The following is a 57,671-nucleotide window of genomic DNA, read 5'->3' as shown; positions in this document are numbered from 1 at the left end:
GCTGGAAGTACCGTCGAGGATATCGCTCATTCCGAAGAAACCTTTGCTAAAATCGCCGAACGGGGCACCTCGGAAAGCAACACCGTTCAAGGTCGATTGTTGAGCGTAGCCCGTGTTTCCGTAGTTAGCAGCGTAGTTGTGTGACGTAATGCTTCCGATTGGTGAGTTGACTTGGTCACTCGGGCAGGTGAGTGCAGCAATCCGGTTGTGTGTCACGTTTGTGGTATTTGGAGAATGGGAATATCGCACGTTCGGGTAATCCCAAATCCAAAGATCATACATGTTTCCTTGCTCGATGAACGGTAGCAAGGAGACTTGCCAAGTCCCGTAGCAACATCCCCAACGACCGGCTGGGAACTTCAGGTATGTGTCGTGATAGTTGTGCAGTCCCAACCCAATCTGTTTTAAGTTGTTCTTGCACTGCGTTCGTCGGGCGGCTTCACGGGCCTGTTGAACCGCTGGTAGAAGCAGGGCAATTAGGATCGCAATAATCGCGATCACGACGAGCAATTCGATCAAGGTAAAGCCACGGCTAGATTTCAATCGTCTTGTTGTCATGTCAAACGCATTCCATTCTACTGGGGACAAAAAAAATCGGTGACGAACGTCACTGAAAGATCTGCTACGGAATTTTGAAGTCGAACTTGTTGTCGCCACCGTCTTCGACTTGAATGTACTGTTCGCTGTTCGCGTTCCACTCGGCGGGAATTCGTTCCACCGCTAATTGGCTGGATTCCCCGGGTGCTTCAACGGTTTCGCCGGTCTCGCTTGCACTGGAAATTCGAACACGATACTTGCCGGGCGGTAACCCACGTTCGGCAGGAATTGTGAACTCACCTTCAGTAATTGTGGCTCCCCCGAAAATGGTGGCACCTTCACCGGCAGGTTCAAATGAGATCGAAGCCTTATCGAGCGGCTTGCCTTCAAACTCCGCAGTCCCGGAAATTGCTTGACGGTTAATATCGTCGCCGGAACCTCCGCAACCTGATGACCACGTTAGACACACGACGCTAGCGAGGACTAACCAACGACGCCGATTCATCATCTGGTGCATATTGCTCTCTTGAAAAAGTTGCTGCATTTGTTTGGGCCCTCGTCAAACGAGTTGCCTAAAAAACAGGCGACCTGCCACTGAAATCATCACAAAAATGTCAAATTTTTGGGAAAATGCAACTTAAAGATTAGAAGCCATGAATATGGCAAAATTGATGCCAAAGCGAATCCGTCCAGAAAAAGTGAATTCACTTATCTATCTTTTAATCAATTGAGCGGTAGTATTCAAGCATCTAAGCCCATGATTTTTGGAAACTTGTCTAAGTTGTCGATCAAGACCCGTTCGTGATCACGAGATTGGCAACGGCAGGCTGAGAAATGGTCGTTATGCAGCACCGGCAAGTTGGGTGTCGTCGAGAAACAGCCGACTTCGCACACGTTCTTTCCGGTAGCGTTCGCCCTTGGCGTCGTAGAAGTAAATGATGTTGTGGTCCGACGCCCAAATCGCCCCCAGACGTACGCTTCGGGGACCTTGAAGAGAGAATTGCAAACCGCACACGCGTCCGCGTCGCATGAGTTGCATTTCACTCATGCGAAATTGGTCGGCGAGTAGGTTTTCCTTCTGGCAGAGAATGTGATGAATGTATGCCCGTAAGTTGTCGAGAGTTCGCACTTCGTCGAGCGTTTCACACATAGAGTCATCCCGTTCAGGAAACTGAATTCCAGATCCGCCGCCGAAAGGCACTGTCGTCGCGTGACGATTCGGCAGCAATTCCAATGCGACGCCGAGGGATATCGTCGCGTTGGCAATCCGGGTTTTGGAAACCTACTGACCGGCGGTGTATTCAGCAGTCGTTGAATCACTCCCACAACCCGCAAAGGTGGCCCTGAAAAGGCCGTAGCTTCGGCGTCTTTGCGCCCTATTGAGGCGAACAACCCGCATCTTCGGTGAAACCGGTCCACTGAACAGCCCCCAAAGGGAAATGCCAAGGGCTCAAATTCAAGCCAACCGCAAACGCCAAGATTGCTATAACCGGTCTAGGTGGATACCGAACGCCGACCACGTTCTGCGGGTTATTGCAGTCACTCAACTTCCGCGGAGAATTCCGGTATATTCAACCGACTGACACACGATTGACGTTCCCTGAATCAGGTCAACACATGCCGATATTTTCCGCTGAAACACTTCGCCAGTTTTCTGAGTCCCTTTTAGAGGCCGGCGGGGCTGAATCTCAAGAAGCTGCCATCGTCGCTGACAGTTTGGTCCAAGCAAATTTGCGAGGCCATGATTCCCACGGTGTTATGCGGCTTCCGTCGTATATCGAACGCGTTCAGAGCGGAGGCATCAAAGCGGGTGCACAGCTGGATGTCGTTCATGAAGCCGCCAGTGCAATTGTTTGCGATGGAAACTGGGGCTTCGGACAGGTTCTTTCTCAAGAACTGACAAAACGCTTGATCGAAAAGGCTCGCGAGACTGGGATTGCATGTGGAACATTACGGCAATCGGCTCATATCGGTCGGCTTGGTGAATATGCCGAGATGGCCGCCGAAGAAGGAATGATTGCAATCGTATGTGCGAACACCCATGGAGCCGCTCAACGCGTCGCACCTGTCGGAGGGAAACGTCCGCGGCTTGGCACGAATCCATTGTGCATCGGCGTTCCGGGCGGCGAGGGCGGACCGTTTGTGCTCGATTTCGGCACCAGTGCCACTGCGGAAGGCAAAGTCCGAGTGAAGCGTATCGGCGGAGCGGAATGCCCACCTGGATGGCTTCTCGATCCCGAGGGCCAACCGACCTGCGACCCCAACAAACTTTATGGTGATCCGCCGGGCACCATCTTGCCAATGGGTGGGGATCAAGCCTACAAAGGTTTTGGGTTGGCCTTCATGATCGAGATGCTCTGCGGCGGGCTATCGGGTGGACAATGTGCATATCCCAAACCGCCGGCACCGGTCGGCAACTGTGCGTTCTTTATTGTGATCGCTCCGCAGACGTTCGGTGAAGCGGGCCATTTGGCTCAGGAAGTTCGGCAACTCGAAGAGTACGTTCGCAGCGTTCCCAAGATCGACGAGTCCGCTACGATCACGCTTCCCGGCGATCCGGAGCGTCGTGTGTTGGCCGAGCGGACAGAGACCGGTATCGCGTTGGATGACGGAAACTGGCAAGCCCTTGTCGATCTGGCGAACTCGCTAGGAGTCGAGGCTCCTGCCGCGACGTAGATCGTTCGACAGTCTTTGATGTCCACAAAGGATGCGAACAGGCATTGGTTTTCCGAACTCCACGAGAGAGAGAAACCACTACGATGCCAAGTAAACTGCGTTAGTCTGGACTGTATTCGCTGCAGATTCCCAAGGAGTCCCACATGACACCAGAGCAACCGCATCCGGAATTAGAGCAGGACATTCGCTTGTATGTTCTGGAGCCGGAAAACTGGCAGGCCCGTGTCAAGCAAGACTGGGAGAAGGAATACTGCTACCAAAAGAACCCCGGTGAAGATTACTTTCACCGGTTGGTTGCAGGGGAGGTGTTCTTTCAGCGGGAAGATGAGCGCTACTGCTTGAACTGTGCATTGCGACGGGGAATTGTCACCTACGACCGCTTGAACTGGCAGCATGGCACGAAAAAGTCCCGCACGAACTTTCCCATTTGATACTCGTGCGGGACTTCGATTTCGCCTACTTCATTTCAATGGTTGCTGCCAACATTTGCTCGGGTGTGAGTTCTCGACCTGGTGAATCCTCGGTCGACCCTGCAAGAGACTCGGCATCGTCGTCGTCAATCTGGCCGTTGCGTGTCCACCAATCGGCGGCCTGGTCTTGTGTCCAAGTCTCGCCCAGTCCACAACTCATCAGGGCAACCCGCAGTTCCCGCACCGATTGAAAACGCTTGGCGGGATCGCGATCGATACATCTTTGCACAATCGATTCGAGCACCTCGGGAATATCGGGATGACTATCCCGCATGCGAGGACGTTCATCGTGCATGTGTGAAAGAATGATTCGCATCGGGCTAGTACCGTTGAACACCGGTCGCCCGGTCAGAAGATGAAACAACGTGGCACCGAGCGAGTAAATATCGCTGCGTTGATCGGTCACGCCATCACTGGTCATCTCTGGAGCACCGAACAACGGAGAACCCACGACGACTCCTTCCAACGTCAGCCGTTCGGATCCTGCAGGCATCTCTGTTTTCTTCACGAGACCGAAGTCGAGCAGCTTGGCCAAATCGTACAAACCGCCACGTTCGGCCGCGAAGATATTTCCAGGTTTGATATCGCGGTGCACAATCCCTTTGCTATGTGCCTCCTCCAACGCCGAGGCCACCTGCCCAACCAAATGCACGGCACGGTTGGCGGGCAACGGTCCATAATGATCGACGATCTCCTGCAAATCCATTCCAGGAAGATATTCCATCACATAGTAGAACGTGCCGTCCTGTGTATGTCCGTAATCGTAAATTTCAACGGTATTCGGGTGCGACAGTTTGGCCGTTGCTTTGACTTCGCTTTCAAACCGCTTGAGTGCCTGGAGGTTTCCGGCTTTCTCCGAGCGGATGAGTTTCAACGCACATCGACGTTTGAGCAGATGATGCTCGGCCAGATAGACCTCGCCCATGCCACCTGAGCCAAGCTTCCGCAAAATTCGATAACTTCCCAACTGCCTGGCATCATAGGCATCTCGCCGAAGTTTCCCGGTGCGGAGTGATCCGTAAAACGAGATCGCTGCACCGATCGAAAGACACAAGATGATCGCCGACAGTCCGCCTTCCTGGAACAGAACCTCACCAACCTTAGGATTTGCAAGCCCGATGCCCAAGGCAGATACAATCCCCAGCAACGCCATCCCGCCGATAACAATCGCGGAACGACGAGTACTGTTAGGAATATAAACGCCGTACAACTGCATCAAAACCATCCAGGGGATCGCCGTCTCAGCGGGAAACGCCGCAGCTGCGGTCTGCAAGCCCACCGTCGGATCACATTGGCACAGATAGTTGTACGTTTTCCAGAGAAAATAGGCGGCGGGCAACATGAACACCGTGACCTCGGCCACGAACAGTTTCTTGTCGCACTCGGAATGTCGTGTTCCGAGAATCCAACTCGTGAAGAAGAGAGTCGCCGCGACTCCAGCCTGGGGAGCCAGCATCAGCCACGATTGTGATTGACTCAAGTCGACGAGGAACATCGCTCGAATCAAGAATCCGAGCATTCCACACGCCAGAATCAACGCCACCAAACGCAACCGTCTGGCCAAAAGACCATGACACTCCCGCCGATAGTTCGCACTGGGATTCGATGCCATTCCGCCTTGCGGACAAAACGCACCGAAAGCGGAACGTGGCAGCATGTCAGACGACACTACGCCAAGATTCGGGGCGGGCACAATTTTGGATGGGGTGGTTTCAGCCATAGTCCAACCGCTCGACAGGAATGATTCCCGAGATTATACCGGGACTGAGTGGCTTCGTGTATGTGCTGTTTCGTACTCAAACCCGGTTTTGGACGAATTCACGGTTTGATTTCTGAACAACTCGCTGATCTCGGGCCGATTTGATCCCCCCGTATCAAGCCGTTACGAATCCAAGCTGACGTTATCCGATCAAATCATGATGGATTCGAGGTTCGTTGCTTGGCCCGATAAGCCGTTGGTTGAGCCCCTGGAATGGCACACTGAAGCGGTGCGGGTCGAGTCCCAACAAGTGCAGAATCGTCGCTTGTAGATCCGGGACGGACATTTTGTTCTCGGTGACAAAGTATCCGAGTTCATCCGTCGCACCGTAGCTGAGGCCGGGTTTCACACCTCCGCCGGCCATCCAGATTGTGAAGCAATGCGGGTGATGATCCCGGCCGAGGAACTTTGAACCGCCACGTTCTTCGTTCATGGCCGTCCGACCGAATTCGCCGCTCCAGATGACTAACGTCTCGTCGAGCAATCCGCGTTGTTTCAAGTCGCCTAATAGCGCCGCAATCGGTTTATCGACCTGCTGACACTTCATCGGCAACTGATTGACGATGTCATCCCCCTTGCCGGTGCCGTGTGTGTCCCAACCCCAGTTGAACAGTTGCACGTACCGCACACCCCGTTCGACCAACCGCCGAGCCAGCAAACACGTATTCGCAAAACTTTCATCGCCGCCAATGCCATACGCCTCTTGAATGTGCTTTGGTTCCTGGGAGACATCCATCGCCTCGGGCACTGCCATTTGCATGCGGTAGGCGAGTTCATATTGACTGATTCGCGTTTGCGTTTCCGGATCGCCGGACCGTTGGTGCTCCAATTCGTTCAGCCGACTTAAAGCGTCCAAACTTCTGCGACGGATATTGCGACTCATGCCCGCCGGGTCGGAGACATACAGAATCGGGTCGCCTTTCGTCCGACACTGCACGCCTTGATATACCGAAGGCAAGAATCCGCTGCCCCATAAACTTTTCCCGCCACTCGGATCGGTCCCGCCGGTCACCATGACAACGAACGCCGGTAGATTTTCACTCTCTGACCCCAACCCGTAAGTGGCCCAAGAACCCAGCGACGCTCCGCCGAATCGTGGCGATCCTGTGTAAAGCAGCAACTGTGCAGGGGCGTGGTTGAATTGATCGGTGTGCATCGAGCGAATCACGCACAGGTCGTCCGCATGTTCGGACAAATTGGGCAGCAATTCGCTCATCCATTGGCCGCTCTCGCCATGTTGCTGGAACTTGTAGGGCATGCCGAGCAACTTCGGCCGTCGCGCGTTTAAGTCAATGAACGGCAAACGCTCCTTCTTGAGGACTTCCAGCAAATCGTCGGGGCAGGGCTGCAGCGTGTGTTCGACGAGTTTTGGTTTGAAGTCGAACAAGTCGTGCTGCGGCGGCGAACCGGCCATGTGCAGATAGATTACGTGCTTCGCTTTCGGGGCGAACATCGGTCGAGGCGTTTGCGTTGCCGATTCCGCCGCAATCGACGAGTTTCCCATCAACCCCGCCAACGCGAGCGCTCCCAAACCGGCTTGCGAATCCCGCAGGAAATGCCGCCGCGTGATGCCTTGCAAATATTCGGAAACAGGATTCATAGCCAGTCCCATTCAGTAGGGTGCGTCGTGACGCACCATAGTTTCGCGTACACAGTGCGGTACGTTTCGTACGATTTCGTATTTGTCGGCGTTAATTCGCTTTTGTCAGCATTAACGGGTGCCACTGCAGGAAATTGCATGTATTAAAGACAATATTACGTAACATTCAACGCGGTTAACACTTGGGTGGCATGCCCACCGTTTGGGGTGGGCATGGGCCAGCGATGTTTGAATGTCTAATCATGCCCACGACGCTAAATCGCTGCAATTTCCTGCACTGCTGGCTCGTCCAGCAGTGTTTTTAGCGACTCCCCGATGGCTGGTCACTAGCACTGCCAGGCAAGCTAGCAGTGGCACACAACTTCTTTCTTGTTAACAGTTTGTGTTTCCAGCAACCTCACAAGTTAACAATCCACAGTAAACACCCTACAACTCAGAAGGCGTTGCGACACCATCAGTCTTTCATCATGACCGAGTCGAGATTCAGCAGTACGTTGCCGACAACGGTCCAGGCGGCCGCTTCCGGCGGTGACAAACCTTCAGGAAGTGGACCAAGTGGATCAGTCGCCAATTTCTGAGCATCTTCTGGTTGGGTTTCGTATGCCGCCATTGTGTCGGTGTAGAGCGTTTCGAGCGTCTGCAATTCCTGATTTGTCGGCGGACGCACCAGGCACAATTCTAGACCAAATTTCAGGCGATCCCGGACCGAGTCACCATTTCGCCAAATCCGGCGACCAAGCGCTTGGGACATCTCCACATATGCTGGATCGTTCATCGTCACGAAGGCTTGCAACGGCGTATTCGTACGAATGCGACGGATGTTGCAAATCTCGCGACTTGGCGCATCGAACGTGGCCATCGCGGGGTAGGGCACCGTGCGACGCCAGAACGTGTAAATCCCTCGCCGATAGCGGTCCAGACCGGTGCTTGTATCCCACTTGCGATCACGCCCGTTAAACGCTGCTCGCCACAGCCCTTCGGGTTGCGGGGGAAACACCGACGGTCCGCCGATTTTTCGAGCCAACAACCCACTCAGCACTAACGCCTGATCGCGAACTGTTTCCGCTTTCAACCGGAATCGTGGACCACGTGCATACCATTGGTTGCTCGGGTCACGTTCGCGTTTGTCGTCGGTGATGCGAGAAGACTGACGATAAGTCGCGGACATCACAATTGTCCGCATGAAGGCTTTCATGTCCCAGCCTGTACGGACGAGTTCCGTCGCCAACCAATCGAGTAATTCCGGATGGCTGGGCAGTTCGCCTTGCGTTCCGAAGTCTTCTTCCGTCACCACCAAACCGCGTCCGAAGAATTGAGCCCAGAACCGATTTGCGGTCACACGGGCGGTCAATGGGTTGTCCGGGTGCACTAACCAACGGGCAAGTTCCAACCGATTCCACTCGCCATCCGGCTGAGGACCAAATGCAAATTCTGCCGGCACGCTTGGTTCGACTGCGGGCCCAGGTGAAAGAAAGTTTCCCTTGAGCATCAGGAACGTCTTGCGGTGTTTGTCTGTCGGCAATTCGCGAAGCACTGGCACGGTCGGCAACGCAGGCATTTGTTTTTCGAGAGCCGCGATTTCCTTCCGCAACGGACTTAGTAACGGCGTGAGCTCACGAAAGTATTTCGCGAGTTTCTCGACCTGTGTGGGCGACCGCTTATCTGCGGGTGTTTTGACAATTGCCTCGATATCAGCCGGAAGCTGAACCCCGCCGGTTGGTTGCACCGCGAGGTCCGGTTGAGGTGGCTTTAACGCTTTCGATCGGAACACGGGCTTCCGATTTTCATCGAGCAACACAACGTGAAAGTCACTCAGCCGAGAACCAACGTTGCCGTCCGTGCGGTTCCACACCACGACCCGGTCAACGGGAACAAGTCCATTCAAATCGACTTCCCACCAGGGATCGTGCTCAATCTTCGTGTGTGTGGTCGATTTCGCATCGAAGTAGTGGCCGTTGGTGTTGCCATCGATCGCAAGTTTCGCAGGGCCATCGTAGTCCACCGAAGACTGCGTCGCTGATCCACTCGTCGCGATGTTCTCCCCATCCGAGAACACTTGGACTTCCGCAAGCGAAAGCATCCGCGATTTCCCCGGCAACTCAATCCGCACGAACCGGGCATGGGTTTTGTCCGGGGATTCGCCGAGTGACTTGAGCGTCTCGGCTTCCCATTTCGACTGCGCTGCCGCGATCTCGGGTGTCGTGATCTTCAGTTGAGCTGTCAACCGATCGATCCGGGCTTGGTATTCCGCCCGAACATGCGAGATAGCGGTGGTCGGGTCAGACATCGTGGGAGCTTCGTTGCTGCGGTCGGCGTCCTCGGTTTGATTGAAGATCGCGTAGGTTTCGTAATACTCCTCTTGGGCAATCGGGTCGTACTTATGGTTGTGACATTTCGCGCACCCCATCGTCAGACCCATCCAAACCTGCAAGGTGGTATCGACACGGTCCTTCACCGCAGCGACGCGAAATTCCTCGTCATCGGTACCGCCTTCGGTGTTGGTCATCGTGTTGCGATGGAACGCGGTCGCCACAATCTGTGCGGGTGTCGCATTCGGTTGCAAGTCACCGGCTAACTGGTCGATCGTAAACTCGTCGAACGGTTGATTGGCATTAAATGCATTGATGGTCCAATCTCGATATGGCCAAATCGTGCGGAGCGGATCAGACCCATACCCCGCGCTGTCGGCATACCGAGCCAAGTCCAACCACAATGCCGCCCAACGTTGCCCGAACGCAGGATCACTCAGAAACCGATCGACAAGCCGTTTGTAGGCTCCCGGTTTGTTGTCGCTGAGGAACTGCTCGACTTCCGCCCGGCTTGGAGGCAATCCCCGCAGGTCCAAACTCACCCGCCGAAGGATCGCATACCGATCGGCTTCCGGTTCGGGCGTGAACCCATGCTCTTCCATCACCGCGAGCGTAAAAAAATCAATCGCATTTCGGGGCCATTCGTTGTGCTTCACGCTGGGAAGTCTCGGACGGACCGGTTTGACGAACGACCAATGCTTCGCGTATTTCGCTCCGCTTGCGATCCATTCCGTCAGAATTTTCACATCGTTCGCGGTCAATTCATGCCCCGAATCCGCTGGCGGCATTCGCAGCGATTCGTCCTCGGTGGTGATCCGTGTGACCAATTCGCTGGCCTTCGGATCGCCTGGCACAACGGCAACCGCTCCCGTGAGCAACTCCGTCGTGGCTCCCTCACGGGTATCGAGACGCAAATCCGCCTCGCGGGATTCTTCATCAGGACCGTGACACGAAAAACAATTTCGAGCCAACACAGGGCGGACTTTCGTCGCGAAATCCGGTCCGTCCGCCGCCTGTACGATGCCTTGGCTCGAAACCCACGCAAGCGAAAAAGCGAATATGGATAAACGTGGAGACATGAATCCTCCCGGATCGACCTCGAAAATCTGGCGAATCAGCGAACCTCATTATATCAGAAGTATCCGATGGTTGCCGAGCGTGCGGGCATTCGGTCTGGAACTGACCGGATTGCGTGTCCGACTCGCTTGACGAGATTCGCAACGAGCGAAACAATCACCACCGAACGACCATTTTGTGACGAGACCTCAAGGAACGCGTGACATGCAACTCTCCGCCCTAGTTCAAAAATTGCAACCATCCGCCACAATCGCCGCCGCGGCTTTGGCGAAAGAGTTGAAAAGTACGGGCGTGAAAGTTTACGAGTTCACGCTGGGCGAACCGGATTTCACCACGCCGGAGCACATCTGTCAGGCTGCCAAAGACGCGATGGATGCCGGGCACACACACTACACTGCCGCAACCGGCATCGTCGAATTGAAGAAGGCCATCGCAGATTCCTACGAACGGGAATACGGCGTTAGTTATGCACCGCAGCAGGTCACGGTGAGCAACGGAGCAAAACACTCCATCCACAATGTACTCACCGCGTTGTGCGGGCCGGGTGACGAAGTCATCATCCCGACACCGTACTGGGTGAGCTACAGCGCATTGGTCGAACTCACGGGCGCCACCCCCGTCCTCGTGCCTACGACGGAAGAAAGCGGTTTCTGTCTTTCCGCCGAACAGTTCGCCGCCGCGATCACCCCCAAGACGAAACTGTTGATGCTCAACAACCCGTGCAATCCCACGGGAGCGGCTTATCCGGTTGAAACTCTCGAACAGCTCGCGCGAATCTGCGTCGAGAAAGACATTCCGGTGTTGTCCGATGAAATCTACGAGAAACTTATCTACCCCGGTTCGGAGTTCCGCTGTTTTGCCAGTTTCGGCGAAGACGTGAAAGCCCGGACGATCATCGTTAGCGGAGTCAGCAAAGCGTACGCAATGACCGGTTGGCGGATCGGTTGGACACTCGCCCCGCAAGACGTCACCGCCGCGATGGCGAAGTTGCAAAGCCAAGAAACTTCCAACCCGTGCAGCATCAGCCAGTACGCGGCCATCGCTGCGTTGAATGGGCCGCAAGAGTCCGTGGAAACCATGCGGCAAGAGTTCGAAAAACGTCGGGAGTATGTGCTCGGCCGATTGCGAGCGATTCCCGGTTTAACATTCGCCGAACCTGGCGGAGCGTTTTACGCGTTCTTCAATGTCTCGTCATACTTCGGCAAAACGACGGCGGGCGGAAATACCTTCAATGATGCTTCCGAATTCTGCACCGCGTTGCTCAACGAGGGCCATGTCGCACTCGTCACGGGAGACGCCTTTGGTGCCCCAGGTTATGTCCGGCTGTCCTTTGCAACCGGCATGGACGTCCTCGAAGCCGGTTTGGATCGCCTGGAAAACTTCTTGAAGACCGCCACGTAGGATTCTTATAGACCGTGAGTTCGCGAACTCACGGTCGCTCCGAACGTTTCAATTCTGCAAGCAAGAACTCAACTTCCAACGCGAGTTTTGGCTCAATTTCCGCCAACCTTGCGGGAATGTCCATCGAAGCGTGAATCACCGCGATGACGATGATTCGCCCTTCGATGCCCGTTTCGCAGACTAATAGGTGCTTCGCGACGCGATAAAATTTGAGACTGTCGTGAAAGGCCGGCTCCTCACGCAGCACGTCCGGCTCTGCCAAGATTCGGCTGATGCTTGCTTCCAGTTTATCGAGATACTGGTTCGCGGTGCGTTGGCCGAATTGCTTAATCGAGTAACGCTCGATGCTTGCAATTCGTGGATCGCCCGTTCCGTCAAATGCAGGCTCGGCTTGGTCCTCGACTTTTTGGCCACTATTTGACCTTCTTCAACAGACGACGAAGATCCCCTTTGAACTCGTGAGTGCGACCTTGGATGGCGTCTTGGTAACCCTCGAGAATCGCATCACGAGCGGCGGCAGCTTCCTGACGATTCTTTTGCTGCCGCAGGAGGTCTCGTACGAACTCACTTGGTGTTGCGTACAACGTTCCGTCGCCGGAATTCGCATCGACAAACGCGCGAAGTTCATCCGTCAAAGAGAGATTGATTGAACTTCCCATGCTTAGCATCCTGTATTCACGTAACGACCAAACCAAGACTAAATTGCGTGACGAATAATGTCAATATTTGTCACGCAACCGCCCTCAGAGCGTATTCCCGAGCAAGTCCGTTTTTTCCCGATCACTCACTTGCGAGTTTCAGTGCGGTGTTGACGATGCGGTCTTCGAGACCGGCTTTCCATTTGGAGGGTTGTTGGTAGTAGATCATCGAGCGTTCGCCTTCATAACCGCCTTCGATCAACACGCGTTCGGACGGGATGTACGCCATCACGTCATTCGCGTAGCCGGTCGCCCAGACAGTTTTACCAGGGAGAGTGGCTTTCAAGCGGATCGCGTAATCCACCACGACTTCCCCACCGAGCGCGACCCAGGTCAGTTCGTCAGCGAATTTCCAGACCTGAATCGGGTAGGCGTAGTCATCGCGAATCTTCCCGAGTTTCTTCGCTTCGTTCAGCAAATACTTTGCTCGTTGTTGTTCATAGTGATCCCCGTTCTCCGCAGTGGATTTCAGTTCCTCTTCGGTGGGAATGGAATCGAAGGGCAGATCGATCGTGGTCCAACTTGTCGTCACGGGTGATTTGAGTTCCGTTAGCGACGGCAACACGGCTTCCACGCCGAGGGCCAACATGCGTCCGTACATCTGAGCGAGTTCAATCTGCCGACGGGGCAACGGATTCGAATCGGCTCCGCAACCAGTGAAGAACAGGGCCACGGCCCCCGGATGCCGTTCTTCCAAGTCGATCGCCGCGAACCCGGCGTAGTCGCCGTTCCACTGCTGAATACCGAGCGTTGTGTTATGACAAGCGTATCCGAAAATGATCCCTAACGGTTCTTTCGAGCCAGGAGCGTAGGCTGCTAATACAGGAACGGTGTGATCGACCGGACCTTCACCGAGCGGCGGACGACGATTCGTCGCGAATCCGCATTGCCCGGTGCCGTATTTCAGAACCGCTGGTTCCAGGTTTTCGATGGCAGTCTCAATAAGCTTCGTGACCTTGCCGTCTAGAATCTTTTGGTACTTCCGCACTTGTGCCCAGTCGGATTCATCCATCCGTAGCATGTGACTCAGCCGGTCATCCAACGCAGGTCCGCAATGCGTATGCGAGCAAGCAAACATGATGTTTGCTCGTGGTATATCGTGGGATTTTTCGATCGCCGCACTGATTCCGTTCGTCATTTCCGGAGACACGCTGACCACATCCAATGCCACCATCACAATCGTGGTGTCATTCGAATCACGAAAAGCAGCAGCTCGGGCGTGCAAATCGTGGAGCTTGCCGTCAGCCGGTTCGGTTCGGCCACCGTAACCGTTCAGCCATTGCGGTTCATCCGGTGTGATGACCACTTTCGCAAAACCGGCTTGCCAGGTCGGTTTGGCATCGTCGGCGAAGATCGGTTGTGTCATCAACAACAATAACAGCGCAGCAGTCGGACAAAATCGGTAAGACATCGTTGTAGTCCTCATGGAGTTCGGTCGATGCGTGAGCGCGGGGAACGCAAATCGTCGTTTTATTTGGCGGTGGGGGTGAAGTCGGTATTGCCGTCGATCGAAAGACAGAACAACGCGATTAGTCGCGAGGCGTTCTTGATATCATCGAGCGAAACGACTTCCACCGGGCTATGCATGTAGCGGTTTGGAATGCCGATGATTCCCGTTGCAGCTCCCGCTCGGTTGATCTGGAGTGCGTTGCCATCGTTGCTCGCGGCTCGGGAGATCGCGGTGGTTTGGAAGGGAATGTCGTTTTCCCGCGCGAGTTTGGCGAGACGGTCGTAAACATGCGGATTGACGTTCGGCCCGCGAAACACGACTGGTCCCGCCCCAAGTTTGACGAGGCCGAATTTGTTTTGATCGATGTCGGGGCAATCGGTTGCGTGGGTCACGTCCACCGCGATGCCGATTTGCGGATCGATTCGAAACGCTGCTGTCCGGGCACCGCGTAGACCGATTTCCTCGGCGACCGTCGAAACGGCAAACACGCCCGCTTTGGCCTTCTCCGCAGCGACTTGCCGAAGTGCATCCATCACCACCCACACACCGACGCGGTCATCCATCGCCGCAGCCGAGGCGAAACCATTCCGCATTTCTCGAAAACCCAGCTCCAGCGTGACCGGGTCACCAATCCGCACCAGTTCCAGGGCTTCGTTCTGATCACGGACGCCGATGTCCATCCAAAGTTGCTGAATCTCGGGGACCTTTTTGCGTTCGGCGTCGGTCAACAAGTGAATCGCTTTGCGGGCAACGACGCCGTTGATCGGACCATTGTCACTCCACACAACAAGTTTCTGACCCAACAGCATTTGCATGTCCCAGCCACCGACGGGGCTGAGTCGCAAGAAACCCATGTCGTCGATGTGCTGCACCAAAAACCCGATTTGGTCGCAGTGACCGGCCAACATGATTCGCATGGAAGCATCTGCGTTGACCGCCGCCGTCACGTTGCCATGCCAGTCGGTCGAAATGTCATTCGTGAACGCACCTGCGTACTCGCGAACAACATTTTGAATGCGGGCTTCATCTCCTGAGGTTCCCGGCGTGTTTAACAACGCCTTGAGAAAACCTAACTCGCTCTCGTTCATCATTTCCCCTTCGTCACTGAGTTTTCGTGCGTGAAGTATAGCGGTATGATCGGGAAGTTTCAGTAGGTCAGGCAGTGCCTGACGATTCTTCGTGACTCCAACACGCTTTGCGGCTCCAATACACTTCGCGTCAGGCATAGCCTGACCTCCGTGAGGGAAATTATGAAGCGACTCCATCTCTTCCGAATCTTGTGCGGGATTCTCGTCGGCATTGCCTCGACGATGCAACTTTCTGCGGCAGACCGTCCGAATGTGGTGATGATCATTTCCGATGATCAAGCCTGGGGCGATTACGGGTTCATGGGTCATGAACACATCGAAACACCGCACCTCGACAAGCTCGCGAAAGAGTCGCTTACATTCACTCGTGGGTATGTGCCAGACAGTTTGTGTCGACCGTCGCTAGCGACAATCGTGACCGGCCTGTATCCGCATCAGCATGGCATCGTCGGGAATGATCCGCCGCCGCCGGAAGACTTGAAAAACGCTCCCAAGGGCAAACAACGCCAAGACCCGCGTTATCTACAGCAGCGAATCAAGTACATCGAGCACATCGACGACGACCCGACGCTCGCCGGGATTTTGGCGGAGCAGGGGTATCTCAGTCATCAATCCGGCAAATGGTGGGAAGGGCACTTCTCACGTGGCGGGTTCACTCACGGTATGACGCACGGCGATCGCACACGCGGCGGTCGACATGGCGACAAAGGGCTGACAATCGGTCGCCAAGGACTCCAACCAATTGCTGATTTCCTCGACATGACGGAGAAAGAAGACAAACCGTTCTTCGTGTATTACGCACCATTCCTGCCACACACGCCCCACAATCCGCCGGAACGTTTGCTCAAGAAGTACCAAGACAAAACGCCGCACCTGCCGGTCGCGAAATACTGGGCGATGTGCGAATGGTTCGACGAAACTTGCGGGGAATTGCTGGGGATGCTCAACGATCGCGGGCTGACCGAAGACACCATCGTCGTTTACGTGACCGATAACGGCTGGATCAATCGCACCGACCGCAGCGCGTACGCCGAGCGTTCCAAACGGTCTCAATACGACGGCGGACTTCGCACGCCGATCACAATTCGTTGGCCAGGAAAAGTCGCCCCGAAGATGGATCGTGAACACGCGGTGAGCTCGATTGATATTGTGCCCACATTGCTGGCCGCTCTCGACTTGCCAAAGACAGAAGAAATGGAAGGCATCAACCTCCTTGATGCCGATGCCGTCGCGAATCGCAAGGCGATCTTTGGCGAGATCCTCGAACATGATATCCGTCACATGACGGACCCGGCCGCCAGTCTGATGTATCGTTGGACAATTGCCGACCGTTGGAAGTTGATTGTGCCGAACGAGGCACTTGAACCGGATGCCGAGGTCGAACTGTTCGATCTCGAAGCTGATCCGCACGAGCAACACAACCTTGCCGATCAGCAGAAGAAAGTGGTCGCCAGACTGACCCGACAACTCAATCAGTGGTGGAATCCAACCACGAAAGCTGCCCAATGAGTCGGCATTCGATCGAGATCCGCGACAGTCAAACGGCGGAACGGTTTCTCCTGCTGAGTTTGCCGCTGCAAAGCGTGCGACCGCTTTCGCAGGAGACCATTTCGACGGTGCTGTCGTGGTGTCTTGAAGCGGCTGTCGAAGGTGCTCCGTTGCCGCCGGCGGGTTTCGTCGGCGACTTAGGGCACCTCGCCTTCCCGACTTTCACGGACGATCATTCGCACAAACGACTCGCAGCGGACTCGTGGCTTCCGTCTTCCTTGTGGCGGCAATACGAAGACCAAGTCCTCGGCAAACTCTACGTAGATTCTTCGTTCGAACGCGGTGTGGATGGACTGGCGAGATTTCCCGCCCCACGGGACCGGGCCAAAGGCCTGGCATTTATTCTGCGTCAAATTACACGACGGGCGGGGTTTGTCGGGGTCTCACTAAGTCCGGCAGTCATCAAGGAATTACAACGTCGGACGCCGGGTGATGTACTGCGACAAACGTCGGAGGTGCTCAGCGAAGACGTGTCGAGCGAGCAGGAGCAAATCGTCGAACTCTACCGATCTCTGATTGCCGGCGTGCGAAATCTTGGCGAAGTCCTGGGTGTGGAAGACGTGTTCGAACTCGAGCACGGTACTGCTCTGGCGGGTTATGGCCAACGGTTCGCGTTGCGTCAAACGCTTAGTGTGGCGGCCGAACTTCGCGAGTCGCTGCCGTCCAAACCGCCGCGTCCGTTAGTGCGTCGACAAGCGATCGCCACGAAGATTTCCGACGAAGACTTGTATCCGGTTGGCGGATTTTCTTCGATTTCCAACCGCGGGAGCATCGAAAGTTTGCTGCACTCGCAGCTTGCATATATGGAGCCGAACACGGCCGACGAATCCTCACGTCCCGATATGTTCGACGTGAAATACCTTCGCGACGAGTTGCTGTACTATTCCCGCGACGAAAACCAGTTCTTCCGCCGACGTCGGCATTTTCTGTTCGTGCTCTCGCCGGACCTGTCCACGATTCGCGCCAAAGATGCCGGGCAGAAGTTTCAACGGATCATCTACGTCCTCGGCGTCTTGGTTGCGGCGGTCCACACCCTCACGGAGTGGTTGGGCGAAGATGCGTTGCTGTTCGAGTTCGTCTTTCTCACAGAATCCAAAGACCAGTCCAAACCGAAAACACCGCTGACCGACGAATACGACTTACTCTCCATGCTGCTGCGAGAACCCATCGCCACGGGAACAGTTCAACTTTCGAAGCGGGACGAAACTGAACTTCGCAGCCAAGCCGAGTCGCACAGCCGACGTAGCTTGGTACATCTGATCGACGTCTCGACCGAACCTCGGCAACCACTTATCGACAACACATTACGAACGCGATTCGACGTGGGCCAATCTGATCCGGTCCTGGCGATCGACGAAGAACCTAACACCGAACCGATGACATGGGCCGAGTCGCTGGCCTTCCTTTCGACAAGTTGCTTGAGTGAATAACACGCCACGTACTTGCGTCGCGAACCGACTCGGCTTATCAAACCATTAAACACACGACAGACACGGAGCTACATCGATGAGCGTTTACCTGGGCATTGACATTGGCACGAGTGGCACGAAAACGCTCGCGATTCACGTCGACGGAACGATCCTGGCTTCAGCGACTGCGGTCTATCCGCTTTCCAATCCCAAACCCGGTTGGTCGGAGCAGAACCCCGAAGACTGGTGGCAAGCCACAATCAAAAGCGTTCGCGAGGTTCTCAAGAAGGGCAACATCGCGGCTGAATCGGTCAAGGGGATCGGCCTCTCCGGGCAAATGCACGGGAGCGTGTTTCTCGATGCCAATCATGACGTGATCCGTCCCGCAATCCTCTGGAACGACGGTCGCACCACCGAACAATGTCAGCAGATCGAATCTGCAGCAGGCGGGCGGAAAGAACTGATTGAACTCGTCGCCAACCCGGCTCTCGAAGGGTTTACCGCTCCGAAGATTCTATGGCTTCGACAGTATGAACCCGAAAACTTCGAGCGTACGCGACAAGTCTTGCTCCCGAAGGACTACATCCGTTTCCGCCTGACGGGGGAATTTGCAACGGAAGTCAGCGACGCTTCCGGCACCTTGTTGCTCGACGTCAAAAACCGGAAGTGGTCGGATCGGTTGCTTGAATTGTTACAACTCGACCGAACCCTGCTACCAACGGTCTACGAGTCCATCGAAGTCAGCGGAAAACTGACGGCAGCGGTTGCCGACCAATTAGGTTTGCCGTCCGGTGTGCCGGTGGTCGGTGGTGGTGGTGACCAAGCTGCCGGTGCGGTCGGGAATGGAATCGTCGAAAGCGGTGTGATTTCAGCAACGATGGGCACGAGCGGAGTCGTCTTTGCCCACAGTGACGAAGTGCAGATCGATCCCGCCGGACGGGCTCACACCTTCTGCCATGCGGTGCCGGGAAAATGGCATATCATGGGCTGTATCCTGAGTGCAGGCGGTTCGCTGCAGTGGTATCGCAATCATCTCGGAGGAGCTGAAAGCCTGACCGCAGAAGCGATGGGCGTCGACCCTTACACACTGATCACAGCCCAAGCCGAGCAAGCCCCACGTGGCAGCGAGGGGTTGTTTTTCCTGCCATATCTCACCGGCGAACGGACGCCCCACTGTGACGCCAACGCACGGGCTTGCTGGATCGGTCTTTCGCTTCGGCACGGCAAGTCGCACATGGCTCGCTCGGTGATTGAAGGTGCGACATACGCCATGCGGGATTGCTTGGAAATCATCAGAGAACTCGGCGTGCCGATTTCGGAAATCCGCGTCTCTGGTGGCGGTGCCCGCAGCCAGTTTTGGCGACAACTCCAGGCGGATATCTACGGGCAAGAGGTTTGTTCGATCAACGCGGAAGAAGGCCCCGCCTATGGTGTGGCACTTCTCGCCGCTGCGGGAACCGGTGCGTATTCCAGCATCGAAGAGGCGTGCCGGTCGACAATCCGCGTCGTCAACCGAGTTCCCAGCGAACCACAAGCGGTCGATGTGTACAATCAAGCATACCCAGTTTTCCGGCGACTGTATCAATCGTTGAAAGGCGACTTCGCCACCATCGCCAAACTGGTCGGAAGTTGATCGTTCAGTCAATAGGGGTCAGGAGGTACGCCGAATTTTTGGTGTCCTGATCCCTTTTATCGCCCCTGTCCATGAAAGGCTCGTTCATGCCGGCTCTATTCCTCTCCGAAGACGACGTTCGTGAACTGGCCGACATCGATTTGGCACTCGATACAGTCGAGAGAGCTTTCGCGGCTTTGGCGGAAGGAACGGCCCATAATATCCCCCGGCGAAGAGCCAAATCCCCGGGAATCTGGTTGCACGGGATGCACGCGTCGGCGGAGTATCTCGGTGTCTCGGGTTGGAAGTTCTACACGACAACGAAACACGGAGCAAAGTTCCATGTGGGCTTGTATGACAACAAAAGTGGCGAACTGATCGCGATGATCGAAGCCGACGAACTGGGTCGGCTTCGCACAGGTGCAGCCAGCGGCGTTGCCACCGAAGCCATGGCCCGTCTCGATGCCAGTGTGGTCGGCCTATTTGGAACCGGTCGGCAAGCACGCACGCAACTTCAAGCGGTTTGCAAGGTCCGGAAGATCGAACGGGTCGAAGTTTACAGCCGGAACGCCGAACGCTGTGCCCAATTCGCGGAAGAAATGAGCGAACTCTGCGTGACGGAAGTGGTTTCGGTGCATCGCCCCGACGAAGCCGCCGCCGACAAAGACATTATCATCACCGCCTCTTCGGCGAAAACTCCGGTATTTGACGGCCGCGTTCTCGTGGACGGCACGCACCTTAACATCATTGGTTCCAATTCGTTACAGAAAACCGAGGTCGATGCCGTGACCGTGCAGCAGGCCGATCACATCGTGTGTGACAGTATCGAAGCCTGCCAACTGGAAGCCGGTGATTTCCAAGAAGCGTTGCAACTCGGCATGACCGACTGGCGATTGATGCACGACCTCGCAGATGTCGTCTCTGGCCAACAAACCGGTCGCGCTACGCCGGAAGATATCACCTTGTTCAAATCCGTCGGTCTAGCCATCGAAGACGTCGCCCTCGCCAAGGCAATCTACGATCGCGCACAGAGCGAAAATGTCGGTCAGCAATTGCCTTTCTAACTTTACACTACTCTTCCACCGGTGCCTGATCAGACCGGTTAACGGAAACCACCCTAGCAAACGAGTTGCAAATCCCCCCAAAACCGAGCCAACAGCCGCAAGACTCTGATCCCTGATCCCTGATCCCTGGTCCCTTGCCCCTAGTCCTCATCCGGTTCCGGCACCCGGACTTGAACTTTGCCGTCCACGACGCGGACTTCGAACGTGTCGGTGGAGATTTTCGATTTCGGATTATCGAGCCACGAACCGTCCCGCACACAGAACCGCCAAGCATGCCACGGGCAATACACGGTTCCGTCTTCGACGTGTCCACCTGCCAGAGAGGCTCCCATGTGCGGGCAAAAATCGTTAATGGCGTGGCACCCGTCTTCCAATCGGAATACCGCGACCATCCGCCCATTGACCGGAAATGCCCGGCCTTCTCCCATGGGAATTTCGTCCTCGTTGGCCACGGTTTCAAAATCGGCCATGCTCCGTCATCCTTTCGTTTGTCCACCGGGTTCTGCGTCGTCAATTCGTGTTCTGGCCATAGAAATATCAGCTGTCGACCCGTAAAGTTTAGTCAGATTTGTCAAAAATTCAGCGTTCTTCGGAGTTTATCAAGAATTCCTCTTTTCAGGACCGGTTGACAACTGTAGGATTTCCGCGAAAGCGTAGAAGCTGTTCGGTTGGTGACCGATTTGCTCCTCTTTCCTGCGTCCGCCTGCTTTGCTTGCCTCGTGACCCAGACAACCCTCACCCGGGAGACGGTTCAATGGTTTCACCATAACAGCGTACAGAGAAATAAGTTGAGTCAACGATTGCGCTGTCGCAGTTGAAAGTCGACACGACATTGTCGACAACCATTGAAACGTAGATGTGCTTGCCCTTAACAAGATTTTCGAGCTGTTCTCTATCCTTGTGACCGAATAAACGGCTCGGCGGTCCTGTCAAATCAGTTTTAAAGATTCGTTTGTTACCTTCCTTTTCGCCCACGCCAGGGTTGATACCCCCCGGCTGGCCGATTCACCTCGATCTAGCTTTGTAGATGCCATGAAGGATCTCACCAAACACCGCAACATCGGAATTTCCGCTCACATCGATTCGGGTAAAACCACCCTGACCGAGCGGATCTTGTTTTATTCCGGCCGGATTCACCGTATTCAAGAGGTGAAAGGCAAAGACGGCGGTGCCACCATGGACTCCATGGACTTGGAGCGTGAAAAAGGCATCACGATTCAATCCGCAGCGACTTTTGTCGAGTGGATGGGCCATTCAGTCAACGTTATCGATACCCCAGGCCACGTGGACTTCACTGTGGAAGTCGAACGGAGCTTGCGTGTACTCGACGGTGCGATCCTCGTGCTGTGTGCGGTCGGCGGCGTGCAAAGCCAGTCGCTGACCGTGGACCGCCAAATGAAGCGGTACCAAGTTCCGCGGATTGCGTTCATCAACAAGATGGACCGCACCGGAGCGAATCCAGACAACGTCATGAAAGCCATGAAGGAAAAGCTCGGCGTGACCCCACTGCCGTTGCAAATCCCCATGGGCAGCGAAGAAAACTTCAAAGGCGTCATCGACCTGATCAAGATGAAAGCCGTTTACTTCGATGGCGACAACGGCGAAACCATCCGTCGGGAAGAGATTCCGGCCGAGTACAAAGAACAAGCCGAAGAAGTTCGTAGCGAGATGCTCGAAACGCTCTCGATGTATGACGACGAACTGATGATGGCTTTGCTCGAAGAAACCGAAATCGACGAGCAACGGATTCATGAACTCGTCCGCGAAGTCACGCTGCAACAAGATGTGACCCCGGTCCTGATGGGTTCGGCTTACAAGAACAAAGGTGTTCAAGAAGCCCTCGACGCGGTTGTGCGGTACTTGCCTTCGCCGCTCGATCGTACCGTGAGCGCCATGGACATCAAGAGCCTGGAAGCCGCCCACTCGAACGAAGACGGCAGCCCTTCGGAACCGAAAAAGATTCCATTGGCAGCCGACGACACCAAACCGCTGGTTTCGATGGCGTTCAAAACCGTCGTTGAGCAGTTTGGCCAGTTGACATACTTCCGGATTTACCAAGGGGAAATCAAGAAGGGCGACAGCTACTACAACATGCGAACGGGCAAGAAAGTCCGGTTCGGTCGGTTGGTGCGGATGCACGCCGATTCCCGTGAAGACATCGAACAAGCCGGTGCCGGTGATATTATCGCCGTCGTGGGCGTCGATTGTGCTTCAGGGGACACGTTCTGCGGTGAAGGCGTCAACATGACGTTGGAAAGCATTTTCGTGCCGGAGCCTGTTGTTCGTCGCTCGATCGAACCGCTAACTCGGGACGGGGCCGACAAACTCGGTAAAGCCCTCGAACGCTTCCGTCGTGAAGACCCGACCTTCCAAGTCACCTCCGACGAGGAAACGGGCGAAACGATTGTCGCGGGCATGGGTCAGTTGCACCTCGATGTTTACATCGAACGAATTCGTCGCGAATACGGTGTCGAGTGTAGCGTGGGTGACCCCAAGGTCGCCTACCGGGAATGCCCGACTCGTCCGGTCAGCTACGACTTCCGTCACAAGAAGCAGTCTGGTGGTTCCGGTCAGTTCGCTCACATCAAAGGCCGTTTGGAGCTTCTCGAAGAGGACGCCGAAAACCCCTACGAATTCGTGAACGAAGTGACTCAAGGGCGGATTCCGAAAGAATACATTCCGGCCGTCGACCAAGGCTTCCAACAGGGTATTGTTAAAGGCCCGCTTGGTGAGTGGGAAGTCGTGGGTGTGCGAATGGTTCTGGACGACGGTCAGTACCACGAAGTCGACTCGTCGGAAATGGCGTTTAAGATTTGTGCGTTCAACTGCATGCGGGACACACTGCTCAAATCGAAGATGGCGGTTCAAGAACCGATCATGAATATCGAAATCGAAGTCCCGGATGAGTTCCAAGGAACGGTTTCCGGTCACCTTTCGAGTAAGCGGGGCATTATCACTTCATCGGAAGTTCGACATGGCACCGCGGTGATTTACGCCGAAGTGCCGTTGGCTTCGATGTTTGACTATGCCAACGAACTCCGCTCGCTGACGCAAGGTAAAGGAACCTTCAGCATGGAGTTCGCGAAGTATCGTCAACTGCCGGGAAGTCTCCAAGACGAAGTCATCAAACGTCGTCAGATGGAGAAAGAAGAACGCATGGCGATGTCTCGCTAATCGCTTCTCGCTTGATCGCAATACAGAGCCGCATCGGTTTTCAATCGATGCGGCTTTTTTACGTTGGTTTGGGAAACGGGCAGCAGGGTGGCTCGATCCACCTATCCCGGAGCGCTGCAAACAAGATGGCGGCGATGAGATCGGCGGTTGTCCCGGGATTGCGACGATTGCTGTCCGCTCGCAGCCATTGATCAAACCATCGGTAAGCGTCCTGCCGCTCCTCTCCCGCTGGCTTCGACAACACGTACTTTGCCCGCATGCTCGCATCGGCTGAAACGACCGATCCACATTTGCGAGTAATCAGCGAATCAGGAATACGAGCCAGCAATTTCAATTGGAGCTCGACGACTGCTTGCTCCCAGACGCGGTTCGGTCTTCCAGTCTGGGAGTTCTCATACCAGGCATAGAACAGGTCTTTCAGCCCATTGCGCAAAACATCCTCAAAGTCGTTGGCGTATTGACGAGCAATGGAGTCGCGATCGGCAGCCAATTCCATGGCGGCTTTGAGCGTGATCGTTGGCACTTGATGAATGTCGGCTTCATCCGCTGCCCCCATCCCGCCTGGATTGGCAAGGCGGATGGCTTCATAAACCAATCGGGCGTCGTCGACGGTCAATCGGTTTAGCAAATCGAAAATGCCAACATCCAGAGGAACCGACATCGGAACCGCGGCCAGGGGTGCGATCAGCAACACGATACCGAGGTTCGCATTCGAACCCACGTGGCGGTTGGTAGCTACAATCGCATCAAGAATGACCTGTCCAACGCTACGTTGACTCGCATCCGCAAGAATTGGGGCGATGATGCGGGCAGCGTCGACGAAGTCTTCGTAGTGCAAATCGTCAAACGAAGCTCCCGGATGCACATTCCCCGCTTTGCGAGCGGTGGCCTCTAACAGGCAAGCCGTCTGAATGCAGTTGACCAAGTGCGAATGTGAATCGTCCACGAACACAACGCTCGAAAAAGAGCAGCTTAACCGTCTTCCTTGGAAATCGGAATGTTGGTCTTAATTGGCTTCTCTTCGGTGGCGAAGTTTGCGATCAACACCGTCGCCACCAAACAGACGAGAATTAGCACAGCCCCCAGAATGGTGATTGTGCGTTTGCTCATCCACATCCCGAAGACTTCTTCTCCCAGCAAAATCTCCTGGCTGTTGCCCGTCGAAGAGTCGCTCTTCTTCCGAGACATTCTGGGGGGCAGGGCACTGCCGCCTTGCATCTGTAATTGGGGTCGAGACCTCGCCACCGTCGACTGCTGCGATTCTTCGATATACTTCAGCGTCGTCAGGTCTTTGCCGACCAGCAACAACGTGCGACAGTGAATACAACGCCCGCGTCGTCCCTTGTGTTCCGGTCGCAGGGGCAGATCGACCTTGCACTTCGGACAGGCCACTAAGCCGGGCTTTCCCTTGGAAATCAACTTCTGCGGACGCCTTGGCGCCGTCATCGACGGTTTGGCCGTCTCCGCCCCCATCTTGCGGATCGCTGGCGAAGATCCGCGCTTCTGCTGTCCCGACCGAGTTTTGATCTGAGGATTCGACTTAGGTCGGACAACTGCGGACGACTTCGAACGACAACCAGAAAGCACTGCCTCGGCGAACTCAACGCAGGTCGAAAAGCGATCTCGAGGAGATTTCGCCAAGCCACGATGGACCGCTTGGGCCAATTCATTGGAAACAGACGGGTTCACTTCTTGCAGTGGCTTCGCCGCTTTTTTGGTTTGGTTCACCATTGTCGCCGAACTGGTCGGGCCGATCAACGGCGGCCGTCCGGTCAAGACCTCGTATACGCTGGTCGCTAGCGAATACTGATCCGCCCGGCCGTCACACCGCATTCCCATGACAATTTCCGGCGCGACATAATTCGGGGTGCCGACAATTGCACCGGCAGATGTCAGCCCAGGGTCTTCGTGGTACTCGGCAGTTTCCGCGAGAATCTTGGTCAGCCCGAAATCACCGAGGTAAACGTTGCCGTAATCGTCGAACAGCAAGTTGCCCGGTTTCACATCGCGATGCACGATGTTTTTCTGGTGCATGAAGTCGAGTGCCTTGGCAACGTCAGGCAACCAATCCGAGAGCGAATTGACGTTCATCCCACGGGACGATTTTCGCAAACGATCTTGTAAGTCTCCACCGCCTAAAAATTGCATCACCACAAACGGGATGTGCTCGATTTCGTCACAATCGATAATTTTGACAATATGCGGATGACTGAGCGTGACAAGTAACTGTGACTCTTGTCGAAACCGAGTCAGGAAATTCTCATCTTCCAGATATCGACGGATTGGAACTTTGATCACCACATCGGTATTCAGACGTCCGTCGACGGCTTTGTAGACATGGGCCATGCTCCCGCCACCGAGCAGTTCGTGCAACTCGTAACGTCCCTCGCTGAGGGTTTTTCCCACCAGCTCTGCAGGGTCGAGTTGAGACATCATTGGCACTTTGGCCCCCTGTTTGCCACGGTGGTTTCCAAAAGAAAGCCGCGGTCACAAAGTTTGCGGATCGGGGAAGGGATCGTCCTGAGACATTTCCTGGTGACCATCTTTCCCGATTCACGAACTGAGTGAAAGGCCGTATGCGATTAAAAATTCTTCACAATTACGGCTCCTGATGGAACCCACAGGCGAACTCGCGAATCTGGGCATTTAATACGGGTTGGGGACACGACCATACGAGGAAGAACATTGCTTCCCGAACTCCGCGTTCGGCGGGATGACCACTTAAGAAGCCTGCGCCTTTCACCGCAGCTAAGTATGCCTGAGCGATCCGCAAAACCAGGGAGTTCGCATTCTGCCGGATGGATTCGTTCGAAAGCCGTGATTCGTTGGCCTCGGGGTTCATTGCACGTGAGACAAGATCGTGCAGCACGCTTTGGAAGGATTCGTACAGTGCCTGGTAACTCTCGACCAGATCGGGACGACGTTCCGCTTCATCGGCCATCCGGTTGAGAAGTCCCGCGGCGTGCCCGAGTGCAAGGGCGGAAGTCGTGAGTGAACCGGCACCACCGCCGGTACCGCTTTTCATCACATTCTCAATTGGACCAGCAACCAAATATCCTTTCGGAATACGGACACGATCCAAACTCACCGCGCCGGTCTGGGACCCGGTCAGTGCCAACAACTCGGGGGGTGATTCGACTTTCACACCATCCGAATCGGTCGGCAACATCATTAACGCTTGTGTCCCATCGGACTTTGTCCCGCCGACGAGAATCCAATCCGCTTGGCTGCCAGCAGTCACCCAAGGAATTCGCCCATCGAGTACGAAGCTGTCAGCTTCTTCCGACAATCGAACCGCAGGATCCTTGAGGTGTTGGCCGGATGTGGTGAGATGCGAAATCCCGACCGTGCAAAACGCTTCTCCCTGACAGAATCGCGGGAGAAGTTGGGACTTCAATTCCTCATTATCCGAACCGGCCAATCGTTGACATGCTCCGTTTCGCTGCGTCAGTACAAAGACCGATGTCAGATCGACCGCAGCCAAACGCAGATATCCGTGCGTCAGTTGCTCGGCGGAAATCGCCTCACCACCGAATTCTGCGGGGATGACCCAACTCAGCACATCGTGTTCGCGGTACAAATCCCAATTGTGTTGTGGCCACACCCGATCAGAATTTTGCTTCGCAGCGATCTGCTCCAATAGCGAATTCAATCGATCCGAACGAATCACGCTATCTGTGCTTGAAAGTGGCAGCGATTCCAAATCAGGTCGTAAGAGTGTCACAGTCTTAGTAGCCAAACCGAAGGATGGATCAAAGTGCGAAAGTCACGCAGCAAAGTTGTTACCAGGCTCACTTCGTGAGTTTGTGTGAGAGCAGCCATTCGTACAACTTGGGGTTTTCGTAGGTCTGTGTCCAAGAGTCGTGACCGACACCTTCATAGAGTGTCAATTTCGGCTCGCCGCCGGCTCGCTTCAAGGCCTCGATCATGTCTTTGGTGCGTTCTACCGGGACGGCCTGATCAGCGGTCCCATGAAAAGCCCAAATCGGGAGATGAGAGAGTTGCCGGGCATACCAGCGTTCTCCGCCCCCACAGATCGGTACGATCGCAGCAAACTTATGGGGAGCAAACGACGCCAAAGACCAAGTGCCAAAACCGCCCATGCTGAGACCGGTCACATAGATGCGATTTGGATCGACATGATAGCGAGACTCGAGATCTGTAATCAGTGCAAGCAATGGCAACGGCTCCCACCGCTGATCTTTCTTGCATTGTGGCGAGGCGACGATGAACGGAAACTCGTGCCCGTTGGCGATCATTTTCGGTGGGCCATGTTTCTTGACCAGTTCCAAATTGTCGCCCCGTTCACCGGCACCATGCAGAAACAGCACCAATGGCCACGAATCTTTCTCATCGTAGTCTTTTGGCAAATAGAGCAGGTAATCCATTTCGACCGGCACCTTCACAGCCAACTTTGCCGGTTTCTGCATCCCCGCATCGTCGGCCGCGACCGCGACTCGTTGACCGCTACTGACACCAAACAAACACAGCCAAAACAGAAGATGCTTCATGAGTAAGTTCCTAACTATCGTTAATCTCAGGAGGAGAACTTCGCGATTTCAATTGTGTCGTTAGGCAATAGCCGCATTGCGTTCCCGCTGACGACGATCGATGTTTTCCAGGGAATCGTTGGGAATCGCTTGGATCAGTTTCTTGGTGTATTCTTCGCGGGGATTGGCGTAAATCGCATCGGACGGCCCGAATTCCAAAATCTTCCCGGCATACATCACCGCCATCATGTCGGACATGAACTTCACCACGCTGAGGTCGTGACTGATGAAGATGTACGTCAACTTGCGTTCCTGCTGGAGTTTCTTGAGCAGGTTCAACACTTGAGCTTGTACAGAGACATCGAGCGCAGAGACGGACTCGTCACAGATAATGAAATCCGGCTCGACAGCAATCGCCCGAGCGATACAAATTCGCTGTCGTTGCCCGCCGGAAAACTCATGCGGATACCGGGAGAGGTGCTCCGGACCCAAACCGACTTCGACTAACAAGTCAGCGGCTCGATCCCGACGGTCACCACGACTCCGACCGATACGATGAACTTTCATGACTTCCGTCAACATCGCCTCAACGGTCATACGGGGATTGAGCGAGTTGTACGGGTCTTGAAAAATGATCTGGATTCGACGTAGGGTTTCGCGAAACTTCGCCTGTTGAAACTTGCGAATCACTTCCCCAGCGATTGCATTGAAGGAGAAGCGACGCGGGCGAAAATGTTGCCATTGAAAGGGATCGAAGTCGTTGCCCTCGAAGGTGACTTCCCCACTCGTTCGGGGAACCAGCCCGAGAATCCCGCGACCCGTCGTTGTTTTGCCACAGCCGGATTCTCCGACTAACCCGAGTGTTTGACCGGGATAGACATTGAAACTCACGTCGTCCACGGCACGCACGTGATCGACCACATGCGAGAACACCCCCTTCTTGATCGGAAAATAGACCTTCAAATTCTTGACCGACAAAATCGGCTGTGTGTCTTCGGCGACAGTTTCGTATTGATTGAGGTCTTGAATCCCGGATCCGGCAAGCTCTTCCCACGGATGCCCGATGGCGGCCAGTTCCGATGGCGGGTGTAACAAGCGGCCCCGTCCCGACGTGCGGAACTGTTCCAGCCGTTTGTCGTCGAGTTGTTTCTCCTCGATCTTGACCGTGCCATCCGGTTGCGTGGTCACCTTCATGAAGTCCGAAACCGTGGGCAACAGGCGGAATTCGGTATCCAATCGCGGACGACATGCCAACAAGCCTTTCGTGTAAGGATGTTGCGGGTTCTCAAAGATTTCTCGCACTGGTGCCTGTTCAACGAGTTTGCCACGGTACATTACTGCAACGTGGTCAGCGATTTCCGCAATCACACCGAGATCGTGCGTGATAAACAGAATCGACATGCCACGTTCGTCACGGAGTTTTCGCAGCAAATCGAGAATTTGGGCCTGAATGGTCACATCGAGGGCGGTCGTCGGTTCGTCCGCGATGAGGAGTTTGGGATTACAACTCAGGGCCATCGCGATCATGACCCGCTGTTTCTGACCACCAGACATCTCATGCGGAAAACTGTTGATCCGTCGTTCCGGGTCGGGAATTCCGACTTCGCGAAACAAATCAATCGTCCGGTCTCGTGCTTCCTTCTTGCTCAGTCCGGGATTGTGCAGTTGGATCGCTTCCATCACTTGCCAACCGGTGCGGTAAACCGGGTTGAGCGATGTGCCGGGCTCTTGGAAAATCATGCTGATGTCCGCCCCGCGAACAGTCCGCATTTCCTTCGGCGGCAGACGCACTAAATCCCGACCGAGGAACGAAACCGAACCCGATTCGATCTTTGCAGTCGCCTCGGGTAGCAAACGCATAATGGTCAACGAAGTAACCGATTTTCCCGAACCCGATTCCCCCACTAACCCCAGCGTTTGCGCTTTGGGAATGGTGATCGAGAGGTCGTCAACGGCTTTGACAACCCCGGCTCCCGTGTGGAAGTAGGTTCGCAGATTCTGAATATCCAGTAACGGCATCGTATCCGGCATGGGCGTTCCTTCGTCAGATGTTTGGCTTAGCATACCGCATCGGGAGCATTGCCGAAAAGTCTATCCCCGGGCGAATAACTCCGTCCATCGACGCTCCGTTGAAATTGCATATGGGCAGTGTCTTCACGGTTTTGAACGGCTCACGGGGCCATCGTATCCAGCCGACGTGTTTAGAGTGGTTCGACTTGGATTCGATGACAGAGTTCTTCGACGCGGGCGTTGTCGATGCGGGCAGGTAGCAGTTGCTGTAAGTTGGCCGCTGCGGCAGCGGCACCGTATTTCAGCAACGACGAGAACTCCGCACCGCGAGAAAGTTGCCATGCGATTCCCGCCGCCAAACAATCGCCGCAGCCGATCGGATTGACGACCGACTCTGCCGCCGGATAAACGCGAAACCGTTCATCACGGCAAACCGCCAACATCGGTTCATCCCCACGCGACACAACAACACTCGTTGCACCGGCGGCTTGCAACTCCTGCATGGCTTCCCAAATGTCGGCCTCACTTTCCAATGGTCGACGGACCGTTTTAGAAAGTTCACTCACGTTCGGCTTGATGAGAAACGGTTTCGCCAAAAGCGCTTCACGAAGTTCCGGCCCACGGGCATCGAGGATCACTGCTGCCGATGTCGACTCGATCAAGCGACGATAAAAGTCACTCGGCACACCGCTGGGAAGTGAGCCCGTCAGCACCACGACAGTCGCCTCTCGGGTCTCCAACTCGAATGCTTGGTAAAACTGTTGGAGGTCTTCTTGAGTCAGACTCGGTGCATTCTCAACTAACTCCGTCGTTTGCTCGGTATGGAGATCGATCAGAGTCGTGCACACCCGCGTGACGGCTTGCGTCTTGATCCAATGGGTTGCAACACCTTGACATTCAAAGTCGGCCTGCATCGCCGCCCCCGCAGGTCCGTCGTCCGTCACGCATAACACGCGACTGTGTCCACACAGCCGATGCAAGGCTAACCCCACGTTGAGCACCTTGCCCGATGCACACCAATCCGCTGACCGGGCTCGATTGACTTGTCCGAGTTCGAATGTCCGAAATGTTAAAATCTGCTGCCAAGCTGGGCTAAGTCCTGCTGTTACGATCATAACATCGCCTCGAGAATCGCTTTGAGTTCTGCGTCCGAAAGTTCTTTCGGATTGCCATTCATACTGTTCCCTCGCGAACTTGAGACAATCGCATCCAACTGCTCCGGTTTCACCCCGAGTTCACCAAGTCGCCGAGGGATGCCAATGCGGTCTGCCAGTTGTTCGCTCCATTCGATCACGGCCTGCGACGCGGCTTCAGTTGAGTCGGTCCGTTCGCCGGTGATGACTTCGGCTAGCGTGTCCATCTCGGCACCGCATACATCCGCGTTGGTGCGGAGGGCAGCCGGCAGCATCACGGCACACGCCAGACCGTGGGGCACATTCGCGTGCACCCCAAGTGCCGCCGCCACTCCATGAGCCATCCCCAAACCGGAGTTCGCCAATGCCACGCCTGAGAGATATGCCGCGTAAGCCATCTCTATCCGGGCCTTTGGATCCTTACCATTTTCGACGGCTATCGGAAGTGCAGAGACGCCCACACGCAAACCCTCCATACACAACGCTTGTGTCAGTGGATTCGCCCGCTTGGAAAGATACGATTCAATCAACTGCGTCAGCGCATCCATCCCCGAATGAGCGGTGACAGTCCGTGGCGTACAGACGGTGAAATTCGGTTCGATCACCACACATGTCGGCACCAACCGTTCGTCCCGAAGGCTCTTTTTGAACTTAGGATCATGCGAGGAAATCACCGCGTTCTTGGTCGCCTCGGATCCGGTGCCGGCAGTGGTTGGAATCGCCAAAATCGGCAGTGGTGGAGCGATCAACTTTAGCCCGCGTCCCACACCTTCGAGATAGTCGACGACCGAATGTCGTTCAGCTTGTGGTGTGAGAGCGGCTGCAGCCTTGGCTAAGTCCAACGCCGCTCCACCACCAATGCCAACGACGATATCACCATCTCGACCAATCCCCTGCGAAGTCGCTTCGGCAACCAACTGATCGACATCTTCAACCAACGGTTCACGCGACGGCATTTGGATGCGAACGACGGACACTCCCGCGTCTTTGATCAGCGACTCCAGCGAATCGATAATACCGTTCGCTGCCAACGTCCGCGAATTGCAGACGAGTAGCGCTCGCGTCCCCATCGACGCGGCTACCGAACCGACACGACCACCGCATCCCCAACCGAATAAAACCTTTCTCGGCGAAAGGAAATCGAACGGACTCAGACTCTTCATCGCCCACTCCCAGACTCGTCAAACCGACTTGCTTGTCGGCTTCAGGGTAGGGTGTTGACACGGGATTGCAAAGAGACCGGCCCGCGCAACTCATTGTCGTAGTGCGGTGGGTGGAAGAATGGCATAGCGAGTCGGGCGTTGTGTGGGACGCTGAAGTGTCAGTTCTTCAGGAAAGAACACACCGGACGCGGATTGTTCGGTTGGCTCGACTTCGGCGGTGTCGAATTCCGCCGGCGGCTGGGGTCTTGGATCACCGAAAATGGCCCGATGATACGTCCCGCTAAATCCCTGTGGCCAACGATAACGCGGCGTGGCACAGCCTGCTGTTGCCAGCAGTAGCACTCCACAGGCGACTCTTGTCAAAGCCAACCGCCGCAGGAACATCGACAACTCCCTCAATATCCGAAGAATCCATAAAGGTTCCATCGGCATCCGAGAGTTGCCAAGTTAACTAACTTTTGCTTCCAGGCGACTAGAGTGAACTCTTGTCAAGGTTGGGAATTCCGGCGGTGAAGCCGATTGAACTCCTCGGGATCGAAGAGGTCCGGCTTCTCGTCCCGTAGGGCAGCTTCGAGAATCTTGTTTTTCTCCCGACGAGCAAGCTCCTCAGGATCAATGGGTTGAATCTCCGGACGCCCACGGATCAAGGTCAGACGTTGAGGTTGTTGCTCCGCGAGTTCGGAGTCATGGGCGAGAACCGCTGGGGAAACCATCTTCTGATTTTCCTCGGTCCCCATATCATCCGCGACCGCACGGACCCAGTCTTGAAAGTCTCGAAGATTCTCATCCCCGCCGGGACCACCAAATGCCGACTGCTGCTTCGGACCATGCAAACCGGTGGGTAGCTTGAGGATCGGACTCTCCGCCGGATTTTGCAGATCGATATAGCGAAGAATCGTGGCCAGATTCCGTTCGGACCGCAGACGATGACTGCTTGTGCCGATTCGCACGCGGGTCAGCTGAAAATCGTTCTGCCCGGCTGCTGATCCATGACAAGTCGCATTGCCACAGCGGTTCATGAGAATCGGCTGAACGCGGGTCGTGAACTTCAATGCCGTCTCACGCGATAGACCTGCCAACGATTGAACCGGCGATTTCTGGAAGCCGTCGTCGGTCTTCTTCGGGGGATCTGGTAACTCAGGGAGAGCGCCGGTCGGATCGAGAACAGACGCTAGCCGCAATAGCATTCGCCGAGCAACTTCATGACCGGAATCGAACTCAAGTGCTTGCCGGAGTTCGAGTTCCGCCTGTTCGTGCAGTTGCCAAGTCAGGCACCATTTCGCCAGCCGAACCGACGTATCCGCCGACGGTTTTTGGATAGAGGCCTTCAACTTCTGATAGGCGTCGAGACGACTTTCGGCACGAAATTGCACCAATTGAAACGGCACGAGGAACCGACCGCCAGGTTTATGAACGATAAACCCCCGCGCCTCCTGAGTGATTTCTCCATCCGCAAGACTGCCGTCCTTCATCACCAGCACACCCGGTTTCGCGGCGGCTGGCTGCGTGCTTTCGGCTGGTTCTTCCTCGGCAATCGCGCCCCCGACCATGCAAAAACACAGCAGGAATGGCAAATTGGGTAAGAGAGAGAAAATTCTCATCGATGGACCCTCGGTGCGTGAAGCGACACGCGAACACGTTTCGCCGGAACCCGCGGACGGTATTCCGAGAAACGTTTTAGGTCAACACCGAATCGAAAGACAGACTATCAATAGCTTTGCGGCGATTACTCGATAATCTTGTTGATCGGATATTCCACAATCCCACGGGCACCGACCGCTTTGAGTTTCGGAATCATCGTGCGAACGACCGATTCATCGACAATTGCGATGATGTCGACCCAATCCGGATCGGATAGTGACGAAACCGTGGGCGATTGCAAGGACGGCAATTCGGCAAGCACTTCGTCGAGATCGGTCCGGCGAACATTCATCATGATGCCGACTTTATTCTCAGCGGCGAGGCACGACTCAAGCATCAATGCGATATTTTCGAGCTTGGTCCGTGTCCACTCGTTTTCCCAGGCTTTCTTGTTGCATATCAACCGAGGTGTGCTTTGGAGGACCTCGGCCACAATCCGCAAGTTATTTGCCCGCAATGAGTTACCGGTCTCGGTCACTTCAACGATCGCATCGGCCAAACGTGGCGGTTTGACCTCGGTCGCTCCCCATGAAAACTCGACCTTCGCTGTTACGCCGTGCTTCGCGAGGAACGATTTTGTCAGCCCGACCGCTTCGGTGGCAATCCGTTTGCCTTCCATGTCTTTCACGGTTTTTACCGGTGAGTCTTCCGGGACGCATAGTACCCAACGGACCGGTCGTCGACTCACCTTCGAGAACACTAATTCGCACACCTCGTGCACATCGGCTTGGTTCTCTTGGATCCAGTCGTGCCCGGTGATTCCTGCGTCGAGAATGCCTTCTTCCACATACCGAGCCATTTCCTGAGCACGGATCAGCAGGCACTCGATTTCTTCGTCATCGATCGACGGGAAGTACGATCGCGAAGAGAATTTGATGTTATAACCGGCTCGACGAAAGAGTTCCGCGGTCGCATCTTGTAGGCTGCCAGCAGGAATACCGAGTTTTAGCCGAGTGTCATCAGAAAACATGGGTCTTCAACTATTGATGGAAGAAGTGAGATTTGGCCGTTACATTAACGGGTCGCGTGGGCGACGTCAAAACAGCCGACGGCCGGTGTACCGATTAGGGCAGGAATTCCCATCGACGTCACCTCGTCGTGCGACTTCCACGCTTGCCAGAATTCAACGTGTCTCGAACGGTTACTTCTTCTTATAGACTTCCGCGGGATCGAAAACGCGTTCGCCAACGGTTTCAACGGCACCGGTTTGACGGTCAATTTTCCGGAAGAAGCAAGATTGAAAGCCCTCGTGACAAGCTGCACCGCCGACTTGTGTGACTTTCAACAGCACCGTGTCTCGGTCGCAATCGTAGTAGATTTCGTGCACTTCCTGCACATTGCCGCTTTCTTCGCCTTTTCGCCAGAGCTTTTTGCGACTACGACTGTAATAGCAAGCCCGGCCGGTCTTTAGCGTTTCCTGCCATGCCTCTTCATTCATGTAGGCCATCATCAACACCACCCCGCTGGCATGGTCTTGAGCGATGACCGGAATCAGAGGGGCTTTTTCGAAATCGGGACGGGCAGGGGAGGCAGAATCGGTCACGGAGGTCACTTTTTCGAATCAAATCAGAATGACAAGTGGTTTCTTTCCAGGCGACGGACTTCCATCGCCTTTCTGGTTTCCCTAGTATCTTCGCTGGTTCGGCATCGTGCAACCATCGGCCGAATCTTCTTCACCGGCCAGTCCATGCGGATTCGGCCATCCGAATTCGCATCTCTTTTTTCATTGAGGAGCCCCACATGGCAGATCAAGTCGCAACAAACATCACTTGGCACGAGCACAGCGTTTCGTCCGCCGACCGTGCAAAACTCAACGGCCACACCGGTTGCGTGCTTTGGTTCACCGGTCTGAGCGGTTGCGGAAAAAGCACGATTGCCAACACCGTCGATCACATGCTGAACTCCCAAGGTGTGCACACGTACGTGCTCGATGGAGACAACGTGCGTCACGGTCTCAATAAGAATCTTGGGTTCTCCCCGGAAGACCGTACCGAAAACATTCGCCGTATCGGTGAAGTCGCGAAGTTGTTCGCCGATGCTGGTGTCGTCACGTTGACGGCCTTCATCTCCCCATACCGTGCCGACCGCGATCAGGTCCGGGAAATCATGCCGGAAGGCAGTTTCATCGAAGTCTATGTCAACGCTTCGCTCGAAACATGCGAAAAACGCGATCCCAAGGGCCTGTACAAGAAAGCTCGTGCCGGTGAGATCAAAGGCTTCACAGGCATTGACGCTCCTTACGAAGAACCGGAAAAAGCGGAACTCGTGTTGGACTCCGACAACAAAGGCATCGATGAACTCGCTAAAGAAGTTGTCGAGTACCTCAAAGCCAACGGTAAACTCAAAGCGTAAGGTTTACTGTTTCCACTGATCGAGTGAAATCATGTTTGAACTGATCAGCATTGTTCTCGGTACAGCGATTCAAATCGCGACGGAAGTCGTCGGGTGGCTGATGATGACATACCTCGGCCGACTTTGAACCACGGTTCGGTCAGTTGAGATGACCATTCGAACTTCGAGTTTTGATTTGCGTGAGTTGGCGTTCCAGCTCACGCTTTTTTTGTTGAATTTTCGATAACTCGAGGCGGGAATAGGAGCGGGTGGAAACCATATCCGCAAACGCGAGCAGCATAATCCATAGAACCAACAGTAACACGACACTCCAGAAAATCGTCGCAACCTGGGGATTCTTTCCGCGTTCGATCAGCCAGTCTCCGATGGGAAGGAGTACGCCGACGAATATCAGCAGGCTCGACGTCTGCACACGTCGACGGAACCGTTTGTAATAATGTTGGCGATCGTGGTCATCGTGCAAATCTGAGTTCTTCGCGGCCTGCCACTCGCGAACATTCCATCGCAAAAACGAAAGACCAATCACAATCAGCCCCACACCAGCAGTGATGGCTACCAAGGATTCATCCACGGTTTGCTGCTCCATTCGAATCGGAAATCGGAATTCGTAGTTCTGGTTGTCGTGGCAACAATGGCTTGCTGCAAAACTTTTGCTCGCCGACTTCGATTCCGCATATTTGCCATTTGCGGGCTGCAGAATTCGCATGTCTGGCGTCATCATAACCCGTCGCGAACGAATAAACCCAGTGTATCGGCAAAAACTTCCGAGGCTTGGTGATTGGGAATCTATATTCAGATAACCTCCTTACCCCGACGTCTCGAGACAACAGATGACGACAACGAACTGGACCGAGATTTGCGAATCGCGGATGGATCATACCCGTGAATCGGTGTTGCCAGCGAACCTCAAACTTCCGATGTTGCCCCGCGCAGTCATCGAATTCGGGAATCAAGCGAAATCGCCTGACGCCACAGCGAAACAATTGGGTGCGATCGTCGAGAGCGATGCCGGTCTGACTTGCGAATTGCTGCGACAAATCAATTCGCCGGCATTTGGATTCCGGCAGCATGTCCAAACCGCCCAGCACGCCATCAGTTTGTTGGGTCTGAAGAAAATGAGCATGTTGTTGGCTGCGGTTGCCGTCAAATCGGCGATGCCTAGCCGCGATAGCCATCTCATCAACATGCAGACGTTCTGGAACACCAACCTCGAACGGGCGATCTTTGCGCGGGAAATTGCCAAGTTGTTGAAAGCCGACGAAGAACTCGCCTACGCCGGTGCAATGCTTCAAGACTTTTTGCTGCCCGTGCTGGCATCGCAACAGTCGGATTCGTACTTGGAGTATTCCACTCAAAGCGGGCGTCGCAAAACTCTCGTGGGATTCGAACAGAACCGGTTCGGATGGGATCACGCCGAAGCCGCCGCCTACCTCATGCGGGATTGGAAGTTCCCTGAGGAACTCATCGCATGTGTGTTGTTGCATCATCAGGGATTGTCGGTCTTGGCGAACAAGTCTTATGGGAGAACCGCCGCGGGAGCCGTTGCAATCGCGGCCCTCATGCCAGATTTCTTTCAACAACATCCCGATGGCATCACCGAGTTGGTTCGTTTGGAGATTGCATGGCCAGTTTTCAATCTCGTCGAAATCGCGAAACGTGTTGAAGCGATCTTCCTCGAGAGTGCCGGCAAGCCCGGTCGTCAGCACATTACTTTTTTGCGTCGGGTTCAGAAATCACCTGTCTGCGGACATGCCAGCTGAAAGTCAATTCCATGTCGGACGAACAATTCTGGGCCGAGACCGTCGAAACAGGGCTGGCGAAATCGACGCAGAATACGCTGCCTCCCACACTCAAACTTCCAGCACTTCCGCACGCTGTGACGAAGTTCCTGGAACGTTCGTCCGATCCCAACGCGAGTCTGAAGGAACTGGCGACGATCGTCGAGACAGACACTGGTCTTACGGTGGAACTCTTGCGACATGTGAATTCGGCGTTTATCGGGCTACGGAACAAGGCGAAGTCTGCCCAACAGGCGATCACACTACTTGGAATGCGACAAAGCAAATTGTTCCTGATCAGCACAGGGACAAAGGCTGCCGTTCAGTCACGAAAATCGAAAGTCATCAACCAAGCCAACTTCTGGAGTTCAAACCTCCAACGAGCTTTGTTCGCTCGTGAAGTAGCCCGAGTGCTAGAGACCGACTTAGACGTGGCCTTCGCTGGCGGATTGCTTCAAGACTTTCTGCTTCCCGTGTTAACCAACGAGTTTGCCGAGGATTATCTCACCTTTCTCGACAACCGTAACCAATCGTCGGAAACTCTGACGTCGTTCGAAGACGGTCGATTCGGATGGGACCATGCGGTCGCCGGTGCAAAACTGGCCCGACGTTGGCATTTGCCAGATGAACTTGTCTGCTGTCTGCTGTATCATCACGCCGGTTTGAAGATTCTGGCCGACGGTCGCCTACGTAAAACTCCCGTCGCTGCGGTGGCCCTCTCTGGCATGCTGCCGGATCAACTGAACCAGGATCGGAACGGGTTGTCCATGCTGTTTCGACTTCAAGAAAAATGGAAGGCGTTTGACGTCGCGACAATCGCCGAGCGTGTGGATGAGCAGCAAGAACAGCTGGGGTTAGGCGTGAGCAACCAGTTCCCACTCTCGCGTCGCTGCCAACCAACCGCAGTCGCCAGTTAGACCACTTAACGGTCTTCCATGTCCGCGGTTGACGCAGTCCTGTCGTTCCCTTCCGACTTTCGCAAGACAGAAACCGTTCCGATTAAAAGTCGACGGCTCAAATTCGCGTATTCTTCGAGGCCGGAAATTTTTTGAAGATCCGCGGTGGCGGACGTTCCGTATTCACGCACGTCCTCTGACACATTAAACGCTCTGGAAGCTGGAACTTCATCTAGGGTCTAGTTAGAGTGTGCCTCTGGCTGATAGGAATGCCAACACCCGTTCGGAACACCCAAAACCGAAGAAACATCATGTCCGAAAACCCACCCTCAGGTTCTCCCATGAGCGACGAAGACGCGAAATCGGTCCGGAAGAACATCTACTTGGTTTCGTATCCGAAGATCATTTTTCTGTACCCGACTTTGATCGCTTCGATCGTCTGCGGGATTTTGTTATTGTCGCTTGGCAATAAGCAAGAAATCTCGGACAACAAAGCGGAAGCTGTCGCGACAGAAACAGAAGCGCAAGACGCCGAAGCCGCAACCGAACCGAAAGTCGCGTCAAAACACAACGAGACAGCCGAAATTGCCACGTTGGTGTTTCTGATGATCTTCGCGGCGAACATCGTGGTGATTTCGTTCGATTTTCCTCGGACAACGTCGCTCACGTTTTTCTTTGTCGGCGTAGCGATCTTCATGGGGATTTGGTTGCTCTCGAACCAGTATCCCTCCTTGCTTCCGGGGATTGGACACGTCTTGGCAAGCTTCCGCCCGTTTGCAAACGCGCAGTTCTACTTTATCTTCGCGGGAATCATCGGGGCGATTTATCTGGCAGTCTTCATCAGTGTGCAGTTCGATTACTGGGAAGTTCGCCCGAACGAGCTACTACACCATCACGGCATTCTGAGTGACCTCGAACGATTTTCCGCACCGAACCTGCGAATCGACAAAGAAATCAATGACTTGTTCGAGTATTTGCTGCTTCGCTCGGGACGATTGATTCTGCACCCCAGCAACGAACGTCGTGCGATCGTCTTAGAGAACATCTTCTTTATCAATCGCAAAGAGACCGAGATCACAAAAATGCTCGGTGCTCTCCAAGTTCAGGTCCGATCCGACGAACACCCCTGAACCGGCTTCGGTGATAATGTGTCTAACAAACCCCACTCACGTCAGTGAGTGAATTGCCCCGTGGTGTAATCGGTAGCACGAAGGATTCTGGTTCCTTTAGTCTGAGTTCGAGTCTCAGCGGGGCATTAACTTAAAGCATTGTCATCAATGGTCTTAGGGTTACTCGAAACGTTCTCATAACCCGGCGTTGTTCGAGTGTCGGAAGGAATGTCGGAAAAGCACGCCATACGACTCTCAACATTCTGCCGGAGGTAAAACTTCGCAATAGGTCCGTGACGCATTAGATTTTGCGAGTCAACCGGCATTGAACCAACCTGTTCAAGAACGATCGCTCCTAAAAAGTGGGGCCGCGTGTCTCGCTTCTGTAGCCGTCGCTCGGCGACCGTGCGAATGTCCTCCCACAATGGTTCCCCATTGAGGCTCTCGACTTCAGACATACCGCCGCTGATAAAGTGGCACAATGTGCCGACAGTCCCGGTCGAAAACTTGGCGGATGCTTAGAGGACATGCTTCCTTTTTGACCTCTTAGCCGTATTTCAACATTGGCTGTGGCGTTTGGATTCCGCAAACGCTTCTTTGACTGAGGGGCTCTCACACGGGAGATCGATGCCCCCGCGTCCACAGGACAAGCAAATCCAATAAAACCTTACTGTGTGCCACGGGATTGGCCACCGCGATCGGCGATAACTCCATCACCAGCAATAAGACTGTAACGGTAACCTAGCTGCTTTATGTGCTCGCGGGCCGTTTTGAATTCATCGAACGAATCTTCTCGAACGACAAACGTAACGTCAAACCGAGACGGAGGTAAATTTCGGAGCAACTTAGCAATCCGTTCACGGCAATTAGTCGTTGAGTGTAGGGGAATCCCAGCGGTGGGACGGGCATGAGTCTTGTAATGAACATGCGTCTCGTCAATAACAAAAAAATGACTGGTATTCAGCCCACGCCTTCCTGTTTGAGGATCATAATCCCATAGATACAGTCTGCCATAACGCAGTATAAAACCGATCGAAGGCTTAAAGTCCGGCGTCGTGACTTGTGGTAGAGCGATCTCGTATTCTCGTTTCGCTCTGACTTCGGTGAGGGTCGTCAGGAGTTCGCTGATCTCCCCCTCAAGCTGTTCCAACTTGACATCAAGTTCCGCAACGCTTTGCCTTTTCTGCTGTGTCTCCGCGTATGTGCGAGCATTGACCTCCACTTGATCGTACCACTGTTTCTCTAGGGTGTTGATCTCATTGGTTAGCCGGTCGTGCTCTTCGATGGTGTCTTTGGCTGTTGCATTTTGCTTCAGCATTTCTCGTTGTTGAGCAGCTAAATGCTGTAACTCCTCAAGCTCTTCTCGAGCGTCATTCAGTTGATAAGTTAGTCGCTCCTGTTGGAGAAGAATCTCACTGGGTGACCGAGAATCTTGAACCGGGGGAGCCTTAATCGCGGAGGTGTTTCCCAACAGTAGCACTACCAGAAGGGCAATGAATACGATACCGCCAAAAGTGTTGCAGATTGCATCTAGCAACAAGTCGAGGCCGTCGTCATGGTCCGAAACTTTTCTCATTGGGCAAGTCCGGTCTGCGTGTCGAAAATGGTCTGCTGCTCGGAAATCAAATCAATGCCGACATCACATCCGCCCTGCAGCCCTCCAATCTGTAATTCATCAAGCAAATCATGGTTCGTGCCGGAAGGACGAAACAAAACCAGAACATACTCTGCCCCGTGCTGGGTGAGAAAGTCACTCAACGACTCTAATGCATTACTTCCTAACGGAACCTTCTCAGGTCGTTCCGCGCGTCCTAGTGGTGCCAACGTGGCCGACGAATTATCGATGACGGCGATCCAGCCGTTACGACTGCGACCATCTGGAAACCGAAAAATCGGTCGGTTGTCGGCTTGCTCTTCCTGAAGACTGTCTTCAAGTAAATCCTTTTCGCGGTTCAGCTCTTCAAGTCGTTCTAAGTCTTCACTTCTTGCCTCTTGAGCCGAACGAGCGGCAGCTTGATCGTCATCCAATAACCTCGTACGGGCCGCTGCATCCTTGATTCTGCTCTCGAGCACTGTTTTTCGCATTCGGAGCTGCGTGATCTCAACTTCAATCGTGGCGACTGGCCGGGAAACGGACGCAGTAACAGTCTCGGTTTGTGAGTTGACCTGACTCTGTAGCTCATCCCGCCGTTTCTTAATGTCTTCGAGAGACGCTTCGAGCGCTTCGAAATCTGGAGAAGATTGGCTTGTGGGCCGAGATGTGTGTGATGTCAGTTCAATCGCCAGCAGGAGCACCATGACGATCAGAATGCCACAGACTGCTGTGATGATGTCCTGGAATGCGAAGAGCGATATCGCTGGCCCGTAGTATTTGCGACGACGATTCATTCTGCGTGAGGTTTTTCAAAAGGCATCAGGCGAAGTTTCCCGGTGACATTCCGGGTGCAGAAGGCTCGGCAGCGGTCGAGGAATTCTTCTTCAGACTTCTTTAAGCTTGTCATCAGCAGTTGGACAACCAATGCCGCAACGAGTCCTTGCAAGGTTGTCTCGAAGGCAACGCTTAAACCACCAGTGACACCTTTCAGAGCGTCCTTGACATGACTCAAATCATCGCTTTGTGACAATACAGCCCCAAAGCCGCCGATAGCCTCGGCCAGTCCTTGAACAGTCCCAATGAAGCCCAACACGGGAATTGCCCATACAAATCCTCTCAAAATGGCGTAGCTCGTTTCCATACTACCTTCATCATTATCCGCCTGCGAACGCAGGATTTCATCAACATCCCCGACACGTCCGAGGTTTCGCAGGTTTGCCAATGCGATATTGATCCGGTTGAAGAGGATGAACCGTTGCGGGTCCTCGGCGGTATTCAGAATGTTATTTTGAACGACCGCAACGCTCTCCGGACTAAGGATGAAATCTGGCGTGGGTGGAACAATTTGATAATCGAGAGCTCGTCGTTGCAAACGCAGTTTGAGCCACTTCAGGAAGATAATCATCAAAGACCAAGATGTGAAAAACACAATGGCAAACGGAATAGGCCCGCGTTGCCAAATCGTTTGAGAGATCCAACGGTCTTTGAAAAGCAACAGCCCGCCTAGTACTGCAATGGTGAGGATAGTCGCAAAAAATCCCGTCGTGAAGCTGGAAACCCGTGTGTACTGAGCGGCTGGCATCAACAGCCGTCGCTCCGGGTCTTGACGCGACCACGACAGTGGGCAGAATTCAGTATCAGCCGACATTGAGGCCCTTTAACCTGTGATCAAGTGATGGAGTCGGGAAGTGCATTAGAACGAATGAGAAGCGGAGGCGCCGGCGGCAAGAACCACCAAGAGAACTGGCATGCTCAGATTGACAATCCCGAGCGTCAGCCCGGTGATGGCCCGCCCACGCCCAGCAAGTTTCCCCTCGCCAGTTCTCGACATGCCGATGCCCCCGAACACGATTGCCAGTACACTGGTAACGAACCAGGCCAGGTTGGACAGAACACCAAATAGGCTGCTTCCGAGTGCGAGAAGCCCAATCAAGGAAGGAGCTTGTGATTCTTTGGCAATGGCAATAAACAGAAGAAAAATGGCGAACCCCGCCAGCGCCACAAGCCAGGGTGTCAAACCAAGCCACATCGCCGCTGTCGCTGCACTGCTCGATCCACCACTTTGCAAGGTCTTATCTTGGTGAGCGGAAGTTGACAACCAATTCGCCAGCTGCGGGACTTCTTCGATCAACCGCCAGTCTGGCCAACCATCTCGCCACACTTGATGCTTCGATCGTAATGTTCCTTCACGGACCAGTCGTTCCACTTTTGAATATGGAACCGGACCAATCTCGACGTTTCCATCCGGCTGTTGGTAGAACCAATCGCCCTCATCGGTAGAAGTGTTTTCGGTGCTGCCAGTCATTGGCTCCTCAGGCAAATCGGCGAACTCATCGATTGGCTCGCGTGCTCGACGGGTCGCTGTCTGCGGGAAGAGTTCCGGTAGCTGGCGAGCAGGGAACCACTCTCGACGATCGACGGACAACTGGTCTGAACGTCCCAGTCGACGCCTTTCTCGAAGCGTGACTAGCCCCTGCAACGTGTGTGGTCCGGTTATCCGTCCCCGGCTTCGGAGGTAATATTCGTTGTCTGGATCGGACATAGGTTGCACTTTCTGAACGACGGGAATCCACAAGTTGCTATCGGCAATGACTCACTCAGGCTGACCAGCGAAAATCAAACGGCCTTCCTGAACTGCTGGGGCATTAAATTGCAGCCCGGCCCCACTTGGCCCGGCATATCCAATGGATTTCCATTGCGCCGGTTGCCCGTCATTAGAGGCTGGGACAAGGACCCAAAGGCTAGTTTGTCGCCGCAATCCGCTTAGGCCTTTGATGCTCCAGGACGATCCTTGAGTGGCTGACCGTTGATACATCCACGCCACTGGACGCATTGTTCGAGACATCCAATCTGGCGTCTCGGCCTTTTCATTTACATTAGCCCAGGCATTAAGTAGATCCTTCGGTGTCACGGATTTCAGCAGATCGACAATCACCGGCCGCCACTGGACAACAACCTTTTCTTGGGGAGCCCACCAGGGAAGATCAAGCGGAACTTGTTTCTTCGTCAAATTGGAGCGGATCGGCGCTAACTTCTCCGCCAACTGCTCATCGCCTTCCGCGGCCATTTCCAAGATCATGGTCACAAGCAACCATTGGATCTCGGGAAGCATGGTGTCATTAACTAGCACTTCGACAGCGGCAGTCTTGGTTTTTACAACCCAGTTGTCTGGGGTCAGCGTTTCAAAATCTTTCAGTATCTTTCGACATGTTGGAACGTGCGTAGCGGGAGTAATGACAGCCAGTTCTCCCGAGGATATCAGAAGTGACTTTGAACCCTTCTGTTCAAGAACTTTCACATTGTTGCCATCACGTTGAGACTGCCACGTGTAGTAGCGATCCTCACCTTTGCGTAAGACATGCAGGTCATCTTGTAGGACGTCCATTGATAGGAAGTCCCGTACCGCTTCTACAGCACCATCTTCACCGAATACCTTCTCAATCGCTGCCAATTGTTGATCGTAGCGTTGGAGCGTCTCTTGGTACGGCTTGGTTTCGAGACCCATTGCAAAGGAAGCAAGTTCTTCTCGGCGGGCGGTAATAGTTTTCAATTCTGACGGATACGGGTTATCAATCCAGTTTCGCTTCGCCTGCTGCCATTGGAAGTAGTCATCCCACAACGAGATCTCCTCGATCGTTAGCTTGAAGTCGGCAGTCCGAGAATCGTCAGGCAGCGCTTCAATGTACGTATCCATCTGCTTTCGATACGTACTAAGCCAAGTTGTTGGATCGCTGATTGGTTTTTGAAGATGTGACGTTAGCGCGTTAATCAAGTCTTCACGAGTTCGGCCGGACTGGAGCAACTTCTTGGTTTCCTTTAACCGGTTCTCCCACGACGGCAACATCTTTAGTTGTGCTTGCACGAGTCGACCAGCATTCGACCGAATCGAAGCAATTTGATCCGAGGCAACAGACAGTTGTTGGCTGGCCTCCTGCCAATCGCGGCTCTCGATTGCGAGTTCGGCTTCTTTGAAGGCAGTCATCAGACTGTCGGACTGTACTTGAAAATGCTCGGCTCGTTGCTTTGCTAATTCCGAGAGTCCCGCTTGTTGTCTCCGCCGCAATCGCTCGACTTTCAACTTCTCCTCGGAGCTACTTGCCAGGTCTCCCGCCCGTTTCCATTGGCTTTCTGAAATCGATTCAAATTGTTTGCTGTCGAGTTGGTCCGTCATACCCTGGATCAGTTGCTGCAACGCAGCTTGGCGTTCGACAATGGCCTGCTTTGCTTGTCGAATTTCATCGCCCAAACCCATCCATTCCGTTTCCTCGAACTCGTACTCCTCGGTTAGGTCCTGATACCGGTGCTCTGCGGATTCGAGATCTCCGTCTGCTAGCAGTCCTCGAATGACCTCACTTTGCTCGGTCATTGCTCGGGATCGAAGCGATTGATAGCCCACAAAACCGACCAAACTGATAACAGCGAATACTGCGAGCACAGAAACGCCCACAGTGACATGCCAGCGTCGCCGCTCCCTCATTCGTAGATCAGCGAGGCGGTTTCGCGCTCGGCGTTGAAGAGAATCCGGTACCTCGGCGGCGTCTACGTTCGTTGCTTCGATCAATCGTTCCAGGGCCAAGGTATCGTTTGACTGATCGTTCAGTAGCTCCTCGAGTTCATACACCAAACCGGATAGACGCCGTGATTCTTTCTTTCGAGCTCTTTCATCGTCGACCCACCCGAGTGCGGGTTGAACCTGTTCAAGCAATGGATCATCGTTTGTCAGCTTCGCCTTCTTAGCGATGGCGGCCCACTGGTCAGCGAGTTGCATTGCTCGGTCGAGATCGTTCTCTGAAAGCGCCTGGTCGAGCTGGGGCGCTAATTCGGTTAGTGTCTGACGAGCCTGGTTGCTCTGCAACGATACCCCGGCCTTCGTCAGCTTTTGGATGAGGGCATTCGGGACAGGAACCGACCATGAGTCTTCCTTTAAATACGCCAGCAAGTTGCGGACACGGCCAACGTCACCTTGCTTGACCGCCTGAGCCGCTTCCTGCTGGGCCTCTTTGATGGCAACTTGTTCGAAACTGTGGAGGTCTTCCTGCCAAAAGTGGGTTTGCGGATCGGCTTCGACAAGTTGACGCAGAATCGGCACGCGAACATCCATCGGTGCCCGCGAAAGATTGATTCGCCGCCAGCGAGATAGCAAATCCTCTAAGGGTGCCTGCTGAGCATAGGCCTCTTCAAGTTCCTCCGCCCGACCGATGAGAAGGCTCTCGGGCACCGGGAGATTATAGTCGCCGCACAGTTCGGCCCAAAGCGATTCGTCGCCCCCAAGATCCAAATCGGAGACCAATTCGAGAACCGGCGGCTCGCTTTCGGCTAGGTGAATGGCTTCGGTGCGGAGTCCGATACGGATTAGTTCCCCACAACGCTCCAACCGATCGTTCACCTTGGCAACGAGTTCGGCATACTCTGCAGCCTGCTGCTCTAATTTCGGTGTCCGCGTCTGATCTGTTGACTGCAACACCGATAGAATCTCTTGCGTCAACTTCTGATAACGTGACATAAAGGCCCGCTCCGAATACGGCTAGATATCTCAGAAATTTAAATTGAAAAGCCAGTTTTGGAATGAGGCTCAAACTGCTAGGCGACGACCCGATTCCTATTCCCCCTTGGACTACTCAGCACGAAATACTTCGATAGGCTCTGATTCTCGCTCTAGAGTATGGTGACTCTGCCGTGTGGTTTGTTGAGTTGGCACTTTCTGAATGGTCATGCGAATTCTTCCACCGGATACTGGGATACTCGCTGATGTCATTCTTTTGAATTCCTTGTGGTATCGTAGAAACTGTTGCTTCAATCGACGGGATCGATTTTCCTTAGTCTCGTTCACGTCCGGATCTTTGAGCAACTTCATTTGGTTGCGTTCGAATATCTCGTTCACGTCAACGTCGTGACTTACTAGAGCCTCCTTGTAGAACTCTTCTTCTACATCGTTCGAATTGAAGGCAAGATTCCCAACAATTCGTTCCTTGACCTTCTCAATGGTAGTCTTGAATTCAATCACACCATCATTCAGTTTGATCTCCAAGGAGTCATTCGCATCGGTAGATGTAAACCCTTCCATGAAATGAAGGATGTCAAAATCAAGATAGGAGGTTTCCCCATTTTCGATTTGTGAAAAGCCGGATTTCGATGTCCTTGGTATGCAAGCCTGAATCGAGCGGTCGTCGAAGAGCAACCAAGTATTCTGTAATTCCATAACTGGAACAAACATGTCTGGTTGAGAAGTCTGGACAAGCGAATATTGCGCAAAGTAGGATTTGCCGCCGTCTTTCAATGTAAGCAGAATCGGTCCACGACTAGCAGGCAAGGCATCGCCTAGATGGATACGGCGAGAATGATTCGCAACTTTCACTTCCACGAAGCACCAACGCAATTCATCGAGGAGAATGAGTCGCGACCGAATGTCGCCGTCAAGGGATGACAATGACAATTCGGCGGCCTTGCCACTCTCTGGTGGGGTAACTCCGATTTGGATTGAGTTAGTTTTTCTGTCAGCGTCCCTAGATATTTTTAGAACCCCTTTGGACACATGGGCACATGTGTATCGAACGCCTTCTGCGAGAATCGGAGTCCAAAATCCAACAATTTGAAAATCATCACTTGGTGGTATTTCCGGTATGGACGCAGAATATGCCCCTTTTTCAAGTTTATTTCGTAGGCCCGAACTAACTGCCAGACCCTCGATCACTACCGGTTTATTTTTTGATGCTATCCATGCCTCAATTTTGTCCTGTATTTCGCGATCTTTCTTCTCCTTGTCGATATTTTCTTTTTGGTCCTTCTTGGCCTTTGTAACTTTTTCCGACCAGTTGTCGTAGAGCCCTGCGTTTGAAACGTTACTCAAGAAGCTTTTGAGATGTTTCAGCTTTGACTGTAGGTCTTCCAGTTGGCCCGCTTCACTCGCATTGGTGGATCGTATCTGGATTTGATTGTTCAGCCATTTTTCGAGCACCTCAACGACCTTCTTGGAATCCTCGCTGTCTGGCGTTAAATTCTTCCATAGATCGTCCTTGAGCAATCGACTTAATTCTCCATTATTTATCAGCGTTTCGTGCAATTGTTCGATAAAGCCGTCTAGTCGCTGGACCTTTTCTATTTCATTGGGTTTAGGGAAGATTGCTTTTTGTGATTTCACCACTTGAACCGTTGAATTGCTACCTAAATTGGTCGTCTGGGATTTCTGTTCTTTGCGTGCAGTATTCTGATCAGCGCTGTCAATAGAAAGACGCAGTCCAAAGCGTGCGTGCAGAACCCAAAAGATTCCAACGATCATCACAAGGCTCACCCCGAGCAGTGAGAGCACCAGTTTCAGTACGCTACGTTTTTCGTCCGGCGCGGGCACGTCTGCGAGGCCGCGTCGGCGGCGCGTTGGGGGCGTTTTGCCGGGTGGCGTTGGAGTAGTATTCGCAGTGGCATAAGTCTCGAGCTCGATAACATCGCTATCCCCCGTCGCGGAAGCTGCTGGAACTGCCGAGGGCATGGTCGGTCGCTGAGAGCGGGGCTTGCCGGTCTTCGATTGCCCGGTGCGAGCCGCTTCAACCCAAGGTCCTGCTGGAGGTGTGCCAAGCGGTTTAGTGAGATCGATCCGCAGATCGCGAACGAAGCGACGTGATTCGTGGGCCTCTTTTGTGCCGGCCAGGACTACCCGCCAACGACAATCTACGTTTTGCAGTGTGCCGTTGAGATAAGTGGTGAAGGTTGGTTCCCAACGACGTTCCGGCGGTAGGAGCGCCAACGTTTCGGCAAAGAGACTCAGAACGTCGGTTCCTGATTCCGCCACGATGTAGACCTGCTGTTTGGAGTGCTGGTCGAGATGGTCCAACAACACACCACCCCAACCGGCATCACCTGTAAGCTGTTGCCAACGTCGACACGGAGCCGGTCGAACCGCTGGTTGTGCGGGAGCAGGCGGCGGAAGTTGCCGGACCTGACCGTCCCATGTCGTCAGCATCGACTCGGAAAGTAAAGCCGCTGCCGGACTACTGGCGGATTCACATTCCTGATCGGTCAGCACGACATGATGACAGAGCTTGTTTGTTCGGCCCGTGTAATCGCGACCCGCATCGGCAATTCTCACCAGCAGATGCAGCTTACGCCCGCTAATTGTTTGCACGAAGTGAGAACAGGCGACCGGATTAGCCGCATCACCCGGCGCGGCAAGATGTCGATAGCCGCACAGCCGTTCGAGCGAACCGACCAATGGAGCAGACATACCGGCAGTAGCGGCAACCGTACAAAACCCGCTACTGCCTGGCTTCAGTCCCTTTTCAGCCGATGTATAAATCAATTCCTGGGGCATGGCATCAGTCGCTTGATTCGGGGAGACACGAAAACATTAGAATGGGATGGGCGAGCTATAAGGAGCGTCGTCGCGGCCCAACAATCGGGACGAGTCCTTTCGTCGTTCGTGCGAGAGCGTAGAACATCGGCACCGTGACCCATTGAGGGGCAGTTTCGGCCGGACGAATCCGATCGAGGCCGGTCTCAGGATCCACTACAACGTGGGAACCAACCGCACTAGTCGGGATATATATCACTTCTTTACAGAAACTCTCTGCGGCAGCGATGATTTCCGGCGAGATCTTCAAGAGCTGTTCGCGGACCTTCGCTGAAAACTGCTCGATCGCATTCAGATCGATCCCATTCATCCGTCGCTCATTATGCACAACCGTACGAAGCGGTTCGCCTTCCGGAAAGCCACCAAGAATCGGCTCGATCCACTGGTCGGCTTTGGTCAAGACGACAATCAGCGGCCGATCATGCTGCCCACGCGAGGACAAACCGGCGTATCGTCGAACTCGGCTGGCGGCCTCTTGCAACACTGGTTCCTGCCGACTTAACACGCGTGGCTTGTCCATTAGACTTGCCGCTTGGCGGAAGCGGACATCTTGAAGCGGATCAAAGACGAACATGAGCGCTCGAGAGCGAGCAAGGTGTCGAGTCACGGGATTCGCCGCAGTGTCAGCGCCCGGTTGGAACGACTCACCAGCGTTGTCATAAAGACAAATCACACGAGCAAGGTTCTCTGCCTGTTTTGCTTGCGGATGATCATTCCGCGGCTGCAAGGTAAATAGGAATGGTCGGGCATAGATAACGTTCTGGTTTCCAAAGTTTACGGAAGCATATAAATCGCCTTGCGTTTCCGTTTTCCGAATGAGATCACCCAGCGGAATGGACTCGGCTCCACGCGAGTTTACAAACAGGGCTTCCTCGTACTCATTAAGATGTTGATTCATTTCTGGGTCAGCATCGTTAAAGGCAAGTCGAAACTCTTCCCCGACGCGTCGCCGCATTTCCCAGGTCATCGAAGCGAGATAGTAGGATTTTCCACTGCCAGGCGCACCAAAGATCGACAGGAAATGTGCAGGCATCTCGAGCGAGGCGCGTGGAATCTGTAGATGACAGTTGGGGCAGGCAAGCCGTAGGCACGGAAAACCCTTGGCATCGATTGCTTCGCCTTGAACGGTGAAACGTGTTGGCCTAAAGCGGATTGGCTGATCAGAACCAAGTTTGCTATCACCCAATAAATCGATGTGTTCTGAAACAAATAGCATCTCCTCCGGTTTAATAGTTGTCCAACAGTGTGGACAGGTCAGATTACGGAGGATGGGTGTTGTGTAGGTTATAGTCATGATAGCCCTTGAGTCACAAACCAGCCGATGAAATAACGTTTCGAATCGGTTCGTGGATCACTGCTCGATGATCTTTTTAGATGAATCAATCAGGTCGGTCGACTGACTAGCATCAAGGCGGCGGCCAATCGCGTCGATCCGACTTTGCAACTGACCAGCCATTTCCTCGAGTTTCTCGTCATCGGGATAACGCTGGGTCAGGGAATAAGCTTGTAGAAGAGTATCAAACATAGCTCGCAAATTGCCCTGTGCATTCTGCTGATTCGCCTGCCCCATGAGTTCCTCAACTGCACGAGCTGTTTCCATGGGATCGGCATCGAACGATTCACTGCGTGACTCCGCAATCGAGCGATCTTCTGACTCCGTATCGGTGCCGGAAACTGCTTCATCTTGACTCACCGGATGCATTGGAGATAACGATTTTGCTAGTAAATTTTCTGAATCGTTGGGCGGCTGTTGTTCGGACGATTCGGAGGCTTCGTCGATCGACGCCTGCTTTTCGGCTGTCGGTTCAAAATCTGTGTTTAGAATCAACCATAGGAGAACGACTAGCATCAAGCCTGTAGCAAGTCCGATAACAAGTCGACGTCGGATTGTTACCGATTCACGAAAATCGTTGGAAGGTATAGGAGGCACAACTCGAAAAACCAGCGAGAGATTTGGTGGGAAAGTAGGAGGGAGCCGGGGGAGGAGGGTGCGCTGCATTCGCGTTCTCTGATTCGACAACATACCATACGCTTAACGGCGGTCAAGAAGTAAAAGAATGTTCTACGGTATGTGCAATAAGAAGTCTGCTACATCAATCGACAACCTAGTATTTACCCGACACAATAAGAGTGCATGCACCAATCCATCTTTGTACAACAGAAGGCATTTCCGCGGCAGCCTACAGTCACACTCAAAACAGCATACTGTTTCGTATACTTTGTTTCTCGATCGAGTAGCCCGACTATTATGTTTCAGGGCTACTGAAGGAGACGGGGTGCTAGCCGTGCAACTGGAACCACCGTGGGATAGCGATAGTAGCTCACGGCTGGTAGAAGATCGGAGTACTTAAGCGGCTTACCATACCGTTCGCACTCCCTCAACACTTATAGTGACTCAAAGAGTCGCTGCGGTTTCTTTGACTGTATGTCGGCGTCGGCCGATTTAGCGGTTATTGGACAGCTCCCCAAACCTTAAAAATCTCTGTCACGGTAGTGGAACCGAAAACGCAATATCGAACCGAATGGAAGATTATTGGGTCGATCACTAATTTGCAGCTTTGAATTCCGCACAGAATTCGCGTATGAGTCGATCAACAGTTTCATAGATAGCCGATTTTAAATCCATACGCCCCACAGCCCCGAATTCGTTTGTCGCCCGCCACGTGGCAGCAAACGTGTTGCGATTCGCGTTCAAAGCGTTGAGTGATACCATTTGCCAAAATTCTAACTGTAGGCATACCCGTAAACTAAGCTGTCAGGGTTCGCTATGGTCGAAACGCTCAAGAACAGGTAGCAAGCTGCGTCTTCACTTGTTTCGATTCCAGAGAGTGGGAGTTGCCCACGTGCTCGATCCACGAGACCAGCTTTACTCAAACCAGCGTGTATTCCATTGGCACGAATATCGGCAACCAATACATCAACGTTATCGAATCCTGCGAGAGACTCCGCAGAGGTAACGAACTCTACGTTACTTTTATCCGGTAAATTCGGTGCCGAGAGCCCGTCGGAAGATGACTTCGAGACCACATCAGTATCAGCAATTCTCTGAGGCTGCTTTTTTTTAAGTAGTTTTCGGACTTGCTTGGCAGGCTTAGCGAAGTTCAGATCTGCCCTTCCGTTATCATCGATGTGACGACGCCTATCACGCTCCCCTCTTTATCCATCAGCGGACCGCCGGAACTTCCAGGTCCAACAGATGCGGTGGTCTGAACTAAGTTGAATTCGGCAACCGGACGAAGCTCACTTATGATTCCCTGCGAGAACGTGTGCCGTAGACCAACGGGATTGCCGACAGCAAACGCAGCCTCGCCGACCTTCGGGAACGCTTCGCGGAGTTCAAGCACGAAGTCCGGTGCGCCCCGAACGTGCAAGATTCCGGAATGGGCGAACCATCGAGCTACCAACAGCAGCGGGAAGCCCACAAAAACTACAGGATTCACACCGTATGGTTTTCCGTCCGTCTGACCGGCCAAAAACATTTACGAGATCGTAGTTCGCCCGCAGAGGGTCATTCTCGCCGCTGACGGACGCGAGATTCGCCGTGCAGTCCCTGGTAGGCGGATGCGTTGGTGCTTGGTCACCCGAGGCGACACGGTCGTTCTGGGCGAATATGGCGATGCGTATGTGGAAGCGGTGAAGATCGAAGATTCGACGTCGAGGCGGCGAAGGTGATCACGTCCACCGCGGATTGGCTTTCGGATCGGTGCTGATGCGATACGGCGGTTGGAATTCGTCCTGATCACCCTAACGCCCAGTTTTCACTCGTACATTACATCCGTGCGTAGTACGTATTTCGTGCCGTCCGTTACTGCGACGCCCTCATGCAACAGACAGTGATTAAACACGAGAGCCTTCCCAGCTTCCGGCTTGATCTCGTGGATGACGTCAAGGCCACGTGCGTAGAATCGGGTTTCGCCGCCCGAACCAACATTCGCCAGGTACACCATGAACGTCAACAGGCTTTCGCTGCGGCCGATCCGAACTGAGCCGTCGTGATGTGGCTTAAATGATTCAGTGCCACTGTAGCGGTAGTAACGGAATCGACGATTTAGTCCAGACGCGGCCAGGCCCTCACGTCTGGCAGGTAGCATGCCTGCGGCCGTTTGCCACAATGCATCAGCAAGCGCGGGATCATCCACGATGACGCGAGAATTGTCGCGATAGTTAAGCACAACTTCGCCGCCAATCGTGAACGTCTCGTAGCCGAGAGCTTCGCTGCGGTCGATGTGTTCCTGGCAATCTTTGGCCGACATGAAGTTGTGGATCACGAAGAGGTCATCGCCTTCCAGCATTTCCAGTTCCATCGTGGCCCCGCGTCTGAACAATGAGTTGCGTGCAACCTCCCTTGTTTCTCTCTCAACAATACTCACAACGGTCATGACAGTCAATTTCTGACGTGGAAGAGAGATGCGCCGAATCCGTTGCGCGAATTGACCAAGCGATTGTTGTGCGGCAAAACATTTGAATGAAACTACTGGAACAGTTTGATTGCTTCCAAAAGTTTCTCCTTCACCGAATCTTGCTCATCGTCTTCTTCCGCGCTCGAACCTCAACCCGAACCACTTTCCAGCCGTCCAGAAGTTTGTCCCTCAAATCATGCCCACCGCCCAGGACCACAACCGCCGGCGATCTCCCAGCAGCGACGATCCGACGCACCCTGTCAACTTCCCGACGTTCCCGGTCCGTTTTGGTGAACCCGTCCCGCAGCGGAAACCCGAGCCGGAGTGGCTTGCCCTAAGGAACTGGTGTGTGTCCGGCCTTTTGGGGTCCGTTTTTTCTTGGTCTTAAGTCGTTCTCCAGCAGCCCCTTAAATTTCACACACGATTTTCCAACAAGTTCAGCTTGCAAACAAATTGAACGCACGTTTAGATAGGGTTCATTACCTATCCACACGGTCACAACACTACATGTTGGTGACATGTGTTTAGAAGTATACAGCATCGTGTGTTTTGTTTGGGCTTGTGTATGGCATTTTCGGCAACCGGTTCGACATCTGCGAAAGACACCGTCGAGCGGTTACGAAGGGAGCTTCGACAGTGGGAGCGTCCGCTTGTTCATAGCCGACAGAACGGCATTGTTTCGTCGGGTGTTGCCGTCTTAGACAATCTTCTGCCGGATTTCGGGATCGGGGCTGGTGAGCTTGTCGAATGGCAATCGGGACGCGGTTGCGGAGCAGTCTCCTTGGTGATGCTGCAGTTGCGAGCCGTACTGGATGTTCAATCCGCCGGGATGGCGATTGTCATTGACTCACCAGGGACGTTCTCCCCGATGGGGGCGGCTTTGCTGGGTGTGGACCTGAATCGCTTGATCATCATTCGTCCCCGGTCGGCGAACCAGGCTGTGTGGGTGATGGAACAATGCTTGCGATGCTCCGGCGTGGCAGCGGTCTGCGGACGTTTGGGCGCAATCTCGGAGACGTCAGCCCGTCGTCTGAAACTTGCGGCACGAACGGGGGGAGGAGTCGGGCTGTTCTTGCGGGATGAAGCCGTTGGTCTGCAACGGGCTTCGTCGTGGTCCGATGTTCGCTGGCGTGTGGAACCGGTTGCAGTGCCAGCCGATCAGAATCATTTTCGAGACGCGTTCGCTGGGAGGCGATTGCAAGTGGAACTCGTTTCTTGCCGAACCGGGAGGGCTGGCAGGACCGTAGAAATCGACATTTGCGATGAAACGGGTCTTGTGCGTGAGGCTCCCCGCGTGGCCTCTGCAACGGGTCAGAAACCTTTCCCTCTCCCTCAAAACCGACGCCGAAACAAACACTTCCAACGCACCGGATAAGACCGCTTGGGTGTTGTACGCAGTCAACGGTTCGCGTGGCGAGTGCGTGACGCATTGCTCGCGACGGGCAATTGAACTCGGTGTGCATGTCGGCATGCCTGTGACCGAGGCTCGCACACTTCTGCGACAGACTGCGAGCCGCTGGGAACGGTTCGACCCGATCGCCGATACGCACGCTCTAGGGCAACTCGCCGAATGGTGCGACCAATTCAGCCCGTGGGTGGGTATGGAATCGAGTGAGCCCGCCGATAGTTTGCTGCTCGATGTGACCGGCTGCGAACATCTTTACGACGGTGAAATGAATTTGCTCACACACCTGCAGCAAGCGTTTGAGGCTCAGAACTGGACGGTCCGGCTGGCCATTGCGGAAACGGTTGGGGCGGCGTGGGCGTTGACGCATGGAGCCGGTTCGCAAGCCGTCGCGGTCCCGCCCAGTACACAAGCCCTACGGGATGCGGTGCTGCCGTTGCCGGTCTCCGCGTTGCGGATCGACCCGCACGTTGCCGAGACACTTTGGCAACTCGGCTTGAAGACCATCGGCGATATCACTCGACTCCCGCGAGCCGATTTGCCAAGTCGGTTTGCCGTCAAAACGGTCTTGCGGTTGGATCAGGTCTTCGGCCAAGTTGCGGAATCGTTTTCCCCGATCCGCCCGGAAGGCGTCATCGAAGCCGCTGAAGCATTCGACTGGCCAATTGCCGATCGACAGACATTGCTCGTGGTCATTGAACGTCTATTGAACGAGGTTTTGGAAACCGTTCATGGAGTGCAAGCGGGCATCACGCAGTTACGGTTGCGGATTGGGCTGGAGAAACCACTCACCATTGGATTCGCCCAGCCGACCAATTTACCAAAACATTTGTTTGGCGTCATCACGTCTCGCTTGGAACGATTTCGTTTAGCCGGCCCGGTGGGATCGGTGCGGTTGCAGGTCACCGGTTTCAGTCGGTTCACGCAGCGTCAAGGACAACTCTTCGAAGACGACAACGTCAAAGCTGAACGCATTTCGAAGCGAGAACTTGGTCGGCTAATGGACCGCTTGCGGGGCCGATTGGATGAAGATCAACTGGTCCGGCCGCAACTTCAATCTGATTCCCTTCCCGAGCATGCGGCTACCTTCGAGCCGATCACGTCGCTCACTCCGAAATCCGATTCAACTACCGAGCCGATGCCCCCGGAATTTACACCGCTTTCCCGACCTTTGACAATGCTCGCCGAACCACAGGCGTTAGATGTGGTCTCGGTCTATCCAGACGGCCCACCGTTGCGTTTGCGTTGGCAACAACGAAATTACGTCGTCAATCGTTGGTGGGGGCCCGAGCGGATTGAATCGGGCTGGTGGCGGGATCAACAAGTCAAACGCGACTACTACCGCGTGGAAACAAACGATGGCCACTGGTTCTGGCTATTCCGCAACAACCGCAACGACGGCTGGTATCTGCATGGAGTTTTTGACTAGGGGCTAGGGGCTAGGGGCTAGGGGCTAGGGGCTAGGGGCTAGGGGCTAGGGGCTAGGG

Annotated in this window: 47 protein-coding genes and 1 tRNA gene (1 of these 48 running past the window's edge); 15 read left to right on the top strand and 33 right to left on the bottom strand. The window is 54.2% G+C overall.

Annotated elements, in window-relative coordinates; translation table 11 throughout:
* The 3 genes from AC5DDB_RS09485 to AC5DDB_RS09475 form a co-directional block, all read right to left on the bottom strand.
* Window positions 1-558, bottom strand: partial view of a DUF1559 domain-containing protein gene (locus AC5DDB_RS09485; RefSeq protein ID WP_491739475.1) — the 5' portion only. It extends 342 nt beyond the left edge of the window; only the first 558 of its 900 coding nucleotides appear in the window; it begins with the start codon at window positions 556-558; the stop codon falls past the left edge of the window.
* Between the two features lie 64 nt (window positions 559-622).
* A complete protein-coding gene (locus AC5DDB_RS09480) occupies window positions 623-1,081 on the bottom strand; it encodes a carboxypeptidase-like regulatory domain-containing protein (RefSeq protein ID WP_491739474.1) in 459 nt (152 codons plus the stop codon).
* Window positions 1,082-1,378: 297 nt separating this feature from the next.
* Window positions 1,379-1,687, bottom strand: a complete 309-nt coding sequence (locus tag AC5DDB_RS09475; RefSeq protein WP_491739473.1) for a hypothetical protein — start codon at window positions 1,685-1,687, stop codon at window positions 1,379-1,381.
* Window positions 1,688-2,154: 467 nt separating this feature from the next.
* On the opposite strand from AC5DDB_RS09475, the gene AC5DDB_RS09470 reads away from it, so the two are divergent.
* Together AC5DDB_RS09470 and AC5DDB_RS09465 are read left to right on the top strand one after the other, a co-directional pair.
* Complete coding sequence (locus AC5DDB_RS09470) at window positions 2,155-3,213, top strand: Ldh family oxidoreductase (RefSeq protein ID WP_491739472.1); 1,059 nt, start codon at window positions 2,155-2,157, stop codon at window positions 3,211-3,213.
* A 143-nt stretch (window positions 3,214-3,356) separates the two neighbouring features.
* Entirely contained in the window at window positions 3,357-3,644 is a 288-nt protein-coding gene (locus AC5DDB_RS09465; protein WP_491739471.1) for a hypothetical protein, read from the top strand.
* 25 nt (window positions 3,645-3,669) lie between these two features.
* Here AC5DDB_RS09465 and AC5DDB_RS09460 read toward each other — a convergent pair whose 3' ends face one another.
* The 3 genes from AC5DDB_RS09460 to AC5DDB_RS09450 all read right to left on the bottom strand — a co-directional run bounded on the left by AC5DDB_RS09460 (window position 3,670) and on the right by AC5DDB_RS09450 (window position 10,430).
* Window positions 3,670-5,403 (bottom strand): serine/threonine protein kinase, encoded by a 1,734-nt coding sequence (locus tag AC5DDB_RS09460; RefSeq protein ID WP_491739470.1) that lies wholly within the window; start codon window positions 5,401-5,403, stop codon window positions 3,670-3,672.
* A 181-nt stretch (window positions 5,404-5,584) separates the two neighbouring features.
* On the bottom strand, window positions 5,585-7,042 hold the full coding sequence (locus AC5DDB_RS09455; protein ID WP_491739469.1) for a DUF1501 domain-containing protein: 1,458 nt from the start codon (window positions 7,040-7,042) through the stop codon (window positions 5,585-5,587).
* A gap of 454 nt (window positions 7,043-7,496) precedes the next feature.
* Window positions 7,497-10,430, bottom strand: coding sequence for a DUF1553 domain-containing protein (locus AC5DDB_RS09450; RefSeq protein ID WP_491739468.1), 2,934 nt, complete (start codon window positions 10,428-10,430; stop codon window positions 7,497-7,499).
* Between the two features lie 202 nt (window positions 10,431-10,632).
* Here AC5DDB_RS09450 and AC5DDB_RS09445 point away from each other — a divergent pair, with 202 nt between their 5' ends.
* Complete coding sequence (locus tag AC5DDB_RS09445; protein WP_491739467.1) at window positions 10,633-11,829, top strand: pyridoxal phosphate-dependent aminotransferase; 1,197 nt, start codon at window positions 10,633-10,635, stop codon at window positions 11,827-11,829.
* 28 nt (window positions 11,830-11,857) lie between these two features.
* Here AC5DDB_RS09445 and AC5DDB_RS09440 read toward each other — a convergent pair whose 3' ends face one another.
* The 4 genes from AC5DDB_RS09440 to AC5DDB_RS09425 form a co-directional block, all read right to left on the bottom strand.
* Complete coding sequence (locus tag AC5DDB_RS09440; RefSeq protein ID WP_491739704.1) at window positions 11,858-12,175, bottom strand: type II toxin-antitoxin system RelE/ParE family toxin; 318 nt, start codon at window positions 12,173-12,175, stop codon at window positions 11,858-11,860.
* Window positions 12,176-12,242: 67 nt separating this feature from the next.
* Entirely contained in the window at window positions 12,243-12,488 is a 246-nt protein-coding gene (locus AC5DDB_RS09435; protein ID WP_491739466.1) for a ribbon-helix-helix domain-containing protein, read from the bottom strand.
* A gap of 121 nt (window positions 12,489-12,609) precedes the next feature.
* The gene (locus AC5DDB_RS09430; protein WP_491739465.1) at window positions 12,610-13,938 is read right to left on the bottom strand and encodes a neutral/alkaline non-lysosomal ceramidase N-terminal domain-containing protein; all 1,329 of its coding nucleotides are present in this window, start codon (window positions 13,936-13,938) and stop codon (window positions 12,610-12,612) included.
* A 59-nt stretch (window positions 13,939-13,997) separates the two neighbouring features.
* Window positions 13,998-15,203: a M42 family metallopeptidase gene (locus AC5DDB_RS09425; RefSeq protein WP_491739464.1), complete on the bottom strand. Its 1,206-nt coding sequence runs from the start codon at window positions 15,201-15,203 to the stop codon at window positions 13,998-14,000.
* A 24-nt stretch (window positions 15,204-15,227) separates the two neighbouring features.
* Between AC5DDB_RS09425 and AC5DDB_RS09420 the strand changes: the two genes are divergently transcribed.
* The 4 genes from AC5DDB_RS09420 to AC5DDB_RS09405 all read left to right on the top strand — a co-directional run bounded on the left by AC5DDB_RS09420 (window position 15,228) and on the right by AC5DDB_RS09405 (window position 20,698).
* A complete protein-coding gene (locus tag AC5DDB_RS09420; RefSeq protein WP_491739463.1) occupies window positions 15,228-16,574 on the top strand; it encodes a sulfatase family protein in 1,347 nt (448 codons plus the stop codon).
* Window positions 16,571-18,043 (top strand): hypothetical protein, encoded by a 1,473-nt coding sequence (locus AC5DDB_RS09415; protein WP_491739462.1) that lies wholly within the window; start codon window positions 16,571-16,573, stop codon window positions 18,041-18,043. Before AC5DDB_RS09420 ends, AC5DDB_RS09415 begins: the two co-directional genes overlap by 4 nt.
* 76 nt (window positions 18,044-18,119) lie before the next feature.
* On the top strand, window positions 18,120-19,655 hold the full coding sequence (gene xylB, locus AC5DDB_RS09410; RefSeq protein WP_491739461.1) for a xylulokinase: 1,536 nt from the start codon (window positions 18,120-18,122) through the stop codon (window positions 19,653-19,655).
* An 86-nt stretch (window positions 19,656-19,741) separates the two neighbouring features.
* Entirely contained in the window at window positions 19,742-20,698 is a 957-nt protein-coding gene (locus AC5DDB_RS09405; protein WP_491739460.1) for an ornithine cyclodeaminase family protein, read from the top strand.
* Between the two features lie 140 nt (window positions 20,699-20,838).
* Here AC5DDB_RS09405 and AC5DDB_RS09400 read toward each other — a convergent pair whose 3' ends face one another.
* The gene (locus tag AC5DDB_RS09400) at window positions 20,839-21,168 is read right to left on the bottom strand and encodes a Rieske (2Fe-2S) protein (RefSeq protein ID WP_491739459.1); all 330 of its coding nucleotides are present in this window, start codon (window positions 21,166-21,168) and stop codon (window positions 20,839-20,841) included.
* A gap of 562 nt (window positions 21,169-21,730) precedes the next feature.
* Between AC5DDB_RS09400 and fusA the strand changes: the two genes are divergently transcribed.
* Window positions 21,731-23,872 carry an elongation factor G gene (fusA, locus tag AC5DDB_RS09395; protein ID WP_491739458.1) on the top strand — a complete coding sequence of 714 codons (2,142 nt, stop codon included), beginning with the start codon at window positions 21,731-21,733 and terminating at the stop codon, window positions 23,870-23,872.
* A gap of 58 nt (window positions 23,873-23,930) precedes the next feature.
* On the opposite strand, the gene AC5DDB_RS09390 is transcribed toward fusA, so the two are convergent.
* The 11 genes from AC5DDB_RS09390 to hisI form a co-directional block, all read right to left on the bottom strand.
* Entirely contained in the window at window positions 23,931-24,818 is an 888-nt protein-coding gene (locus AC5DDB_RS09390) for a triphosphoribosyl-dephospho-CoA synthase (RefSeq protein WP_491739457.1), read from the bottom strand.
* Window positions 24,819-24,844: 26 nt separating this feature from the next.
* Window positions 24,845-26,308 carry a serine/threonine protein kinase gene (locus AC5DDB_RS09385; protein ID WP_491739456.1) on the bottom strand — a complete coding sequence of 488 codons (1,464 nt, stop codon included), beginning with the start codon at window positions 26,306-26,308 and terminating at the stop codon, window positions 24,845-24,847.
* Window positions 26,309-26,471: 163 nt separating this feature from the next.
* Window positions 26,472-27,542 carry an acyl-CoA dehydrogenase family protein gene (locus AC5DDB_RS09380; RefSeq protein WP_491739455.1) on the bottom strand — a complete coding sequence of 357 codons (1,071 nt, stop codon included), beginning with the start codon at window positions 27,540-27,542 and terminating at the stop codon, window positions 26,472-26,474.
* Window positions 27,543-27,663: 121 nt separating this feature from the next.
* Window positions 27,664-28,383 (bottom strand): carboxylesterase family protein, encoded by a 720-nt coding sequence (locus AC5DDB_RS09375; protein ID WP_491739454.1) that lies wholly within the window; start codon window positions 28,381-28,383, stop codon window positions 27,664-27,666.
* A gap of 60 nt (window positions 28,384-28,443) precedes the next feature.
* Window positions 28,444-30,393: an ABC transporter ATP-binding protein gene (locus AC5DDB_RS09370; RefSeq protein WP_491739453.1), complete on the bottom strand. Its 1,950-nt coding sequence runs from the start codon at window positions 30,391-30,393 to the stop codon at window positions 28,444-28,446.
* Window positions 30,394-30,563: 170 nt separating this feature from the next.
* On the bottom strand, window positions 30,564-31,487 hold the full coding sequence (locus AC5DDB_RS09365) for a 1-phosphofructokinase family hexose kinase (RefSeq protein ID WP_491739452.1): 924 nt from the start codon (window positions 31,485-31,487) through the stop codon (window positions 30,564-30,566).
* A complete protein-coding gene (locus tag AC5DDB_RS09360; protein ID WP_491739451.1) occupies window positions 31,484-32,668 on the bottom strand; it encodes an iron-containing alcohol dehydrogenase in 1,185 nt (394 codons plus the stop codon). The genes AC5DDB_RS09365 and AC5DDB_RS09360 overlap by 4 nt, the downstream gene beginning before the upstream one ends.
* Before the next feature lie 90 nt (window positions 32,669-32,758).
* A complete protein-coding gene (locus tag AC5DDB_RS09355; RefSeq protein WP_491739450.1) occupies window positions 32,759-33,094 on the bottom strand; it encodes a hypothetical protein in 336 nt (111 codons plus the stop codon).
* Window positions 33,095-33,156: 62 nt separating this feature from the next.
* Window positions 33,157-34,269: a hypothetical protein gene (locus AC5DDB_RS09350; protein WP_491739449.1), complete on the bottom strand. Its 1,113-nt coding sequence runs from the start codon at window positions 34,267-34,269 to the stop codon at window positions 33,157-33,159.
* 125 nt (window positions 34,270-34,394) lie between these two features.
* Window positions 34,395-35,279: an ATP phosphoribosyltransferase gene (gene hisG / locus AC5DDB_RS09345; RefSeq protein WP_491739448.1), complete on the bottom strand. Its 885-nt coding sequence runs from the start codon at window positions 35,277-35,279 to the stop codon at window positions 34,395-34,397.
* A gap of 171 nt (window positions 35,280-35,450) precedes the next feature.
* Entirely contained in the window at window positions 35,451-35,852 is a 402-nt protein-coding gene (gene hisI / locus AC5DDB_RS09340; protein WP_491739447.1) for a phosphoribosyl-AMP cyclohydrolase, read from the bottom strand.
* 197 nt (window positions 35,853-36,049) lie between these two features.
* On the opposite strand from hisI, the gene cysC reads away from it, so the two are divergent.
* The gene (gene cysC, locus AC5DDB_RS09335; RefSeq protein ID WP_491739446.1) at window positions 36,050-36,661 is read left to right on the top strand and encodes an adenylyl-sulfate kinase; all 612 of its coding nucleotides are present in this window, start codon (window positions 36,050-36,052) and stop codon (window positions 36,659-36,661) included.
* Between the two features lie 139 nt (window positions 36,662-36,800).
* On the opposite strand, the gene AC5DDB_RS09330 is transcribed toward cysC, so the two are convergent.
* Entirely contained in the window at window positions 36,801-37,367 is a 567-nt protein-coding gene (locus AC5DDB_RS09330; RefSeq protein ID WP_491739445.1) for a hypothetical protein, read from the bottom strand.
* A 124-nt stretch (window positions 37,368-37,491) separates the two neighbouring features.
* Here AC5DDB_RS09330 and AC5DDB_RS09325 point away from each other — a divergent pair, with 124 nt between their 5' ends.
* From AC5DDB_RS09325 to AC5DDB_RS09310, 4 genes are all read left to right on the top strand, one after another.
* A complete protein-coding gene (locus tag AC5DDB_RS09325) occupies window positions 37,492-38,421 on the top strand; it encodes an HDOD domain-containing protein (RefSeq protein WP_491739444.1) in 930 nt (309 codons plus the stop codon).
* Between the two features lie 11 nt (window positions 38,422-38,432).
* A complete protein-coding gene (locus AC5DDB_RS09320; protein ID WP_491739443.1) occupies window positions 38,433-39,356 on the top strand; it encodes an HDOD domain-containing protein in 924 nt (307 codons plus the stop codon).
* A gap of 290 nt (window positions 39,357-39,646) precedes the next feature.
* A complete protein-coding gene (locus tag AC5DDB_RS09315) occupies window positions 39,647-40,465 on the top strand; it encodes a hypothetical protein (RefSeq protein ID WP_491739442.1) in 819 nt (272 codons plus the stop codon).
* A gap of 54 nt (window positions 40,466-40,519) precedes the next feature.
* Window positions 40,520-40,591, top strand: a tRNA-Gln gene (locus AC5DDB_RS09310).
* Window positions 40,592-41,111: 520 nt separating this feature from the next.
* Here AC5DDB_RS09310 and AC5DDB_RS09305 read toward each other — a convergent pair.
* The 10 genes from AC5DDB_RS09305 to AC5DDB_RS09260 form a co-directional block, all read right to left on the bottom strand.
* On the bottom strand, window positions 41,112-42,020 hold the full coding sequence (locus tag AC5DDB_RS09305) for a hypothetical protein (RefSeq protein ID WP_491739441.1): 909 nt from the start codon (window positions 42,018-42,020) through the stop codon (window positions 41,112-41,114).
* Complete coding sequence (locus AC5DDB_RS09300; RefSeq protein ID WP_491739440.1) at window positions 42,017-42,832, bottom strand: hypothetical protein; 816 nt, start codon at window positions 42,830-42,832, stop codon at window positions 42,017-42,019. The genes AC5DDB_RS09305 and AC5DDB_RS09300 overlap by 4 nt, the downstream gene beginning before the upstream one ends.
* On the bottom strand, window positions 42,829-43,443 hold the full coding sequence (locus AC5DDB_RS09295; RefSeq protein WP_491739439.1) for a MotA/TolQ/ExbB proton channel family protein: 615 nt from the start codon (window positions 43,441-43,443) through the stop codon (window positions 42,829-42,831). Before AC5DDB_RS09295 ends, AC5DDB_RS09300 begins: the two co-directional genes overlap by 4 nt.
* Window positions 43,444-43,731: 288 nt before the next feature.
* Entirely contained in the window at window positions 43,732-44,580 is an 849-nt protein-coding gene (locus tag AC5DDB_RS09290) for a GYF domain-containing protein (RefSeq protein ID WP_491739438.1), read from the bottom strand.
* Window positions 44,581-44,631: 51 nt separating this feature from the next.
* Window positions 44,632-47,541: a hypothetical protein gene (locus tag AC5DDB_RS09285; RefSeq protein WP_491739437.1), complete on the bottom strand. Its 2,910-nt coding sequence runs from the start codon at window positions 47,539-47,541 to the stop codon at window positions 44,632-44,634.
* A gap of 111 nt (window positions 47,542-47,652) precedes the next feature.
* A complete protein-coding gene (locus AC5DDB_RS09280; protein WP_491739436.1) occupies window positions 47,653-50,340 on the bottom strand; it encodes a GAP1-N2 domain-containing protein in 2,688 nt (895 codons plus the stop codon).
* A gap of 55 nt (window positions 50,341-50,395) precedes the next feature.
* Window positions 50,396-51,595, bottom strand: a complete 1,200-nt coding sequence (locus tag AC5DDB_RS09275) for a hypothetical protein (RefSeq protein ID WP_491739435.1) — start codon at window positions 51,593-51,595, stop codon at window positions 50,396-50,398.
* A 135-nt stretch (window positions 51,596-51,730) separates the two neighbouring features.
* The gene (locus AC5DDB_RS09270) at window positions 51,731-52,402 is read right to left on the bottom strand and encodes a hypothetical protein (RefSeq protein ID WP_491739434.1); all 672 of its coding nucleotides are present in this window, start codon (window positions 52,400-52,402) and stop codon (window positions 51,731-51,733) included.
* 1,078 nt (window positions 52,403-53,480) lie between these two features.
* Window positions 53,481-53,858: a trypsin-like peptidase domain-containing protein gene (locus tag AC5DDB_RS09265; RefSeq protein ID WP_491739433.1), complete on the bottom strand. Its 378-nt coding sequence runs from the start codon at window positions 53,856-53,858 to the stop codon at window positions 53,481-53,483.
* A gap of 279 nt (window positions 53,859-54,137) precedes the next feature.
* A complete protein-coding gene (locus AC5DDB_RS09260; RefSeq protein WP_491739432.1) occupies window positions 54,138-54,758 on the bottom strand; it encodes a prolyl hydroxylase family protein in 621 nt (206 codons plus the stop codon).
* A gap of 586 nt (window positions 54,759-55,344) precedes the next feature.
* On the opposite strand from AC5DDB_RS09260, the gene AC5DDB_RS09255 reads away from it, so the two are divergent.
* Together AC5DDB_RS09255 and AC5DDB_RS09250 are read left to right on the top strand one after the other, a co-directional pair.
* Entirely contained in the window at window positions 55,345-56,154 is an 810-nt protein-coding gene (locus tag AC5DDB_RS09255) for an ImuA family protein (protein ID WP_491739431.1), read from the top strand.
* A 10-nt stretch (window positions 56,155-56,164) separates the two neighbouring features.
* The gene (locus AC5DDB_RS09250) at window positions 56,165-57,613 is read left to right on the top strand and encodes a Y-family DNA polymerase (RefSeq protein WP_491739430.1); all 1,449 of its coding nucleotides are present in this window, start codon (window positions 56,165-56,167) and stop codon (window positions 57,611-57,613) included.
* Window positions 57,614-57,671: the final 58 nt, after the last annotated feature.

This window comes from Thalassoroseus sp. (genome assembly GCF_984380535.1).
The sequence above is the reverse complement of the archived record's forward strand: the minus strand, read 5'-3'. Positions and strand labels throughout refer to the sequence as shown.

What these genes read in the sequence shown, in the direction of transcription:
- AC5DDB_RS09480 (WP_491739474.1), bottom strand. Translation starts at nt 1,081, where the DNA reads ATGCAGCAACTTTTTCAAGAGAGCAATATGCACCAGATGATGAATCGG.
- AC5DDB_RS09475 (WP_491739473.1), bottom strand. Translation starts at nt 1,687, where the DNA reads ATGTGTGAAACGCTCGACGAAGTGCGAACTCTCGACAACTTACGGGCA.
- AC5DDB_RS09470 (WP_491739472.1), top strand. Translation starts at nt 2,155, where the DNA reads ATGCCGATATTTTCCGCTGAAACACTTCGCCAGTTTTCTGAGTCCCTT.
- AC5DDB_RS09465 (WP_491739471.1), top strand. Translation starts at nt 3,357, where the DNA reads ATGACACCAGAGCAACCGCATCCGGAATTAGAGCAGGACATTCGCTTG.
- AC5DDB_RS09460 (WP_491739470.1), bottom strand. Translation starts at nt 5,403, where the DNA reads ATGGCTGAAACCACCCCATCCAAAATTGTGCCCGCCCCGAATCTTGGC.
- AC5DDB_RS09455 (WP_491739469.1), bottom strand. Translation starts at nt 7,042, where the DNA reads ATGAATCCTGTTTCCGAATATTTGCAAGGCATCACGCGGCGGCATTTC.
- AC5DDB_RS09450 (WP_491739468.1), bottom strand. Translation starts at nt 10,430, where the DNA reads ATGTCTCCACGTTTATCCATATTCGCTTTTTCGCTTGCGTGGGTTTCG.
- AC5DDB_RS09445 (WP_491739467.1), top strand. Translation starts at nt 10,633, where the DNA reads ATGCAACTCTCCGCCCTAGTTCAAAAATTGCAACCATCCGCCACAATC.
- AC5DDB_RS09435 (WP_491739466.1), bottom strand. Translation starts at nt 12,488, where the DNA reads ATGGGAAGTTCAATCAATCTCTCTTTGACGGATGAACTTCGCGCGTTT.
- AC5DDB_RS09430 (WP_491739465.1), bottom strand. Translation starts at nt 13,938, where the DNA reads ATGTCTTACCGATTTTGTCCGACTGCTGCGCTGTTATTGTTGTTGATG.
- AC5DDB_RS09425 (WP_491739464.1), bottom strand. Translation starts at nt 15,203, where the DNA reads ATGCCTGACGCGAAGTGTATTGGAGCCGCAAAGCGTGTTGGAGTCACG.
- AC5DDB_RS09420 (WP_491739463.1), top strand. Translation starts at nt 15,228, where the DNA reads ATGAAGCGACTCCATCTCTTCCGAATCTTGTGCGGGATTCTCGTCGGC.
- AC5DDB_RS09415 (WP_491739462.1), top strand. Translation starts at nt 16,571, where the DNA reads ATGAGTCGGCATTCGATCGAGATCCGCGACAGTCAAACGGCGGAACGG.
- xylB (WP_491739461.1), top strand. Translation starts at nt 18,120, where the DNA reads ATGAGCGTTTACCTGGGCATTGACATTGGCACGAGTGGCACGAAAACG.
- AC5DDB_RS09405 (WP_491739460.1), top strand. Translation starts at nt 19,742, where the DNA reads ATGCCGGCTCTATTCCTCTCCGAAGACGACGTTCGTGAACTGGCCGAC.
- AC5DDB_RS09400 (WP_491739459.1), bottom strand. Translation starts at nt 21,168, where the DNA reads ATGGCCGATTTTGAAACCGTGGCCAACGAGGACGAAATTCCCATGGGA.
- fusA (WP_491739458.1), top strand. Translation starts at nt 21,731, where the DNA reads ATGAAGGATCTCACCAAACACCGCAACATCGGAATTTCCGCTCACATC.
- AC5DDB_RS09385 (WP_491739456.1), bottom strand. Translation starts at nt 26,308, where the DNA reads ATGATGTCTCAACTCGACCCTGCAGAGCTGGTGGGAAAAACCCTCAGC.
- AC5DDB_RS09375 (WP_491739454.1), bottom strand. Translation starts at nt 28,383, where the DNA reads ATGAAGCATCTTCTGTTTTGGCTGTGTTTGTTTGGTGTCAGTAGCGGT.
- AC5DDB_RS09370 (WP_491739453.1), bottom strand. Translation starts at nt 30,393, where the DNA reads ATGCCGGATACGATGCCGTTACTGGATATTCAGAATCTGCGAACCTAC.
- AC5DDB_RS09365 (WP_491739452.1), bottom strand. Translation starts at nt 31,487, where the DNA reads ATGATCGTAACAGCAGGACTTAGCCCAGCTTGGCAGCAGATTTTAACA.
- AC5DDB_RS09360 (WP_491739451.1), bottom strand. Translation starts at nt 32,668, where the DNA reads ATGAAGAGTCTGAGTCCGTTCGATTTCCTTTCGCCGAGAAAGGTTTTA.
- AC5DDB_RS09355 (WP_491739450.1), bottom strand. Translation starts at nt 33,094, where the DNA reads ATGGAACCTTTATGGATTCTTCGGATATTGAGGGAGTTGTCGATGTTC.
- AC5DDB_RS09350 (WP_491739449.1), bottom strand. Translation starts at nt 34,269, where the DNA reads ATGAGAATTTTCTCTCTCTTACCCAATTTGCCATTCCTGCTGTGTTTT.
- hisG (WP_491739448.1), bottom strand. Translation starts at nt 35,279, where the DNA reads ATGTTTTCTGATGACACTCGGCTAAAACTCGGTATTCCTGCTGGCAGC.
- cysC (WP_491739446.1), top strand. Translation starts at nt 36,050, where the DNA reads ATGGCAGATCAAGTCGCAACAAACATCACTTGGCACGAGCACAGCGTT.
- AC5DDB_RS09330 (WP_491739445.1), bottom strand. Translation starts at nt 37,367, where the DNA reads ATGCGAATTCTGCAGCCCGCAAATGGCAAATATGCGGAATCGAAGTCG.
- AC5DDB_RS09325 (WP_491739444.1), top strand. Translation starts at nt 37,492, where the DNA reads ATGACGACAACGAACTGGACCGAGATTTGCGAATCGCGGATGGATCAT.
- AC5DDB_RS09320 (WP_491739443.1), top strand. Translation starts at nt 38,433, where the DNA reads ATGTCGGACGAACAATTCTGGGCCGAGACCGTCGAAACAGGGCTGGCG.
- AC5DDB_RS09315 (WP_491739442.1), top strand. Translation starts at nt 39,647, where the DNA reads ATGTCCGAAAACCCACCCTCAGGTTCTCCCATGAGCGACGAAGACGCG.
- AC5DDB_RS09305 (WP_491739441.1), bottom strand. Translation starts at nt 42,020, where the DNA reads ATGAGAAAAGTTTCGGACCATGACGACGGCCTCGACTTGTTGCTAGAT.
- AC5DDB_RS09300 (WP_491739440.1), bottom strand. Translation starts at nt 42,832, where the DNA reads ATGAATCGTCGTCGCAAATACTACGGGCCAGCGATATCGCTCTTCGCA.
- AC5DDB_RS09295 (WP_491739439.1), bottom strand. Translation starts at nt 43,443, where the DNA reads ATGATTATCTTCCTGAAGTGGCTCAAACTGCGTTTGCAACGACGAGCT.
- AC5DDB_RS09290 (WP_491739438.1), bottom strand. Translation starts at nt 44,580, where the DNA reads ATGTCCGATCCAGACAACGAATATTACCTCCGAAGCCGGGGACGGATA.
- AC5DDB_RS09285 (WP_491739437.1), bottom strand. Translation starts at nt 47,541, where the DNA reads ATGTCACGTTATCAGAAGTTGACGCAAGAGATTCTATCGGTGTTGCAG.
- AC5DDB_RS09280 (WP_491739436.1), bottom strand. Translation starts at nt 50,340, where the DNA reads ATGCCCCAGGAATTGATTTATACATCGGCTGAAAAGGGACTGAAGCCA.
- AC5DDB_RS09275 (WP_491739435.1), bottom strand. Translation starts at nt 51,595, where the DNA reads ATGCTATTTGTTTCAGAACACATCGATTTATTGGGTGATAGCAAACTT.
- AC5DDB_RS09270 (WP_491739434.1), bottom strand. Translation starts at nt 52,402, where the DNA reads ATGTTGTCGAATCAGAGAACGCGAATGCAGCGCACCCTCCTCCCCCGG.
- AC5DDB_RS09265 (WP_491739433.1), bottom strand. Translation starts at nt 53,858, where the DNA reads ATGTTTTTGGCCGGTCAGACGGACGGAAAACCATACGGTGTGAATCCT.
- AC5DDB_RS09260 (WP_491739432.1), bottom strand. Translation starts at nt 54,758, where the DNA reads ATGACCGTTGTGAGTATTGTTGAGAGAGAAACAAGGGAGGTTGCACGC.
- AC5DDB_RS09255 (WP_491739431.1), top strand. Translation starts at nt 55,345, where the DNA reads ATGGCATTTTCGGCAACCGGTTCGACATCTGCGAAAGACACCGTCGAG.